The organism is Streptomyces sp., assembly GCF_035645055.1.
Lineage (GTDB): Bacteria > Actinomycetota > Actinomycetes > Streptomycetales > Streptomycetaceae > Streptomyces.
The window spans coordinates 1-57671 of the sequence record NZ_DASQNH010000090.1 but is presented as its reverse complement, the minus strand read 5'-3'; the positions used below and the strand labels follow the sequence as shown (position 1 = coordinate 57671).

Genomic DNA, 57671 nt, shown 5'->3' with positions numbered 1-57671 from the left:
ACGTCGTCCCACGAGGAGATCGCGCCGACGGCGATCACCGGGACGCGGGCCTCGTGCCGGATGCGGTCGGCGAACGGCGTCTGGTAGGAGCGGCCGAACTCCGGGCGCTCGTCGGCCACCACCTGCCCGGTCGAGACGTCGATCGCGTCGGCGCCGTGCGCGGCGAAGGCGCGGGCGATCTCGACGGCCTCCTCGGCGGTGGTGCCGCCCTCGGCCCAGTCGGTGGCGGAGATCCGTACGGTCATCGGCCGTTCCCCGGGCCATACGGCGCGGACGGCGTCGAAGACCTCCAGCGGGAAGCGGAGCCGTTTCTCCGGTGAGCCGCCGTAGGCGTCGGTGCGCATGTTGGTGAGCGGGGAGAGGAAGCCGGAGAGCAGGTAGCCGTGCGCGCAGTGCAGTTCCAGCAGGTCGAACCCGGCGCGCGCGGCCCGTCCGGCCGCGGCGGCGAACTGCTCGCGCAGATCGGTGAGCTGGGCGCGCGACAGCTCCCGCGGGGTCTGGCCGCCCGGCTTGTACGGCAGCGGGGAGGCGGCGACCAGCGGCCAGTTGCCGTCGGGCAGCGGCTCGTCCATGCCCTCCCACATCACCTTGGTGGAGCCCTTGCGCCCGGAGTGGCCGAGCTGGACGCCGATCGCCGTGCCGGGGGCGCGCCGGTGCACGAACTCGGTGATCCGCCGCCACGCCTCGGTCTGCCGCCCGGTGTAGAGGCCGGTACAGCCGGGGGTGATCCGGCCCTCCTCGCTGACGCACACCATCTCGGTCATCACCAGCCCGGCGCCGCCGAGCGCCCGGGCGCCCAGGTGGACCAGGTGGAAGTCGCCGGGGACGCCGTCCGTGGCCGAGTACATGTCCATGGGCGAGACGACGACCCGGTTGCGCAGGGTCAGTCCGCGCATCCGGAACGGGGTGAACATCGGCGGGGTGCCGGGCGGGCAGCCGAACTCGCGCTCCACGGCCCCGGTGAAGCGGGCGTCGCGCAGCCGCAGGTTGTCGTGGGTGACGCGGCGGCTGCGGGTGAGCAGGTTGAAGGCGAACCGGCGGGACGGCTGGTCGCGGTAGAGCCGCACGTTCTCGAACCACTCGAGACTGGCCCGGGCCGCGCGCTGGGTGGAGGCGACGACCGGTTTGCGCTCCTCCTCGTAGGCCGCCAGGGCCCGGTCCAGGGAGGGCTGTTCCTCCAGGCAGGCCGCGAGGGCGAGGGCGTCCTCGACGGCGAGCTTGGTGCCGGAGCCGATGGAGAAGTGCGCGGTGTGCGCGGCGTCGCCGAGCAGAACCAGGTTTCCCGCGGACCAGCGGTCGTTGACGACCGTGCGGAAGGTCGTCCACGCCGACTTGTTCGACCTGAGCGGCCGGCCGCGCAGCGCGTCCGCGAAGATCTTGGCGCAGCGGCCGACGGACTCCCCCGCGTCGAGCACGTCGTAGCCGGCGGCCCGCCAGACCTCCTCGCGCATCTCCACGATCACGGTGGAGGCGTCGGCCGCGTACGGGTAGCCGTGCAGCTGCATCACGCCGTGCTCGGTCTCGGCGATCTCGAAGCGGAACGCCTCGAAGGGGAAGTCGGCGGCGAGCCAGATGTAGCGGCAGCGGTGGGCGGCCACCCGGGGGCGGAAGACGTGCGCGTAGGCCTCGCGGGTGGTGCTGTGCACTCCGTCGGCGGCGATGACCAGGTCGTGGGTCTCCGTGAGCCAGGCGGGGTACGGCGCCTCCGACGCGAAGCGCAGCTCCACGCCGAGAGCGCGGCAGCGCTCGTGCAGGATCTCCAGGAGGCGCTGTCTGCCGAGGGCGGCGAAGCCGTGGCCGCCGGAGGTGTGGCGGATGCCGCGGTGGACGATGTCGATGTCGTCCCAGCGGACGAAGTCCCGCTGAAGGGCTTCGTAGACGACCGGGTCGGCGTGTTCGATGCCGCCGAGGGTCTCGTCGGAGAGGACGACGCCGAAGCCGAAGGTGTCGTCGGGGGCGTTGCGTTCCCAGACGGTGACGGTTCGCCGGGGGTCGAGGCGTTTGAGCAGGGCGGCGGCGTAGAGGCCGCCGGGGCCGCCGCCGATGACCGCGATGCGCAGGGGGTGGTTCGGTGTGGGGGGCGTGTGCGGGCTCGTGGTGGCTGATCGCGCGGTTCCCCGCACCCCTGAGGGAGTCGCGCTCACCGTCCGCTCCATCGGGGAGGACGCTTCGCGGTGAACGCCGCGTGGAACTCCCTGTAGTCGTCGCCGGTCATCAGGAGGGCCTGGGTCGACGCGTCCAGTTCCACAGCCGCCGCCAGCGGCATGTCCAGTTCCGCGGTCAGCAGGGCCTTGGTCTGGGCGTACGCCAGGGCCGGGCCCTGCGCGAGGCGGCGGGCCAGGGTCCGGGCGGCCTGGTCGGCCTGCCCGTCCTCCGTCAGCTCGCTGATCAGGCCGATGCGTTCGGCTTCGGGAGCTCGGACCGGTTCGCCGAGCATCAGCAGGCGGGTCGCGTGGCCGAGGCCGACGACCCTCGGCAGCAGGTAGGCCGCGCCCATGTCGCCGCCGGACAGGCCGACCCGGGTGAAGAGGAAGGCGAAGCGGGCGGTGGGGTCGGCCACCCGGAAGTCTGCGGCCAGGGCGAGCACCGCGCCCGCGCCCGCCGCCACGCCGTGCACCGCGGCGATCACCGGGAACGGGCACTCCCGGACGGCCCGCACCACCTGGCCGGTCATCCGGTTGAAGTCGAGGAGCTGGGCGGTGTCCATGGCGAGTGTGGCGCCGATGATCTCGTCGACGTCGCCGCCGGAGCAGAAGCCGCGGCCCTCGCCCGCCAGCACCAGGGCGCGCACGGCCCGCTCGCGGGACAGTTCGGCGAGCAGGTCCCGCAGGTCGGCGTAGGCGCCGAAGGTGAGCGCGTTGAGTTTGTCGGGGCGGGTGAGGGTGACGGTGGCGACCCCGCCGTCGAGGTCGACGCGCAGATGCCGCCAGCGCGGGGTGCGCGGGGCGGAGCCGGTGAAGGGACTCATGGCGGGACGGCCTCCTCGGGGAGACGGTGCCCTACGAAGTTATCACTTGTATGTGACTGTCGTCATGAGTGCGCGATACGCCGGGTATCCGTAACGGTGTGACCGATCGTCGTCGGGTCCTCGACAGGCGGGTAACGGCAGGAGCCGCCGTGCGCGGTCGGGGCGTCGCCGTGGGTAGGCCGCCCGGTGCCGGGAGCGGAGATCCCGGCCGGTGCCCGTCTCGGGACTCCGCCGTGCGGCGCCGTACCATTCGCCATGTGGAAAGCGGGATCGCCTGTCGGCCGCAAGGACCCCGCGTCATGAACGGACTCGCCTTGTACGAACACCCCTCACCCCCCGCCCACTGGCGCGTCGCACTGCCGCACTCCGCCGCGGCCGTGCCCGTGGCCCGCGCGCTGGTCCGTACCGCCCTGGCCGAGCTGGAGCACGGCAGCGACACCGACACCGCCGAGCTGCTCACCGCGGAGCTGGTGGCCAACGCCGTGGAGCACACCTCCGGGGACACCCCGATAGAGCTGGTGGTGGAGCTGCTGCCGACCGGCTGCAAGGTCGAGGTGCACGACCCGGACCCGGCGCCGCCGGGCGACCTCACCCACCCGGCCGGCGTCGAGCCCGACCCCTGGCAGGAGGGCGGGCGCGGACTGCTGCTGATCCGCGCCCTCAGCTCGGCGTGCGGTCACCGCCCCACCGAGTCCGGCAAGGCGGTGTGGTTCAGACTGGCTGCGGTACCGCGTCAGTGGCGTCCGCGTCCGGCGTGACCCGGGCCAGCCGCGACCGGCGGCGGCCGTAGCCGAGGTACACCAGCAAGCCGGCGGCCAGGAAGACGGCGAACTGGAGCCAGGTCGTCCAGCCGGTCTCGTACATCAGATAGAGGCAGCAGCCGACGCCGAGCAGCGGCAGCACCGGGTACAGCGGCACCCGGAAGGTGCGGGGCAGCTCCGGCTCCCGGCGGCGCAGCGCGATCACCGCGATGTTGACGGCGGCCATCACGGCCAGGGTGCCGATGGTGCACAGGTTGACCACGGCGTCCAGCGAGGAGAAGGCCGCCGGGACGGCGAAGACGACCGCGATGATCAGGGTGCCCGCGACCGGGGTGGCGGTGCGCGGTGAGACCTTCTCGAAGACCCCCGGGATCAGTCCGTCCCGGGACATCGACATCAGGATGCGGCTCTGGCCGTACATCACGGCGAGCACCACCGAGGCGATCGCGACGACCGCGCCGAAGGCGACGATCCCGCCGCCGACACCCGAGCCGGTGACCTCGTCGACGACGTACGACAGCGCGGCGGGCTGCCCGCCGACCGCGTCGCCGCCGAGGGCGCCGATGGCCGCGAGCGCGACCGCGCAGTAGAGCACCGTGACCACGCCGATGCAGACCAGGATGGCGATGGGGATGTCCCGGCGCGGGTTCTTCGCCTCCTCGCCGGCCGTGGTGATCGCGTCGAAGCCGATGTACGAGAAGAAGGCGGCCGTGGTACCGGCGCCGATCCCGGCGAGACCGGCGGGCGCGAACGGCATCAGGTTGCCGTCCTTGAAGGCGCTGAAGCCGATCGCGCAGAAGGCGATCAGGATGGCCAGCTTGAGGACCGCCATGGCGGCGGTGGCGCGGGCGCTCTCGCGCACGCCGCGCACCAGGAGGGCGGCGGCCATGGCGATGACGATCACGGCCGGGAGGTTGACGGCACCGCCGTCGCCGGGGCTCGCGGAGAGCGCGGCGGGCAGCTGGACGCCGATCAGGCTGTCGAGGAGTTCGTTGACGTACTGGCTCCAGCCGACCGCGACCGCGGAGACGGAGACGCCGTACTCCAGCAGCAGGCACCAGCCGACCAGGAAGGCGGTGGTCTCGCCGAGTCCGGCGTAGGCGAAGGAGTACGAGGAGCCGGAGACCGGGATCGCGCCGCCCAGCTCGGCGAAGGCGAACGCGGTGAACACGCAGGTGATCGCGGCGAGCACGAAGGAGACGACGACGGCCGGGCCGGCCTGGGCGACCGAGTCGGAGAGGCCGACGAAGATACCGGTGCCGACGATCGCGCCGACGCCGAAGCAGATCAGCTGGAACAGGCCCATCGAGCGACGGAGGCCGTGACCCTCGCGGTCGGCGCCGGATTCGGCCACCAGGAGGGCGGGGGATTTGATGCGGGGCATGCGGGTGGTGCTCGTTTCTGGGGACGGAAGTGCCCCGGGTGGGGGCGCGCGGCGGCCTCGGAAGGGGTGGCTCCGGGCCGCCGGACAGCATAAGGCCTGGTCGTCAGGCCAGGGTCGCCACCAGCACGGCCTTGATGGTGTGCAGGCGGTTCTCGGCCTCGTCGAAGACGACGGAGTGGGCCGACTCGAAGACCTCGTCGGTGACCTCCAGGGAGTCCAGGCCGTGGGTGGCGTGGATCTCCCGGCCGACCTCGGTCCCCAGGTCGTGGAAGGCGGGCAGGCAGTGCAGGAACTTCACGTCCGGGTTGCCGGTGGCGCGCAGCACGTCCATCGTCACCGCGTACGGGCCGAGCGCGGCGATCCGCTCGTCCCAGACCTCCTTGGGCTCACCCATGGAGACCCAGACGTCGGTGGCGACGAAGTCGGCGCCGCGCACACCCTCCTCGACCGACTCGGTGAGGGTGATCCGGGCACCGCTGGTCCCGGCGAGCGCGCGGGCCCGGTCGACGATCTCCTGGGCGGGCCAGTAGGCCTTCGGGGCGACGATCCGTACGTCGAGGCCGAGCAGGGCGCCGGTGACCAGATAGGAGTTGCCCATGTTGAAGCGGGCGTCGCCGAGGTAGGCGAAGGCGATCTCCTTGACCGGCTTGGTGGTGTGCTCGGTCATGGTGAGCACGTCGGCGAGCATCTGGGTGGGGTGCCAGTCGTCGGTGAGACCGTTGTAGACGGGTACGCCCGCGTGGGCCGCCAGTTCCTCGACGCCGGCCTGGCTGTCGCCCCGGTACTCGATGGCGTCGAACATCCGGCCGAGCACGCGGGCGGTGTCCTTCACGGACTCCTTGTGGCCGATCTGCGAACCGGACGGGTCCAGGTACGTCGTCGAGGCGCCCTGGTCGGCGGCGGCGACCTCGAAGGCGCAGCGGGTGCGCGTGGAGGTCTTCTCGAAGATCAGCGCGATGTTCCTGCCCCGCAGGTACTGCGTCTCGGTCCCGGCCTTCTTCGCGGCCTTCAGCTCGGCGGCCAGCTCGACCAGCCCCAGGAACTCCCGCTCGGTGAAGTCGAGCTCCTTGAGGAAGTGGCGGCCGGCGAGGGCGGTCGGGACTGTCGCCATGGGGGCGCTCCAGGGGAGGGACGAGGGCAGGATGACCCTTGGAAGTCTATACGATATCCAGCATTACTATGCGGCGATCGGTGTCGCCGTGCCCCGGGCGGACGCGGTGGCCAGGGCCTATACGGCCTCCCGCTGCACCGGGCAGCTCATACAGCGCGGCCCGCCCCTCCCCCGGCCCAGCTCGCTGCCCGGGATCTCGATCACTTCGATGCCCTGCTTGCGCAAGTGCGTGTTGGTGGTGGAGTTCCGCTCGTAGGCGACGACCACGCCGGGCTCCACGGCCAGCACGTTGCAGCCGTCGTCCCACTGCTCGCGCTCGGCCGCGTGCACGTCCTGGGTGGCGGTCAGCACCCGGATCTCGCTCAGGCCCAGCGCGGCGGCGATCGCGCGGTGCATGTGCTCCGGCGGGTGGTCGGTGACCTTCAGCTCCTTCTCCTCGGTGCCCGGCTCGATGGTGTACGAGCGGAGCTTGCCGAGGCCCGCGTACTGGGTGAAGGTGTCGCCGTCGACCATCGTCATGACGGTGTCCAGATGCATCAGGGCGCGCTTCTTCGGCATGTCGAGGGCCACGATCGTCTGCGCGGACCCCGCGGCGAACAGCTTGTGCGCGAGCATCTCCACGGCCTGCGGGGTGGTGCGCTCGCTCATGCCGATCAGCACGGCGCCGTTGCCGATGACCAGGACGTCGCCGCCCTCGATGGTGGACGGGTAGTCGGCCTGGCCCTCCGACCAGAGATGGAAGTCCTCGCTGCGGAAGAGCGGATGATGCCGGTAGATCGCCTCGAAGTGCACCGTCTCCCGCTGGCGGGCGGGCCAGCGCATGGCGTTGATGGAGACGCCGTCGTAGATCCAGGCGGAGGTGTCCCGGGTGAAGAGGTGGTTCGGCAGGGGGCGCAGCAGGAAGTCGTCCAGATCCATCACATGGAACCGCACCGACACGGGCTCCGCGTGGGCGTCCAGGAACTCCCGCTTCGTCATCCCGCCGACCAGCGCCTCCGCCAGCTCGCGGGCGGGCAGCGTCTCGAAGACGGCGCGCAGATGGTCGGTGGCGAGCGGTCCGTACTCCTTCTCGTCGAAGACCCGGTCCAGGACCAGCGTCCGGGCCGCCGGGATCTCCAGGGCCTCGGTGAGCAGATCGCCGAACAGGTGGACGGTGACCCCGCGGTCGCGCAGCACGTCGGCGAACCCGTCGTGCTCGGCCCGCGCCCGGCGCACCCAGAGCACGTCGTCGAAGAGCAGGGCGTCCTTGTTGCTGGGGGTGAGCCTTTTGAGCTCGAGATCCGGCCGGTGCAGGATGACGTGGCGCAGCCGCCCGGCCTCGGAGTCGACATGGAATCCCATGCCTCCATCCTGACCATTCGCGCGCCTGTTCACCCCCCACATCGCCCTTTTCGCCACCGCCCCGCGCCGCGACGGCCGGACCGCCGGAGGCTACCCGCTCAACTGGGGCTGGAGGAGCTCCGGGCGGGCCAGGAGACGGCGGGTGGTGTGGGCCGGGGTGAGGGTGGCGCGGGCGACGATCCAGCCGGCCAGGACATGCGGGTCGGCGGGGTCGCGGCTGAGGGCGTCGGCGTAACCGTCCAGGGCGGTGGCCGGGTCGGCGGCGGCCAGGTGCTCGTCCGGGGTGCGCGGCACGGCCGGGCGGGTCGCGAAGGCGTGGGTGCGCAGGTCGCGCCAGCCGCGGCGGTCCGGGCGCAGCCGCACGGCGGTGGGACTCTCCTGCGGGCCCGGGAGCACATTGCGCAGCCGCCACTCGGTGCGGTGCAGCGCCGCCGCCGTGCGGGCCCGGGCCAGGGCCGCCGGTTCCACGGGTTCGCGCAGCCAGCCGTCCAGGGTGCGGGCGAGGCCGGTCACCAGGTGCCGCCCGGGGGCGGTGAGCCGGCCGCTGGCCAGCAGGGTGCGCACCACCAAGCGGGCCTGCGTGCGCCGCAGCGCGAAGTGGTAGGCGGCGGCCTCGGCGTGCGCGGGTTCGGTCATGCGGTCGCGCCAGAAGCCGGCGACGCCGGTGAAGGCGTAGGCGCCGTGCAGCAGCCCGGAGAGATGGCGGGGGTCGGCCCGCCACGGGGCGTAGTAGCGCTCGACCCGGTCGTCGTCGAGGAGCGGGAACAGATGGAGCAGGGCGCCGAGCTTGCTGTGCTGGAACTCGTGGACCAGCGCCTCGGCGAGCGCGAGTCCGGTCGCGGGGCGGGCTATCACCATGCCGCCGAAGGCGTCCCCACTGGACGCGGAGAGCGACACGGTCGGCGGCGCCGGCGGCAGCGGGCTGGTCCGGCCCCACGGCACGACGGACCGGATCAGGGACGGGTCGAGCCACCCCGGTTCGCCGGCCCGCGCGCCCGCGAGCAGCGCGGACGCCTCGTCGAACAGCCGCTGCCAGGCCTGGGCCTCGCCGGTGTCGAGCCGGGCGGGCGGCAAGGGGTCGTCCAGGTCCCGGTAGGGGTCGAGGTCGTCGAGGAGGACGGCGGTGGTTCCGGCGGGGCCGGTGTGGGTGAGGGTGCGCAGGGGCACCCAGTGCGTGCCGGGATCCCGTCCGGCCGTGGCGGCGGGAGCGGTGCCGGGACCTGCCGCGACCGGGACCGTGCCCGGACGGCAGGTCACGGTCACGGGCCTCCCGTCCCGGCTTGGACCGGTGAGGGTCAGCTCGCCGTCCCGGGTACGGGCCCGCCCGACCGCCGGCCCCCGTTCGGATCCGGGGAGCCGGACCATCCCGAGACCCGGCAGCTGCAGCCGCCCGTCCGTGAGCGGCACCCGCAGGTCGGTCTCCGTGCCGGCGTGCACGGCCGCCGCCGCGGCCACCGCGCACAGCTGCCCCGCCTCCGCCCACAGCGGCGGCCCCGTCGTCGAACTGCCGTGCGCCCGGCGCAGGACGTGCGCGATCCAGCGGCCGGTCGCCGGGGCGAGCAGCAGCCGATCCACCGGCTCGGGAGCCCGCCCGGCCGCCGCCTTGACGGCCTGCCAGGCCTCGGCGGCCGGCGTCAGCGGCGTGGCGAGACCGGCCAGGCGGTCCAGCAGCGTCCGCAACAGCAGCAGCCGGCGCGCCCGCTCGCCCCGTGCGAGGAAGTCGATCGCCTCGGCCGAGCCGCCGCCGGTGGCCAGCTCCGCGAACAGCCGCTCCGGCATGCGGAACGGGGCGGGGCGCTGCGCGCTGCTCATGGCCGGGACCTCCGTGGTGTGTGCGGGCGGGGGGAACGCGCGGCAGTGCGCTGCCAGGGCCTGTCCGACCATTCCCGTCGTCCGCCCGGAGGGCGGGCCCCGCGGCGTCTGGTGCGTGCACCCGCAAGGCGCCGAGCGCCCTCGTGGCCGAGCCACGTGGGCGTTTCGGCAGCGCGGCGAGCGTGCGTGCCAGACGCCGCGGGGCAGGCGGGAATGGGCGGACAGGCCCTAGTCGGCCCGCCCGCCGCCCGTCTCGCCGCCGCCCCGGACGCCGCCGCGCGAGCGCAGGACCTCTTCGAGCAGGCGGGCGGTGGGATCGAGCGGGGCGAGCGCGTCCACGGCGGTCAGCGGCAGGGTCGCGAGATCCGCCAGATCCGACTCCCAGCCGAGGGCACCCGTCGTTCGGGACGCCTCACTGACGGCGGCTTCGGCCGTGTGCGGTACGGGCGGCTGGTCCAAGATGCGTCCCCCTTCTCGCACGGTGGCACGCGCTGCCCCGTGTCCAGTTCCATCATGGCCACTCCTGCCCGCATCGGAAACCGTACGATCACGCCACCTGATCACCCGTGACCGTCCGGTGCCCGATGCGCGCTTCCGACTCGCTCAGCGCCACCCGGAGTTCCGACAGCCGCGCCGGGGCCTCGCTGTCGACGGCCGCCACCGCGTCGCACAGCTCCAAGGCCGGATCAGGGGGCCGCCGGGATCTCCTCGCGGTCGGGCCGCGCGGCCCGACCTCCGGGTACCACAGGGTCCGGCCCGCTCCTGTGGGGGCCGCGACGCGTGCCCGTACGGCCGGAAACAGTTCGTCCAGCGCGATGATCCCGCCGGGGCCGAGACAGCGCGTGATGTCGCCGGCGGCCGGGTGGGCGGCCTCCGCCAGGGCGCGTCGGCGGCGCAGCGCGGCGCGCGAGGCCGGCCGACCCCTCGTCCGCGGCAGCAGGGAGCGCCCACCACGCGCACTCCCGTGCCACGGATGAACACGACCGTTGTCATGTGCCCCCGCGCGCCCGGTCCAGGGCGCTGTACGACTCCCGCCGGAACGTCAAATCGGCAGTACTGTAAAGACGTTGAGCGACTTCCACCCCGGCCGACACGCCGACGACCGGACAGCGGGGAGAGACATCGTGAGCTCCGACGCGCTGATCGCGCATGTCACCGGCGCCGCGGCGCTGATCCTGGTTGCCGCCCACGCCGGGGGCTGGCTGGCCCGGCGGCTGGGACAGCCGTACATCGTCGGCCAGTTGGCGGCGGGCATCGCCCTCGGCCCCACCGTGCTCGGCGCGCTGGCGCCGGACGCCTACGACACCCTGTTCCCGGCGGCGATCGAACCGGCGCTCACGGGCTTCGCCCAGATCTCGCTCGTCGTCTTCCTGTTCGCGGTGGGCTACGAGCTGGATCTGAAGCTGCTCGGCGACCGGGCGCGCACGGCGGTGATCACGGCCCTCGCCGCGTTCTTGGTGCCCATGGCGGTGGGCAGCGGCTGTGCGCTGCTGTTCCGGGACTGGCTGCACCGACTGGGCATGCCTCACGACCTCACCCCGGCCATGGTGATCTTCGCGGGGGTCGCGCTGTCCATCACGGCGGTGCCGGTGCTGACCGCCATCGTCCGGGAGAACGGGCTGGCGCGGACCGTGCCCGGCGTGGTCGCGATGTCCGCCGCCGGAGTGCTCGACGTGATCGGCTGGGCGGTGCTCGCCGGTGCGCTGCTGGACAGCGGGACCGAGCAGTCGCTCGGCTGGCCCTGGCGGGCGCTGCTCGCCGTCGGCTTCACCGCGCTGATGCTGGCCGGGGCGCGGCCCCTGCTGCGGCGGCTGCTGTGGCGCACCCGGCTGGAACCCTCGCTGCGGCTGGCGCTGCTCATCGGCTTCGCGCTGGGGTCGGCGTGGGTGACGCACTCGCTGGGGCTGCATGTGATCTTCGGGGCGCTGCTGGCGGGCGTGGTGGTGCCGCGCGAGGAGGGCGGCACGCTCGATCCGGACCTGGTACGGCCGCTGCACGACGTGGGGTCGCTGCTGCTGCCGTTCTTCTTCGTGATCTCGGGCCAGTCGGTCACGCTGAACGGCGTCGACGGCGCGGGCTGGCTCACCCTGCTGGTGGTGACCGTGCTCGCGGTGGTCACCAAGGTCGGCAGCGGCACCGTGGCGGCGCGGCTCGGTGGCCTCGGCCGGGACGACGCGCGCACGGTGGGCGTGCTGCTGAGCGCCCGCGGGCTGACCGAACTGATCGCGCTGAACGCCGGGCACCAGGCGGGGCTGCTGAGCGCCCCGCTGTACACGGTGCTGGTCTTCATGGCCCTGGTGACCACACTGCTCACCCAGCCGATGCTCCACCTGGTCGGCCGGCTCGCGCGGCGCGAGACCGTGGCGCCACCCCAAGCGGCAGCGCCCCGGGCGGCCCCGGCACCGGACGCGAGCTGACCGTCCCGCGCACCACCCTGGCCGGCTCACGGACCGCGGCGCCCCGCCGCGGTCCGTCCCCTACGGCCGTCCGGCCCCATGGCCGCATGGCCGCATGGCCGCATGGCCGCATGGCCGTTACAGCGGCATCGGCGCCATGTCGCACTCGATCCGCCGCCGCTGGCGGGCCGCCAGCAGCCAGGGGTGCTCCGCGCGGACCACCCGGGTGAAGCCGTCGACCGCCCTGCGCTGGAACTCGTCGGCCTCCGCGACCCGGCCGAGGCCCCGCAGGTCGAGAGAGAGGTTGGCGGCGCAGGACAGGGTGAGCGGGTGGTCCTCCCCCGCGATCTCGGTGAGCCGCGGCAGATTGGCCTCGTCCAGCTCGCGGGCGCGGTCGAAGTCCAGCCGGGCGTAGGCGGTGTTGGCCTGGCCGATCACCACGGTCAGCGTGGTGACGTGGTCCTCACCCACCGTCTCGGCCAGGGTCCGGGCCGCCTCGTCCTCCAGTTCCCGGGCCGCCTCCAGAGCGCCCAGCGCCCGCATGGTGGCGGCGAGATTGGCCTTGGTGAGCAGCGTGTAGGCGTGCCGCGCGCCGAGCCGTGCCGCGTAGCGCCGTACGGTGTCCTCGCCCAGTTGCCGTGAGTTCTCCAGGTCCCCGGCGAGCCGCTGGTCGACGGCGTAGTTGATGGCCGTGGAGAGCGAGTCGGCGTGGTCGGGGCCGTAGCGTGCGTTGAACCGCCGCAGGGTCTCCTCGGACAGCTTGGCGGCCTCGGCGAGCGCGCCGTCCCGGCGCCGGCACACCGCCAGGTTGCGGGCGATGCGCAGGGTGAGGGGGTGCTCGTCGCCGAACGCGGTGCGGGCGCTGCGGTAGACGCCCTCCTGGAAGTCACGCGCCTCGGGGTAGTCGCCGTTCTCCCGCATGTCGATGGCGAGCGCGTTGAGGGTGTTGAGGGTGAAGAAGCTGGCGGGGCCGAGGAGCAGTTCGCGCTGGCGGGCGTTCTCCTGGTCCAGCGGCAGCGCGTCCCGGAACTGGCCGCACAGCCGCAGGTCGACGCCCCAGCTGTGGGTGGCCCGCAGCGTGGTGGGGTCGTCGGGACCGAACAGCGACCGGGACAGCTCGGTGGCCTCCTTGCCGAGGTCCCGGGCCTCGGCGAACCGGCCCTGGTAGCGGCGGGCGTCGGCCATCTCGCACAGCGAGTCGATCAGGATCTCCGGGTCGACGTCCATCCGCCGGGAGACCTCCAGGGCCTGCTCGGTGATCGGGATGGACTCGCGGATGTGGCCGATCTGGCGCAGCAGGAAGGCGTAGCTCTTCGCCATCCGCAGCACGTGCACGTCCTCCTCGCCGGAGGCGGCGAGCCAGGAGGTCCAGGCCTCCCGGGCGAGCACGGCGGCGCCCTCGTGGTCGCCCCAGTAGTAAAGGAACAGCGCGGTGTCGTAGACGAGTTCGCGGACGAAGGTGTCGGTGCTGGTGACCGCCTGGGAGGCGAGGACGTGCGGCAGCAGCGCCTGGTAGGCGCGCCACTCCAGCGAGGAGCCGTAGTTGCCGGGTTTGGCGGCGGACAGCAGCTGGTGGGCGGCGTCCCGCATCCGCTCGCGTTCCTCGGGGGCGAGCTTGGCGAGCAGCACGGTCTGCAGCAGGCGGTGCATCTGCAGGGTGTCGGACCGCGGGTCCACCTTGACCAGGGAGAACTGGCTGAGGTCGCGGATGGCGCGGTTGAGTTTGATCGACTCGCGCAGCAGCGGGTCGACCTCGGGGGTGATGTTGACGCCGCGGGAGCCGCGCAGCATGGACCGCGGGATCGGCTCGGGTGCCATGCTGGCGCAGATGTCGAGGAGCTGGCGGGCGCCGGGGTTCTTCTCCTCGATCCGCTCCAGTGAGATGTCCCAGGCGGCGGCCACGTTGACGGGGTAGTCGGGGTGGCCGGTGTCGAGTTCGAGGATGTCGGGGCTGCGCTGCTCCAGCAGGCCCAGGTACTCGTCGACGAGCATGCCGGTGACGGCGAGCCAGGCGCCCGCCTGCTCGACGGCGAGCGGCAGGTCGCCGAGGGCCGCGGCGAGCCGTTCGGCGTCCTCGGTGCTGAGGTCGGGCGAGCGCTTCTGGAGGAGTTCGACGGACTCCTCGCGCTCGAAGACGTTCACCGGCAGCGGGGTGGCCACCCGCTCCCAGCCGCGGTTGCGGGAGGTGACGATGACCTTGCCGGGTCCGTTGGCCGGGAAGTACCGGCGGACCACCTCGATGTCCTCGGCGTTGTCGAAGACCAGCAGCCAGTCGTCGTACGGCGCCCCGGTGCGCAGCGCCTCCAGGACGGCGGGCACGGCGGTGTTGGCGGTGGGGGCGCCCACGCTCTCCTGGCTGGTCGGCGCGACGCCGAGCTGGGCGGCGAGGCTGGCCAGCGCGGCGAGGATCATGGGTTCGCGTTCGGCGGGGATCCAGCAGATCACCTTGTACTCGTGCTGGTGGGTGTAGATGTACTCCAGCGCCAGCTGCGACTTGCCGACCCCGCCGAGGCCGTGCAGCGCGTGCGGCAGCACGGCCGCGGTGTCCTGGGCGCCCAGCTGTTCCTCCACCGCCCGCAGCAGCGCCTGGCGGCCGACGAACGAGTTGTTCCGCAGGGGAACGTTCACCAGAAGGGCCGGCGTCGCGGTCGTGGTGGGCCTCTGCATGGGCGGCTCAGCCTCCGGGGCTTCGGGTCGGGTCGCTTCGGTTACCGGGCTCGGCACGGGTTCTCCAGGTGGATCAGGTGGATCGAGGACGTTCGCCCCTGGATCACTGCCTGCTTGGCCGCCGGATGATCCCGTGTCGCCCTGGTGGTTCACCTCACCGGGTGTAATCCCGGACAAACCGGAGTATGTGCCGGCGTCCACCCGTTCGGATGTCCCGGGCCCGGTCCCGGAGAGGTTGGGTTCGATCCGTTTCGCACGTTCGGAGTACGGCCCCGACAGCGCGCGCATGACGGCAAGTTCGCTGCGCGCCCAGGCACGCTCGGCCGGGTCGGGCAGCCGCGCGCCCAGCGGGTCGCGCAGGGCGGCGCGCAGCGCGACCCCGCGCTCGCCGGCCGCGGGCAGCTCGCCCACCACGGTGACGGTGCGCGCGAGTTGGGAGCGGGTGGTGGTGGCGAGCAGCGCCTCGCGCACCCCTTCGGCGAACTCGGGACGCCCCTCGCCGCCGCTGTCCCAGTCGATGAGCCCGCCCATCAGGATCTCGGCCAGGTGGTCGGGGCCCGTCTCCGGCATGGTGCGCCGCCGCAGCTGCTCCATGAGGTCGAACTCGAACGGAACGGCCGCCAGTTGGGTGGCCAGCCGACGGGCGGCGGGGGTGGCGAGGGTGAAGAACCGGCGTACGGCCGCCGCTGCGGCGCGCGGGAGGCGCGGGGCGCGCAGTCCGGGTGCGGGCGCGCCTTTGCTGAGGGTGCCGGCCAGCACGACCGGCAGCGTGCGGCGCACGCCCCGGTCGCCGGTGACCAGGTCGGCCCAGGCGGCGAGGGATCCGGGCTTGAGGGACAGAACGGGCACCGGCACCGAGCCGTCGCCCGCGTCGGGCAGCGGACGCAGCGGGTCGGGCCCGTCGGCCGGGGCCCGGTGGCCGAGCCCGTCGTTGGGGGCGCCGAACCCGCCGGCCTCCAGGACGGCCGGATAGGGGTAGAGGGAGGTGCGGTGGCGCAGGTGGGGCGGGAGCAGATGGACCAGGGCGGTGGGTCCGGCGTGGGCGAGGCGGCCGAGGAGGGCGTCGGCGGCGGGAGCGGCCCAGCCGTGGGCGAGTCCGTCGGTGACGACGAGGAAGACCCGGCCGCCGCGGCCGTCGAGGAGTTCGGCGGGGTCGGCGGCGGTCCGCCCGCCGCCCCAGCGCAGGGTGGCGGCGCCGGTCCGGGGCACGTTCACCCGGACCGCTCGCACGCCCCGGAAGGCGCCGCTGTGCTCGGCGGCCTCGGTGAGGCGGGCGGCGGTGTCCTCCCAGATCCGCATGGTGGGGGCGTCGTCGACGAGCAGCACCAGGTCGAAGGCGGAGGTCCGGGCGGGGCGCAGGAAGGGCATCCACATGCCGTCCACGACCCCCTGCTCGGCGGTGGTCTCCTCGTCCAGTTCCAGGGTGTCGCGGGAGGGCACGCGGCGGGCCAGCCGGTGCAGCGCGCGGGCGAGCAGCGCGGTGGGCCGGCCGGGCCCCGGCGGCGCGGGCTCGGTCTCGGGCAGCAGGGGGCGCGCGAGGTGCAGGGCGAGCGGCCCCCCGGGGTCGGGGACGGGTAACCGGCGGGCGGGACCGGAGGGCAGTGGTCCGCCGGTGGCCGCGGACCGCTCGCGGGGCGGCGGCGGTCCGGTCTCCCGGAACGGGCGTACGTCCGGCTCGGCGGCGGGGCCGGACTGCCCGGCGCGGGGGTCGGCGTCGGCGGCGGGGGACGTCCGGGGGCGGGCGGCGTCCTCGGCGAAGGGCCCTTCGGGCCGTGGTCCGTGCCCGTCGGTCTCGCGGGCGGGGGCGGCCGGGCCGCCGTGGCGGTCCCAGTAGGCGGCGAGCCAGACGGCGTCGGCGACCTCCTGCCAGCGCGGCGGCACTTCGGGGTCGGCGTACGGCTGGGCGCGGTCGGGCGCGTCGCACGGCGAGGCTTCGTCCCCGCGCGCGTACTCGTCGGACCGGAGATACGCCGGAGGAGGCGACGAGCCCGAGGCGGGGCCACTGTCGCCGGGTCCGGATGCGTGCTCCCTGGGAAAGCCGTTCATTCAGCGGCCCTTCGCGAGGTCGCGGAGGAGCATTTCCACGAGCTTACGCCCGTGACCGTCGGTCTGGAAACCACCCGCCGTAGTCATCTGGACAGCGTTCAGTAGCTGGTCCAGGGAGTGGGTGCCGCCCGCCTGGACCCGCTGGACGAACAGGTCCACGAGGTCCTCGGTGCCCCGCGGACGCACGCCCAGGTGCCCTTCCACCATGGCCAGAAGTTGCTCCCTGGTGGGCACCCGCATCTCCAGCGGCAGGCAGCGCCGCCGGAAGGCGGCCGGGAACTCCCGCTCCCCGTTGCTGGTGATCACCACGACCGGGAACTCCCGGCATTCGACCCGCCCGTCCCGCACCACGGCGTGTCCGCCGGGGTCGCCGGTGTGGACCCGGGCGATCTCCGCGGCGTCGCGCACCAGCTCCGGGACCTCATAGTTTCCGTTCTCCAGCACGTGCAGCAGATCGTTCGGCAGGTCGATGTCGCTCTTGTCGAGTTCGTCGACGAGCAGCACCCGGGGACGATCGTAGGGCAGAAGCGCGGTGCCGAGCGGGCCGAGTGTGATGAAGTCCCCCAACGCCGGGGCGAGTTGGGAGTCGGCCTCGGAGGTCTGCGGCTGCCCGGCCTCGCGCAGTCCGGCCTGCCAGGCGGCGATGGCCTGGGCGCGGCCCATGGCGTCATGGGTGTAGAGGCCGTCGCGCAGGGTGGTGCGGCTGACCACGTTCCACTCCAGGACCCGGCCGAGCCCCAGCTCACGGGCGATCACATAGGCGAGCGTGGACTTGCCGACCCCGGGCGGGCCGGTGACCAGCAACGGACGGCGCAGCAGCAGGGCGGCGTTGACGGTGTCGATCTCGTCCTGGCCGAGCTGCGGGGTGATCTCGCCGGGGCCGAGACGCCGCTCGGCGGCCTCCGGGTCGTCGGGCGGCGCGGGCAGCGCCGGGCCGCCGCGGAACCGGCGCCAGGGCGGCGGCTCGGGCAGCGCGGGGGGCACCTCCGGTGCCCGGCCGGTGGCGTGGAACACGCGCCAGCCGCCTGGTTCCGTGTGCTCCTGCACGGTCATCCCGGGTGCCTCCTAGCCGGCGAGGTCGTCGTGGTCGGTCTTGGGATGGATGTCGTGGATGTCGACGGGGCGCGTCGGATCATCCCAGAAGAAGGCGATATGTTTGCCCAGCAGATGGGGCTGGCTGTGGAGTTCGGCCTTCTGGCGCAGGCGGTGGATGGCCATCGGGATCTGCGCCGGGGTCGGCACCGAGGCGAAGACGGCCGTGACCACCTCCCTGCGCTCCTCCACGAACACCCCCCTGCGGTCCCAGACCGCGAGCCCTATGCCCTCCGCGATGGCCGCCTTCAGCGCCTCGCGCGCGTGGTCGTCGGCCGGTGCGTCCAGCACCACCGCCGTATGTCTGGCTTCCCCGGCGAGGGACATGTACCACGCGTCGAACCGATGTGCGTCGGGTTCGCTCCACCCGTGCACGGTGACACCGTGCTGCCGCAGGGCGCGCCAGCGCTCCCGCCACTGGTGCCGGACCAGGACGTCGGGGGTACGCATCCGCTCCAGACTGCGTAGATGGACCCCGTACCGCAGCCCGAGCGGCAGTGGACGCCCGTCGCCGGAGCGCACCGCCAATCCCGCGACATCGTGGTTGAGCAGGTCGTAAGGGAGGACGAACTCGATGTACGGCGGCGGCTGCTCGCGCCCGCCCGGGCCGGGATCGCCCTGCGCGGCCCACAGCCGGACGCCCTGCTGCAGGGCTCTCTCGACGGCCGGTGCGAGGCCCTCCAGGGTGGTGACGCACGGCTCCCCGGGCTGCGGGTCCCAGTGTCCCGCGACGGTGTTGAGCCAGGTGCGGACGACGATCTGGCCGGAACTGTCCCGGGTGGGCTCCACGGCGATGATCAGACAGCGGGGGATGTCGGGATCGCCGGTCACCGCCTCCCGGCCGGTACGGCGTCTGCGGACCGCCTCGGTGAGTCCGGCGCGCTGGGCCCAGCCGTCTACCCAGGCGGCGAGGGCGTCGCGATGGCCTGAGGCGAGCCGGGCGGCGCGGTCGACCAGCAGGACGGCGGGCGGCAGTTCGTCGAGCTGGACGTTCCACTCGACGACATGGGCGAAGAGCTGGCCGGGAGTGAGTCCGACGGGGAGCGGGAGGCCGTTGAGTTCCTCGACGAGGTCGTCGCGCAGGCGGCTCGCGGGTACCTCGCCCTGGGCCTGGGCCAGTAACGCGCGGGCGGTGGCCTCGTCGTGGCCGGAGAGCGGGCCGCCGGACAGGGGCGGGGCGGGCGGGGCGACCGGCTGGATCAGCCGGTCGAGTTCGTCGGCCGCGACGGCTCCCTCGAAGATTCGCACCACCGTGACGAGTACGCGCTCGCCGTGCGCGACGCTCAGCGCGGTGCGCACCAGCGTCACCACGTCCTCGCGGAGTTTGACGCCCCGGATGTCGACCGGCCGGTTCAGATGCTCGCCGAGGACGAGCGCGAACTGTGTCCGCTCCTGCGGATCCGCCATGCAGCCCAGCTCGCAGAACGCGTCGGTCAGCTGTAAGAGCAGTTCCAGGCCCCGGGCGCGCGCGGCCTCGTCCGGCTCACCCGCCGTACCGAACCCCGCGCCTGTCGTCACCGACTTTCCCCCTGAGTCGGTACTGCCTGTCTGACGGTCGCGAAGTTAGCACGGCAACCAGCGGTTAACCAGGGACGAGTGGGAAGGGAGACGCCAGGTCCGGCCGAGATCACCGCCTCGCGGAGGCGATCTGGCCGGAACCCGTCGCCGCGGCTCAGAGCCGCGGGTCCACCGGCTCGGACTCCAGTGCGAGCACCCCGAACACGGCTTCGTGGACCCGCCACAGCGGCTCCCCCTCGGCCAGCCGGTCCAGGGCCTCCAGACCGAGGGCGTACTCCCGGATCGCCAGCGACCGCTTGTGGTTCAGGAACCGCTGCCGCAGCCGGGCCAGGTTGTCCGGGCGGGTGTACTCGGGGCCGTAGATGATCCGCAGGTACTCCCGGCCGCGGCACTTGATGCCGGGCTGCACCAGCCGCCCCTGCTCGTCGCGGACCAGCGCCCCGACCGGCTTGACCACCATGCCCTCACCGCCGCGCCCGGTCATCTCCAGCCACCAGTCGACGCCGGCCCGCACGGACTCGGGGTCCGCGGTGTCGACGTACAGCCGTCGCGTGGTCTGCAGCAGCCCGGTGCCGTCGTGCTCGACGAGCCGGTCCAGCAGGGCCAGCTGCTCGTCGTGCGGCAGCCCGGCGAGGCTGCGCCCCCGCACGGCGAGGATCTGGAACGGGGCCAGGCGGACGCCGTCCAGGCCGTCGGTGGTCCAGCAGTAGCGGCGGTAGGCAGCGGTGAACGCGGCCGCGTCGGCGGCTCGTTCACGCTGCCGGTCCAGCAGGCCACCGACGTCCACGCCCCGCGCCGCGGCGCCCTCGAGAGCGGTGAGCACGCCCGGGAACACGGCGCCGGAGGCGGCGCCGACCGCGGCGTACTGACTGCGCAGCAGCCCGGACGCCTTCAGCGACCACGGCATCAGCTCGGCGTCCAGCAGCAGCCAGTCCGTGTCCAGCTCCGCCCACAGCCCGGCCGCGCTCACCGCCTCGCGCAGTCGGCCGAGGATCGCCTCGGTCACCTCGGGGTCGTCGAAGAAGGGGCGCCCCGTGCGGGTGTAGAGGGAACCGGTGGGCCCGTCCGCACCGAACCGCTTGCGCGCCGCCTCCGCGTCCCTGCACACCAGCGCCACCGCCCGCGAGCCCATGTGCTTCTCTTCGCACACGACCCGCGCGACCCCGTCCTTGGCGTACTGCGCGAAGGCCTCCGCCGGGTGCTCCAGATAGCCGTCGACGGTGCTGGTGGCCGTCGGGGCCATGGTCGGCGGGAGGTACGGCAGCAGCCGCGGGTCGACCGCGAAGCGGCTCATGACCTCCAGGGCGGCGGCCCCGTTCTCCTCGCGCACCGAGATCCGGCCCGCGTGCCGGGTCTCCACGATCCGCCGGCCGTGCACGTCGGCGAGGTCCAGCGGCCGGCCGTCGTGCCCGCCGGGGGCCTCGCTGCGCAGCGGCTTCGCCGGCTCGTACCAGACCCGCTCCGCCGGTACGTCGACCAGTTGCCGCTCCGGCCAGCGCAGCGCGGTCAGCTTGCCGCCGAAGACGGCGCCGGTGTCCAGGCAGATCGTGTTGTTGAGCCAGGTGGCCTCCGGCACCGGGGTGTGTCCGTAGACGACGGCCGCCCGGCCCCGGTAGTCCTCCGCCCACGGGTAGCGCACGGGCAGCCCGAACTCGTCGGTCTCGCCGGTCGTCTCGCCGTACAGGGCGTGCGAGCGGACCCGGCCGGAGGTGCGGCCGTGGTACTTCTCCGGCAGACCGGCGTGGCAGACCACCAGCTTGCCGCCGTCCAGGACGTAGTGGCTGACGAGTCCGTCGATGAACTCGCGTACCTCCTGCCGGAACTCCTCGCTCTCGCCCTCCATCTGCTCGACGGTCTCGGCGAGTCCGTGGGTGTGCTGGACCTTGCGGCCCTTGAGGAAGCGGCCGTACTTGTTCTCGTGGTTGCCCGGCACGCACAGCGCGTTGCCCGACTTCACCATGGACATCACGCGGCGCAGCACACCGGGGCTGTCCGGGCCGCGGTCGACCAGGTCACCGACGAAGACCGCGGTACGGCCCTCGGGGTGCACGCCGTCGTCGTAGCCCAGCTTGCCGAGCAGCGCCTCCAGTTCGGCGGAGCAGCCGTGGACGTCACCGATGATGTCGAACGGGCCGGTGAGGTGGGTGAGGTCGTTGAACCGCTTCTCGGTGACGACGGTGGCGTGCTCGGCCTCCTCGGCTCCCCGGAGGACGTGCACCTTCCGGAACCCTTCGCGTTCCAGGTGCCGGAGCGAGCGCCTGAGTTCGCGGATGTGACGCTGGATGACCCGGCGCGGCAGGTCGGCGCGGTCGATGCGGGTCGCGTTGCGCTCGGCGCACACCTCCTCGGGCAGGTCGAGCACGATGGCTATCGGCAGGACGTCGTGCTGTCTGGCCAGGTCGAGCAGCTGCCGCCGGGACTCCTTCTGCACGCTGGTGGCGTCCACCACCGTGCGGCGGCCGGCGGCCAGGCGCTTGCCCGCGATGTAGTGCAGGACGTCGAAGGCGTCCGTCGTCGCGCTCTGGTCGTTCTCGTCGTCGGAGACCAGGCCGCGGCAGAAGTCGGAGGAGATCACCTCGGTGGGCTTGAAGTGCCGTCGGGCGAAGGTCGACTTGCCGGAGCCGGAGGCGCCGATGAGTACGACGAGGGAGAGGTCGGTGACGGGCAGGACCCGTCCCTTCGGGGTCTCGGTCACGCCGCCTTCGCCTCCTTCTCGTGCGTCTTCTCGTGCGTCTTCTCGTGCGACTTCTCGTGCGACTTCTCGTGCGCGTTGCCGTTCACGGTGAAGACGGCCATCTGCGTGGGCGGTCCCACCTCGGGGTCGTCCGGTCCGACGGGCACGAACTCCACGCCGTACCCGTGCCGTCCGGCCACCGCGCCGGCCCAGGCCCGGAACTCCTCGCGGGTCCACTCGAAGCGGTGGTCGCGGTGCCGGACATGGCCGGCCGGGAGGCTTTCCCAGCGGACGTTGTACTCGACGTTCGGGGTGGTCACCAGGACCGTGCGGGGCCGGGCGGCGCCGAACACCGCGTACTCCAGGGCGGGCAGCCGGGGCAGGTCCAGATGCTCGACGACCTCGCTGAGCACGGCCGCGTCATAGCCCTTGAGCCGGCTGTCGGTGTAGGCGAGCGAGCCCTGGAAGAGCTTCACGCGCGCAGCCTGACGCTCTCCCATGCGGTCCAGCTTCAGCCGGCGGGAGGCGATGGTGAGGGCGCGCATCGACACGTCGACGCCGACGATCTCCGTGAACCGCGGGTCCTTGAGCAGCGCCTGCACCAGGTGCCCCTCGCCGCAGCCCAGGTCCAGGACGCGGGCGGCGCCGGCCTCGGTGAGCGCCGCGACGATCGCGTCCCGCCGCCGCACGGCGAGCGGCGTCGGCTTCTCCTCGGCCTCCGCCTCCGCGGCGACCGCGTTGTCGATCGCCTCGACCTCGTTGTCGTCCGTCTCGGCCAGCCGCACCAGCTCCAGGCGGGCCATCGCCTCCCGGGTCAGCGACCAGCGGCGGGAGAGATAGCGGCTGGTGATCAGCTTCTGCTCCGGGTGCTCGGGCAGCCAGCCCTCGCCGGCCCGCAGCAGCTTGTCGACCTCGTCGGCGGCCACCCAGTAGTGCTTGGCGTCGTCCAGCACCGGGAGCAGGACGTACAGATGACGCAGCGCCTCCGCGACGGTGCGGGACCGCGACTCCAGGACCAGCCGCACATACCGGGAGTCGCCCCACTCGGGGAACTCGGTGTCCAGGGCGACCGGTTCGGCGGTGACCGTCCAGTCCAGCGGTTCGAAGAGCCGGCGGACGAGGTCGGGGCCGCCGCGAGCGGGCAGCGCGGGCACCTCGACGCGCAGCGGCCGGACCTGCTCGGGCAGCTCGGGCCGGGCGCGGCACACCCCGCGCATCGCACTGGAGAAGACCGCGCCGATCGCCACCGCGAGCAGCGAGGACGCGGCGTAGGGGCGGTCGTTGACGTACTGCGCGAGCGCCGCGTCGGGGGCGCCGCCGCGGCCCTTGCCCTTGCCGCGCCGGACCAGTGCCACCGCGTCCACCTCGAGCAGCAGCGCCGCCGTGCACCGCTGCTCGTCCGCCTCGGGGTAGAGGACGTGCGCGGTGCCGTAGGACGTGGAGAACGCCTGTGCCTTCTCGGGATGCTTGTGCAGCAGGAATCCGAGGTCGGTGGCCGGGCGTCCGGGGGTGCCGGTGGTACTGATCGTCAGGAACATGCGGAGGGCCTCTCCGGCGGAAGGGTCGGAAACAGGGACCGCCTACGCGAAAGCCCCCAGGAGTGGTGATCCTGGGGGCTTCGGCAGGATGACCGTCATACCATCGCACACCGGTTCGGACCTGCGCCCGCGGTTATTGTGACGGCGTGCTATGACAGCTGGGACTGCACCTGGGAGGCGATCAGTTCCAGGTGGTCCAGGTCGTCGAGGTCGAGGATCTGGAGGTAGACGCGGCTCGACCCGGCCTCCGCGTAGCGACCGATCTTGTCGACGACCTCGGCCGGCGAGCCGGCCAGCCCGTTGAGCTTCAGCTCGTCGACCTCGCGGCCGATGGCGGCGGCGCGGCGGGCCACCTCGGCGTCGTCCTTGCCGACGCAGGCCACCAGGGCGTTCGAGTAGACGAGGTCGTCGCCCTTGCGGCCGGTCTCCTCGGCGGCGGCACGCACCCGGCCGAACTGACGCACGCTGTCCTCGACGGAGGCGAAGGGCATGTTGAACTCGTCGGCGTACCGGCCGGCGAGGCGCGGGGTACGGGTGGCGCCGTGGCCGCCGATCAGGACGGGCACCTTCGGCTGCGCGGGCTTGGGCAGCGCGGGCGAGTCCGTGAGGTCGTAGTACCTGCCGTGGAAGTCGAAGGTCTTGCCGGGCTCCGTGGCCCACAGACCGGTGACGATCGCCAGCTGCTCCTCGAGGCGGCCGAACTTCTCCTTCGGGAACGGGATGCCGTACGCCGTGTGCTCCTCCTCGAACCAGCCGGCGCCCAGGCCCAGCTCCACCCGGCCGCCGGACATCTGGTCGACCTGCGCGACCTGGATGGCGAGCACACCGGGCAGCCGGAAGGTGGCGGCGGTCATGAGCGTGCCCAGCCGGATCCGCTTGGTCTCACGGGCGAGGCCGGCGAGGGTGATCCAGGCGTCCGTGGGGCCGGGGAGTCCGTCGACGGAGCCCATCTTCAGATAGTGGTCGGAGCGGAAGAACGCGTCGAACCCCAGATCCTCGGTGGCCTTCGCCACGGTGAGCAGGGTGTCGTAGGTGGCGCCCTGCTGGGGTTCGGTGAAGATTCGAAGATCCATGGGTCCATCCTGCCCGGTGACGGCCCGGGCGGGACGCCGCGGGTCCGGCGGGGCGTGCCCGAGCGGCCGGGCGCGGGCCCCGTCATCGCGCCGCCGCGTCGTGCGGGGCGTCGTGAAGGACATCGTGAGGGACGTCGCGCGGGCTGTCGTGCGGGCTGTCCCGCTCTCCTCCTCGGGCGGGTGAAAATCGTCAACCCCGGGGCGGGGGCGTGCTCGGGCCAGTGACCCGGTCTGGCGGTGATCGTTGGCTCGGGCGGAGCCGGACCGCCCGGCTCCCGCCACCGGCGTGTCGCCGCCGGAGCGCCCCCGACCGGCTCCTGTCACGGGGCCGCGGGCCGAGGAGGCCGTCATGTCCGAGGAAGCCGTGCCGCAGCAGGGCGGGTCCACCCAGCCCAAGGGGCTGCTGCAGCAGATGGAGGAGTTGATGGCGGCCCTGAACGCGGACCTGTCCGCGCTGGACGCGGACCTTCAGGCAGCGGGCAGAGAGCCCGCGGTGTCCACCGAGGAGCGAGGCCGCCAGGGGGCCGAGCCGCCTGTGGCGTGAGCGGGCGGACGGGCTGAGGGTGGGGGTTCGGGGGGGCGGGGTGGGTGGGGGCGCGGGAGGCCGGGGCTCAGCCTGCCTCCCGCTGGGGTATCGATTGTTCTCGGTCCGCCAGTCTGCGCAGCAGTTCGCGGACCCGGTCCCGGGACTCGTCCGCCGCGTCGATGGCCTCCATGCACTGCCAGTACGTCGCCTCGTCGGGCGCGGCGCAGGCGATGCCGACCAGGGCGATGCCGACCTCGCCGAGGAGCCCGCCCAGGTAGATCAGCGCCTGGCGTGCGTCGCCCAGTTCGGTGAGCTGGGCCGCGCGCAGCTCACCCGGGGCGAGGTCCTGCGGGTCCAGCACTCCACAGCCGCGGCCCGCCAGCTCCGTCAACCCCAGGGCCTCGCCGCGCAGTTCGGGCGGGCCGAAGACGGCGAGGCGGCTGCCGATCGCCTGCGCCAGCGCCTGGGCCTGCCACACCTCCGTCATGATCTGCGGCACTTCGCCGCTCGCCGCAAGGGCACGCCTGCTCGTCACGATGAGCCGCACCGCGTCCATGCGCTGCCCCCGTCCGTCCTGACGTGCTCTCGGCACGTCCGCCCGACTCCACTGTGTCACTACCCAGAGTGAGGGCGGTTGAGACGAAAAGCTAGAGGAAGGCGGAAATTGCGGACAACAATTCGGATTCGATCGGGGATTTGACTGCGGAGAGTAATAGTGGACGATGTCACTCCGGTGCGGGGAACCTCCGTTCGTTGCGGTCGATCTTCGCGTCCAGCGCGGCCAGCGGGTCGACGCCGAGCACCTCGCACAGCTGGAGCAGATAGGCGAGGACGTCGGCGACCTCGTCCCTGACCCGGTGCGCGGTGTCCGGATCGGCCATCACCCGCGTCGACTCCTCCGGGGTCAACCACTGGAAGATCTCGACGAGTTCGGACGCCTCGACGCTCAGCGCGGCCACCAGGTTCTTGGGGGTGTGGTACGGCTGCCAGTCGCGGGCCGCGGCGAACGCCGCGAGACGGCGTTGCAGCCGGGCCACGTCGAGGGGCTCGCGGTCTTCCTGGGACTCGTGGTGCTCTCCTGTCACGGCTTCAGGTGTACCACCGTCACATCCCGCTCCCCGACCGCCCAGGACGCGTCGCTCACCGCGCCCAGAAAGCGGATGTGGCCGTCCCGCGCCGACCGCGCCGCCAGCCGCAGCAGCCCCCGGCGCTGCCGTACGTCCACCTGCCGGTCGAAGCCGTCGGTGAGCACGGTCAGCGCCCGGAGCGCGGCGGGCACCTCGCCGGGCGGGTCGACCTCCAGGACACCAGGCCCGGTGAGCAGCACCAGCGCCAGCGCGGTGTACCGCAGCTCGCCGTCGCCCAGCCGCGCGAAGTCGGTACGGAAGCCGTCGCCCCGGTCGAGCAGGGCACGCAGGGTGCCGTAACCCGTCGGTTCGGCCAGCACGTCCGCGACCGGCCCGGCGCAGCCGGCGGCCACCGCCTCGACGAACTGCGCGTGCCGCCGCCCGCACTCCGCGCGGGTGCGCCACAGCACGTCGGCCAGGTTGTCGCAGCTGCCGGAGAGCCGCCCCGGGCCGGGCCACACCGGGGCCCGCATCCGCTCGGGCAGCGGATCGCAGGCGAAGACGGAACGCAGGGCGACCACCATCTGCTCCGCGGCGGCGAGGACATGGCGCTGCCCGTCGGTCTTGCCGGCCACCCGCAGGGGCAGCAGCGCGGTGCCGAGCCGGTCGTCGGGCAGCGGCGCGCGCGTGACCGGTGCCGAGCCGGCCGTGTGCCAGGCGGCCTGCACCGCACGCCGGGCCGGGTCGCGCAGGGCGGTCTCCAGCAGCACCACTCCCCCGGCGGTCAGCCGCTCCCCCACGATGCGCAGCTCCGGCTCGGCCTGGACGGCGACGTCCAGCAGGACGGGCCCCTCGGGCCCGTCGGCCGTGCAGCCGATGCGGAATCCGCGCCGCTGCTGCGCGTCGGGCCGCGCCCGCTCGGGCACACAGGCCCTCGCGTCCTGGAACGCCTCGCACAGCGGCGCGCCCCCGCCGAGCCGGGCCAGCGCCTCGTACGCGCGCAGGGCAGTGGTCTTCCCGGTTCCGCTGGGCCCGGCGAACAGGGTCACGGGGCCCAGCGGAAACCCGGCCCGCCGGTGCCCGGCGAAGGCGGACAGGCGCAGCTCGGTGAGGTGGGGGCGCAGCGAGCGCCGCCGATGTCCGCCGGGCGGATCCGCGACGGCCGCGCCCTCGGCCGGCCCGGCGGACGCCGACCGGGGCGTCTGCGCAGGCACCGGCAGCCGGCCCGCCCCCGGCGCGCCATGGTCCCCGGGGGTACCGGAAGGGCCAAAGACGCCGGTGGCCTTGGGCGCCCCGGAAGCCTTCGAGGAGGCGGAGGCCTGGGTCGGGCCGGACGGACCGGATGCCCCGGAGGGCGCGGGGAGGGGCGCGGATCGCTCGGATCCCGCGGACGATGCAAAGGACGCAGCCATATGCGGACCGTAGGACCCCGGCGCGGGGCGAACCGTTCCGCCTGGGCACCCTTCCTACGATCGGGCGACCGAGCGCGGCCGGCCCTCAGACGCCGGGCAGCCCCGCGCCCTCCATCAGCCCCTGCACCTCGGTGCCGGGCGGGGTGAGGAGGAAGACATTGCGGTCGACGCGGTGCATTCCGCTGGCGAGGCCGAAGACCACGCCGGTGCTGAAGTCGAGGACGCGCTTGGCGACCTCGCTCTCCGCCCCGGTGAGGTCCAGGAGGACGGGAATCCCCGCCATCAGGGTCTCGGCGACCTCACGGGCGTCCGCGAACACGTTGACCCGCAGCACCACGAACCGCCGTCGGGTCTCCGTCTCCGCGTCCGGAAGGCTGCGGTGGTTCACCGCGGACGGCCATGAGTCGCGGCCCCGAAGCGGCACGACCTGGGCGAGCCCTTCCCATTGTTCATCGGTGACGTCGTGACCGTGACTGTTCACCGGCTCCCCCCGATCTGACTCGCACTCATCGCCTGCACCAGCCAATTCTTACGCCAAGTCACCCGTTCGGCCCAACAGCGACACGGTGTGCGACGCCGCGGGTGGTGCTGCGGGACACCCGTTGTCAGTGGTGCCCCGCATGATGGAGGCGGAGGCGGGGCGTACGCGGAGGGGGAAGCGTTGGACAGCATGACATCGGCCGAACTGCGGGAGATATTCGGGCTGCCGGAAGACGCGTGGCGGCGGATCAGCTCCGGCGCGGACATGATCGCGCCGATCGATCCGGAGTACACGGACGGGGTGACGAAGTGGAGCGGCCAGGCGTTCGCCCGCTGGCTCGCCCGCACCCATCCGGACCTGGCCGGAGCGGTCCCCGTGCTGCTGCGCCCCGCGGACCCGGCCCCCCACCGCTATCTGGGCGGCCGGCACGTCACCCAAGACGACACCGCCACCGGGCACGAACACTTCGCCGGATCGTGGAAGACCGAGGCCGGAGTGGTGACCGTCGTCTATCCGGCCGAGTGGTCCGACACCCCGAGCAGCCTGCTCGGCCTGCACGAGGAGGCGGCCACCGTCGTGGTCGTCCGGCACGACCACGACTTCTACGGCCCCGCCCTCCGGGCGGCCGACCGCGCCCGCCCGGACACGGAGTACGAACCCCGCTGGTCGGACATCGCCGCGCACATCGGCACCCAGGTGCCCTGGTGGCCGTCCGCGCTGCGGCGTCCCTCGCACCTGACGGCCTGGCGCCCCGGCGACCCGCCGGCGCCGGTCCAAGTGGTCACCTGGCCTTCCTGGGAACCCCTGTACGCGCTGGCGCGGACGGAACCGGAGGGCTCCCCGGTGCGCGGCGCGCTGTTCACCATCGGACATGAGATGCGCACCGGGGCCATCGCGTCGACGCGGCACGAGGTGGAGGACATCCTGGAACGGCGCGGCCGCTCCCACCGGGCGGCGAGCGCCGACCGGGCGGCGATGGTGCTGCCCGCGGTGCCCGACACCGACGACCCCGGCGGCGCCGAGACCGTTCCCTCCGACGTGGTCGCCGTGGGCCTGGCGGAGCTGTGCGGCCGTACGGACGATCTCGCGGTGGAGTGCCTGGAGCAGGTCAGCATGTGGAGCGGCGAGAACCTGCCGTTCGGCGGCACGTTCAGCGTCACCCGGACCAGCGTCACGCGTGAGGCCGCGGAATGGATCAACCGGCTGCGCCGCGTCCGGCCGACCGCGATCCACCGGCTCCTCGCCGAGAGCGGCGAGCAGGTGGTGGGGACGTTCGTCGACCCGGTCACCGGGACACCGGTCGTCGCCTTCAAGGGCAGGTTCCGCTTCCGCGGCGGCCGGGAGATCAGCTATCTGGGCCGCGCCCCGCGCCGGCTCCCCGCCGGGTCCGTCCTCAAGGAGGTCGTCCTGGACGAGCCCGTGTGGGTGCGCACCAGCAAGGGGGTGCTGTATCCCGCGCCCTGCATGGACGCGCCCGGACTCTCCTGGGGCTACTCCGGCTCGGGCCCCGGCACGCTCGCCCAGTGCGTGGGACGGCTGCTGGACGACGGCGCCGCCCACGCGGTCACCTACGCCACCCGGGCCGAGGAGCCGGCGCTGAGGGTGCTCTTCCAGCGGAAGCACAAGACCGGCACCCGGATATCGCGCAGGGAACTCGAACGCGTCCGCGCCTCCTCAGTCAGCCCGCTCCCCCGCTGAAAGGCCCCTCATCATGCCCCGACACCGGCGGACCGCCCCCTGGCAGTTCGGTGGTCTCTTCGCGTACGAGCGCGAGGCGGCGGCCTACGAGGCCGCGGTCGACGCCTGTCTGGCCGAGTCCGCCGTGACCCGGCGCCTGGGCAAGAGGCCGCAGGCCACCGCCGAGAACGTCCGCGCGCACATGCTGTCGGAGGCGAACGCGCGGCGCGCCGTCGAGCCGTGCGGTGCGCACCACGCGCGGTTCCGGGAGGCGTTGGAGAAGCTCCGGGCGACGCGGGCCCGGGCCGACTATCTGCACGACCCGCTCGCCCCGGCGACCCTGGTACTGCTGACGCTGTCCCTCTGCTTCCTCGTCGCCCTCGCCGTCGCGCCGTGGACCCTCGTCGCCGTCGCCGCCCTCCCGCCCGTCGTGGCGGCGGTGGCCGTCCGGCGCCATCCGGTGTGGCGGATGCGCGTACGTCACAACGTGGGGGAACCGGCGCTGACCGTGGCGCTGTGGTTCAGGGAGCAGAGCGCGGGCAAGGCGGACCGGCGCTGGCGGCGCGACCTCCAGGCGCACGGCGTACGGCCCCTGATGTCCCGCGTGGTGGAGGCGCTGCTGGGCGACGACCACGACTCCCTGCTGCTGCCGGACAGTTACGAGGGCCTGCGCTCGCCCCGCAGCCGGCAGTACGTCGTCGGCAACGAGGCGTCACAGCGGCTGGCCCGCAAGCTCGCCCAGCTCACCGGCGGGACCATCGCCGTGAGCGGGCCACGCGGGGCGGGCAAGTCGACCCTGCTGGAGACCTGCGCCGAGGAGGCCGACTTCGCGGTGGTGGTCCAGGCGCCCGCGACCTACTCGCCGTACGAGTTCCTGCTCTCCCTGTACATCAGGGTGTGCGAGGCCTACCTCGGGGACCAGGGGCACGAGGTACCGGAGTTCGCCCGGCTGTCCGCATTCCGCCGGGCCCTGCGGCAGGCCGTTCCGGCGGCCCGGCGGCTGGCGCGGCAGTTGTTCTTCGTCTCCTCGGCGGGCGCGCTCGTCGTGCTGGGGCTGGCGGCCGCGGCGCGCTCGGCGCAGGACCGGTACGCGGACGCGGTGCGGGAGAAGGCCGAGGGGCTGTGGAACGGACTCGCCGGAACCGTGGAGGGCGTCTGGGGCGGCGAGCGGGCGGGGGCGGCACTGGTCGCGACCGTGCTGGGGGTGCTCGTCTGGCGGCTGCGGCGCTGGGACGGCCTGGACGCGCTGCTGCGCACCTTGCGGCTGTGGTTGGGCCGTCTCGGCGGGCTGCTGCTGATGCTGGTGGCCGCCGGCTCCCTCGTCACCGATGCCGGGATCCGTCGCGACGCCTCCGACCTCGCCGAGTCGACATCGGCGCTGTTCCTGCTGCTCGCCGGAGTCGCGGCCCCGCTGATGTGGGGCACCCGTGCCGAGTTCCGCAGGGGAGAGCGCCTCGTCAGTCTCCGCGGAGACAGCGCCGCCGTCGGCCTGCTGCTCGTCCTCGGCCTGGCCCTGCTCCTCCGGTTCCCCGAGGCTCGGGCTCTGGCGTCCGACGACGGCCACCCGTTCCGCGTCGCCTGTGTCCTGCTCGGTGTGCTGCTGTTCAAGGCCGCTTCCTGGACCGCCCCGCAGCGCGAGCCGTGGCTCGTCCGCGAGTGCCGCAACCAGCTGTACCGCCTGCAGACGGTGCAGACCTCGACCACGGGCGTCACCACCGGCCCGCCCCAGCTGCTGACCGCGTACACGTCCTCGCTGTCCACCGTGCCGCCCAACATGCCCGAGCTGGTCGCGGACTTCCGGGAGCTGCTGGGCAGGATCGCGCAGGAACGGGTGCTGGTGAACGGCCGTGTGGTCATCGCCGTCGACGAGGTGGACCGGCTGGGATCGGATCAGCAGGCGCTGGAGTTCCTGGGCGAGATCAAGGCGATCCTGGGCGTGCCGGGCGTGCACTACCTCATCTCGGTCGCCGAGGACGTCGGCGCCTCCTTCGTCCGGCGCGGTCTGCCCCACCGGGGGGTGACCGACAGCTCCCTGGACGACATCGTCCATGTGCAGCCGTGCACGCTCACGGAGTCCGTGGAGCTGCTCCAGCGGCGGGCACCGGGGCTCTCGGAGCCCTACAGCCTGCTGGCGCACGCGCTGTCGGGCGGGATTCCGCGCGACCTGATCCGCTACGGGCTGCGCATCATGGAGATCGAGGACAAGACCCGGTTCGTGGAGCTGACCGACATCTCCCGCCAGATGATCCTGGAGGAACTGTCGGAGACCCTGGCGGGATTCCGGACCCTGCTCGGCAAGCATCAGTGGACATCCGAGACCAGCGCCATACTCCTGTCCTTCCGGAGCCTCATGGGCCATCTGCGCCATCTGTGCCCGTGTCCGTCCGCCGACCTCCAGCGGGCACTGCAGCATGTCGCCTTCTACGACCTCGACGAGCAGCTGGGATCCGCCGCGGCGGCCAATGTGCCGGAGGCCACCCGGCTGCTGATCGACGAGGCCTCGGCCTACGTCCTGTTCTCACTGACCCTGCTGGACGTCTTCGGCCGCCCCGACTTCGCGCGGCGCCGGGCCGCGGCGGGGCGGCGCGGCCCGGACGGCGACCCCGAGATGCTGGCCCAGGCCCGTCAGGAGCTGGAGATCTCGCCCTACAGCGCCCGCCCCCTGCTCACCTCGGTCAGAACGGCCTGGGGCGTCGCGTCCCGGCCCGGCGTCGCCGCCGCCGCCACGATCCCCGCACCGCGCAGATCACCCTGCGCACTCCACTCGCCCGCCCTGAACGGCCACACTCGCTGACCGTACGGACGCCGTGGGTGGCATCCGCGCAGGGGCCCGTTGAGAGGAAGTCCCCGGACCTCTCAACAACCTGGCCTCACGACACCGCCCGAGGAGCCCCCCGAGGTGCCGTCGGCGCACCGTACGGCACCGGCTCGGCACCGGGACGCCCCAGGGCCACGAACAGCTCCCTCGCCGCCGGGCCCACGACGCGCGGCAGCAGAAGGGCCCAGAAGCGCGTCAGCGTGGACCGCTCCAGCCAGCGGCGGTCCCGGCCACCGAGGGCCTCCAGGCCGGCCGCCACGGCCACCACCGCCGTGGCGAGATCACCGGGGGCGACACCGGGCATCAACGCTCCCTCACGCGCCGCCCGTTCGACCGTGGTCTCGACCCACGCCTGCCAGTCCCGGCGCAGATCGCGGGACGCCTCGGTGCGGTCGGGGCGGGCGCTGAGCGCGAAACCCGCGCGCAGCACCACGTCCTGGGCAAGCCCCTGCACCAAGTCGTGGCTGGCGTCGATGAGGACCTGCAGGGACAGCGCGTCGCGCGGCCGGGTGATCCGCTCCAGGCGTTCCCCGGCCGCGGTCACCACCGCGTCGACGAGTGCGGCCTTGCTGGCGAAGTGGAAGTTCAGCGCCCCGCTGCTGACGCCCGCCCTGGCGCTGATGACGGCGAGGGAGGACGCCTCGACCCCGTCCTGGTCGAACAGTTCGGCCGCGGCGTCCAGGAGAGCGTTGCGCGTCCGGATCGCTCGTTCCTGCTTGGCCATGGAGGACTCCCTTGAACTCCCTTGCTCCACTGGAAGTCAGTGCTGCGGGAGACGGGATTCCGTTCGCCCAGAAGCCGCAGACAACCAGCTTAACAAACCGGCCTCGCGGTTTCCGTGACTCGGAATCAGCCCCGCAGCAGCACGGGCAGGGCACCGAAACCGTTGAGCAGGAACGTCGGCAGCGGGCGCAGTTCCTCCGCCGGGCAGCCGAGGGCCAGGTCCGGGAAGCGCTCGAAGAGGGCACGGAAGGCGATGGTGGCCTCCAGGACCGCCAGCGGGGCGCCGAGGCAGCGGTGCGCGCCGTGACCGAAGCCCAGGACGTCGCGGTCGGTGCGCAGCAGGTCGAAGCGGTCGGCGTCCTCCCCGTACCGCTCCGGGTCACGCCCGCCCGCCGCGAAGCTGACCAGGATCGGGTCGCCCCGGCGGATCCGCACACCGTCGAGGTCGATGTCCTCCACGGCGAACCGCATCGGCGAGTAGGCGGCCGGGCTGTGCACCCGCAGCGTCTCGTCGACCACGTCGTCCCAGCCGGCCCGTCCGGCCCGTACGTGCGCCAGTTGCCCGGGGTCGGTCAGCAGCGCGCCCACCCCGTTCACGATGAGCGTGGACGTGGTGTCCTGGCCGGCGGCGATCATCAGGAAGAGCGTGCCGAGGAGTTCGTTCTCGCTGAGCCGGTCGCCGTCGTCCCGGGCCGCGATGAGCGAGGAGGTCAGATCGTCCGCGGGCGCCTCGCGCTTGGCCGCCACCAGCTCGGCCAGCAGCCGGAAGGCGGTGGCGCGGGCGGTCTCCATGGTCTCGGCCGTGACGCTGGAGGAGAACACCACGCGCAGGGCTGCGCACAGCTCGGCCCGGGCCTCCCCCTCGGGGACGCCGAACAGCTCGCAGACGACCTGGAGCGGCAGCGACTCGGCGAAGGACGAGCGGAGTTCGGCCCGGCCGTCCTCGGACCCGGCGTCCATCGCGTCGAGCAGGGAGGCGGTGATCTCCTCGATGCGCGGCTTCAGCGCGGCGGTACGGCGGGCGGTGAAGGCCCCGGCGACCAGCCGGCGCAGGCGCGCGTGCTCCTCGCCGTACGCGAAGAGCATGTTCTCGTTGGCGACCCATGGGAAGAGCGGCCAGTCCGGGGTGATCCGCCCTTCGATGAAGGCGGGCCAGTGGCGCCGCGCGTCCTTGGAGACCCGGGGGTCCAGGAGCAGCCGTTCCACCTGGCTCTGCCGTACGACCGCCCAGGCCCGTACGCCGCCGGGCAGTTCGACCTGGACGGCCGGGCCCTGCTCCCGGAGCATCGCGGCCTCGCCGGCGAGGTCCCGTCCCGTCACGTCCAACGTGTGGGAACCGGATGTGAGGTTCATTTCTCTTGCGCTCCGTTCGGTCGTCTCGCGTTCCGCCCCCAGCCGTACGCACCCACACCGAGGAGATCGACGAGCGGCGGCTGCTTCCCCCGTGGCGACGACCGTCACCGGGCCCGCCGTCGCTCAGAGGCCCGGCGCATGCCGCCGTCACACCGGCGCGGATTCGTGCGTCCGGTGTGAGTAGTGATACACGACCGACGTCAGGCAGTCATTCTCGTCAGCGGCGACCGTGTCGGCCGGCGCCCGCCGGACGGCAGGAGGGCCGGGTCGCCTGCGCACCCGGCCCTCGCCCCCGCGCCGTCGTTCCGCCGGGCCGTCGCCTGCGGTCATCGTGCCGTGGACAGCCACCACCTGCGACCCGTGGCTCCCAGCGGCAGCCACCCCCCACGACCGTCGCCCCCGTAGCGGCAGCCACCACCCACGACCGTCGCCCCCCGTAGCGGCAGCCGCCACCCGCGACCGTCGCCCCGTACGCCCGTCGTGACGTCAGGCCGTCGTGACGTCAGGCCGTCGCCACGGCCTTGGCCGCCAGTCGCTCGTCGCGAAGCCGGACGGCCTCCGTGTACACCCGCTCCGCACGGTCGGCGGCGAAGTCCAGCCGGACCAGGACGCCCGGGACGGCGATCGCGGTGATGAGGTTGCGCATCAGGTCGGTCACCCGCACGACCATGTCCGCGTGCCCGGTCATGATCTTGGAGAGCACCTGGACCCCGGTGAAGCTGCTGGTGAAGAGGATGGCCGTGGAGGGCACATCGACATGCGGCAGCAGCTCGCCGGCCATCTTGGCCCGGGCCAGGACGTCCGTGTTGTGGTCGATCCAGCCCTGCATGGGAACCCGGCGGTCCAGCCCGTCCTGCGGGGAGCCCTGGTCCACGGTGAGCCGGATGCTGCCACGCACCATCGGGTCGCCGAGACACAGCAGATGGGCGAGGAGCAGCGCCTCGTCCAGCGTCTGCTGGAGATACAGCTCCTGCGGGGGGACGGGGGGAAGGGCGGAGACCTGCCCGGCCAGCACCTCCTGGGCGAGTTCCTCCTTGGAGGAGAAGTGGAAGTACAACGCGCCCTTGGTCACGCCGCACTTCTTCAGAACCTCGGAGATGGTCGCCGCCTCGTAGCCGACCTCGTCGAACAGTTCCGCCGCCGCCATGACGATCTTCTGGCGCGTGCGGATGGCCCGCTCCTGCTGTGCCACTGCACCCCTCCGTCACCTCTCGCCCGGGAAGCGACTGAGAGGTCTGTGTTCCTGTTGCCCGCGTGGAGTGATGAGTTGGCGCCGAGTCGCACCACCCGTCGTACCAGACCGGGCGCGTGAAACCGGTTCAATTCACACGTCCGTCCGGAACAATAAAACCACCCAGCCGGTTTTGCAAGGGCTTGATAACAAACCGATTGGTCCATAGCTTTGTCCAGCGCCGCCACCCACTCCCGCCTTCCGGCTCGGCACTTCACTGGGGGACAGTCGATGTTTCAGCGGGTCGAAGCACCGCTCAGGGCCAGCGCCGGAGAACCGGACCTGGTGGGCGGTTCCGCCGGCCGACTCCGTACCATTGCGCCCGTGGACAGCAGTGCCGTGGACGAACTCACCCATCTGCTCTTCGACGGCGACGACCGGGACCGGGTACACGGCCGGTGGCGCGCGCTGGTCGCGGGCGAGGACTTCGCCTACCGTCCGGGCCTCACCCCCCGGGACCGCGCCGAACTCTCCTACCGGCGGCTCCGGCTGGTCAACGACGCCGTCCCGTCCGCCGAGGCGCTGGCCTACGACGCCCGCCGGCTCGCCGCGCTGCACGAGTGGACCGGCTTCGTCGACGGCGGTCTGTGCACCCTGGCGAGCATCCACTACAACCTCTTCCTCGGCAGCCTGCTCGACCACGACGGCTACCGCCGCGATCTGTCGCCGTACGCCACCATGCGGCGCACCGGGGTGTTCCTGTGCACCGAGCTGGAGCACGGCAACGACGTGGCCAATCTGCGCACGGTCGCCCGCTACGACCGCGAGAGCGGCGGGTTCGTGCTGCACACGCCGACCGTCGGGGCGCAGAAGTTCATGCCGAACACCAGCCTCACCGGCGGCCCCAAGACCGCGGTGGTCGCCGCCCGGCTGCTGGTCGACGACGAGGACCAGGGCATCTTCCTCTTCCTCACCCCGCTGAGCGACGAGAGCGGTCATCTGCCCGGCGTCCGGGTCCAGCGGCTGCCCGACCGCACCGGAACCCCGGTCGACCACTGCCTGACCTCCTTCGACCATGTCCGGCTGCCGCGTGAGGCCATGCTGGAGGCGGCCCACGGCCGGCTGGACGAGAACGGCCGGCTCACCAGCTCACTCGGCAACCGGCGCAAGCGGTTCCTGCGGTCCGTGGGCCGTGTCACGGTGGGCAAACTGTGCATGAGCGCCGGCACCCTCGGCATGGCGCGCGCCGCCCTCGCCATCGCCGTGCGCTACGCCCACCACCGGCACGTCGGCGGCGCCAAGGCCGGCCAGCGCGTCCCCCTGGCCGCGCACCGCAGCCACCACGCCCGGCTGCTGCGTTCCCTGTCCACCGCCTACGCCATGACCTTCCTCCAGCGCGCGGTCGTCGACCGGTGGACGGACCACGACGGGACCGACCGCGCCCAGCGCGAGGAGGTCGAGCGCCTGATCGCCGTCGCCAAGGGCTGGATCACCTGGCAGGCCCGGGACATCACCGTCGAGTGCCGGGAGCGGTGCGGGGCGCAGGGGCTGTTCCCGCAGAACAATCTGGCGGACCTTCAGCTGAACATCGAGGGCGGGATCACGGCGGAGGGCGACAACCTGGTGATCTGGGTGAAGGCCGCCTCCGAGATGGTCTTCGGGCACGAGTCGGGCCCCGGCCAGCCGGTGCGGCCCCAGGGCCGGGACCTCACCGACCTCGGGTTCCTGCGGGATCTGCTCGCCTCGGTGGAGCGGATCTGGCAGACCCGCGCCCGGGAGGATCTGCGCGGCGGCCCCGCCGGGGATCCGATCGGCCGGTGGAACGCGACCTCCGAGGCCGCCCTGGAGATGGTCTCCGCGCATGCCCGCGTCCAGGCGGCCGACGCCCTGCTGGCCGCCGTCGGCAAGGCCCGCGACGCTCGCGCCCGGTTCCTGCTGGAGAACGTCACCCGCCTCTTCCTGCTGGACCAACTCCGCGCCCACACGGGTGACCTGCTGGCCGCCGGACTGATGACACCGGAGCAGGTGACGTCCCTGCACCCCACCGGGGACCGGGTCGTCGCGGAGCTGGCCCCTCATCTGATGGCCCTGGTGGACGCCTTCGACCTGCCCGAGGAGTTCCTGTCCCGGGTGCCGATCGCGGGCCCCGACTACGTGGACCACTACCGGTCCGCGCCCGATCCGGCCCCGCGGTCCGCGCTCGGCGCCCGCACCCTGCCCCAGCCGACCATGGCCTGACCGCTCTCCGCGACGACGTCTCAGCGGCCCCGCGCGCCGCTCCCCTGTGTGCCAACCCTTGACGTGCCCCTGGCGTGATGGCTTCATGGGAGCGCTCCCACACCACACGTTCCTTTCCCATCCGGTTTCTGACTCACTCATTGGAGCCGTAGTGAGGTCGACAGGAAACACGTCGAGGGGTACGACGAGAACCACCCCCCTGCTCGCGGTCGCGGCCGCCCTGGCCACCCTCCTGGGCCTGCTCGCCCTGGCCTCCCCCACCGCCCGCGCGCAGTCGCCGGGCGCCGCCGCCACCGGTCTGCACATCAGCAACGGCCGTCTCCTCGAAGGCAACGGCAACGACTTCGTGATGCGCGGCGTCAACCACGCCCACACCTGGTATCCCGGCGAGACCCAGTCGCTCGCCGACATCAAGGCGCTGGGCGCCAACACCGTCCGGGTCGTCCTCTCCGACGGCCACCGCTGGACCCGCAACAGCCCCGAGGACGTCGCGGCCGTCGTCGGCGACTGCAAGGCCAACCGCCTGATCTGTGTCCTGGAGGTGCACGACACCACCGGCTACGGCGAGGAGGCCGCGGCCGGCACGCTCGACCACGCCGCCGACTACTGGATCAGCCTCAAGGGCGTCCTGGCCGGCGAGGAGGACTACGTCATCGTCAACATCGGCAACGAGCCCTGGGGGAACACCAACCCGCAGGGCTGGACCGACCCGACGATCGCCGCGGTCAAGAAGCTGCGCGCCGCCGGCTTCCAGCACACGATCATGGTGGACGCGCCGAACTGGGGCCAGGACTGGCAGGGCGTCATGCGCGCCAACGCCCAGTCCGTGTACGCCGCGGACCCCACCGGCAACCTGATCTTCTCGATCCACATGTACAGCGTCTTCGACACCGCCCAGGAGATCACCGACTACCTGAACGCCTTCGTCGCCGCCGAACTTCCCCTCGTCATCGGTGAGTTCGGCGGCCCGGCCGACCAGTGGGGCGACCCGGACGAGGACACCATGCTGGCCACCGCCGAACAGCTCGACCTCGGTTACCTGGCCTGGTCCTGGAGCGGCAACACCGACCCGATCCTCGACCTGGCGATCGGCTTCGACCCGGCGCGGCTCAGCTCCTGGGGCCAGCGCATCTTCCACGGCGCCAACGGCATCGCCCAGACCTCCCGCGAGGCCACGATCTTCGGCGGCACCGGCCCCGACACCCAGGCGCCGACCGCCCCGGGCTCCCCGGTCGTGTCCGCGGTGTCCCCCACCTCGGTCACCCTCGGCTGGCCCGCGGCCACCGACAACGTCGCCGTCACCGGCTACGACGTCGTCCGGGTCAGCGGTACCACGGAGACTCCCGCCGCCTCCGCCACCACCACCCGGGCCACCGTCTCCGGCCTGACCGCCGAGACGACGTACACCTTCGCCGTCTACGCCAAGGACGCGGCCGGCAACCGCTCGCCCCGCTCGGCCGCGGTCACCGTCACCACCGGCAAGGACACCGGCACCCCCGGCGCCGGCTGCGCGGTCGGCTACCGCGTCGCCCACCAGTGGCCCGGCGGCTTCCAGGGCGAGATCACCATCCGCAACACCGGCACGACCGCCGTCAACGGCTGGACTCTGGCCTTCACCTTCCCGAACGGCCAGACCGTCACCAACATGTGGGGCGGCACCCCCGCCCAGAACGGCGCCGCCGTGACGGTCGCCGCCGCCTCCTACACCGCCGCGATCCCCGCGTCCGGCTCGGTCACGCTCGGCTTCACCGGCACCCGCAGCGCGACCAACACCGCGCCGGCGGCCTTCACGCTCAACGGCACGAGCTGCGCGGTCCTCTGACGCACGGCACGGCCGGCCGGCGGGGCATCCGTCCCCGCCGGCCGCTGTGTGCGGACCGTCCGCTCCGCCCGGCTCAGAAGGGCAGCCGGCTCTCCCTCGGCCACCCGGTGCCGCCCGCCCCCGCGTGCTCCCGGGCGGCGCTGTGGGTGAGCCGTACCAGGTCGGTCCGGGAGCGGATCGACAGCGCCTGGAAGATCTTGCGCAGGTGGTAGTTCACGGTGTGCGGGGACAGATACAGGCGTCCGGCGATCTCCTTGTTGGTGAGTCCCTGCACCGTGAGCTGCGCGATGAGCACCTGCTTCTCCGTCAGGTGGTCCCACCCGGGGATCGGGGGCACGGCACCGGCACCCTCCGAGGGGGCGTGCCGGGCATCACGGTCCGCGGCGCGGGTACCGACCTCGCCCGGGAACGCCGTGGCGCGCGGGAGGAGTCCGGCGGTGCTCGCGTACGGTGCCGGGCGCGCGGTGCGGCCCGCCACGGGCGCGGCGGGTCCGTCCGGGCCGGCGCCCCGGCCGGAACCCTCCAGGGACGCGCCGAACTGCCGGGCCCGGTACTCGTCCGCCTGCTGGCGGATGGCCGCCCGCGCCGAGGCCGGCACGGAGTCCAGGATGACCTGGCGGAACAGCGTGTTGCTGAACCGCACGTCGTCCCGGTCCCGGCTCAGCAGGCCCGACAACACCGCCTCCTGGAGGTCCGGCAGCAGCTGCGACGGCTTGAGTCCCAGCACGTCGGTCAGCTCACCGAAGATCAGATGGGTGCCCAGGACCGACGCGACGAGGAGCAGGTGCGTGCAGGAGGGAGAGCAGTCCTGGAGATACCGGCGCACCAGACCGGTGAACTTCTCCGGCAGACCGGCACCGGTCAGCCGGGCCCGCGCGCCGGTCTCCACCCGGCCCTCGTCCATGAACCCTTCGAGCAGGACCCGCAGCGCCTGGGGGTGCCCCGCCACCGAGGACACCGCCCGGGCCAGTTCGCCTTCGGGTTCGGCGCCCAGGATGTCGTGGGCCATCCGCTGGGCGGCATGCTCGTCGAGCGGGCCGAGCCGGAACGGCCGGTGGGGTTCGGCCAGGGACCCCAGGGCGATGTCGAGCGGGCTGTTGGGCCGCCCCCACCGCCGACTCGTGCACCAGACGATCGGCAGTCCCGCGGCCTTCAGGCGCACCCTCGCCAGCGCCTTGACGTCCGCCTCGTCCGAGCAGTGGGTGTCGTCCAGGAGGACGACGACGGTGCCGTCGTACGTGACGGGGTCCTCGTGCAGACCCCGCAGTACCGTCGCGCCGGCCGACTCGGCGAGGGTGGCGGCCTCGGCGAGCAGACGGGACTTGCCCGTTCCCGGCCCTCCTTCGAGGGAGACGCGGAGGCTTCCGGCCTGGTGCGCGGAGCGGAGCGCGTGACAAAGCGTCGACACTTCCTCGGACCGACCGTGCAGCGGGTGAGTTCCGGCCTCCAGCACTGTGTTCACGTTCTGTCACCTTCTGTCGGCATGGTTGGGAAAGCAGAGGGGGACAACTGGCCGCAGGGCCCCGGCCGGCGTCGGTCGAGGGGTGCCGGGGCGGTCGCTGCGCGTGGGGGACGGCCGCGCTACCGGGCGCCGTACACCGGCCTCGTCGCCGATGGGGACCGCCAACCCGGCATAGACGGTCGCCCGGCGCCGGCGGCCGGTGCAAGGACGGTCGTTCAACCGTCGCCTACTTGGTCAGGTCGGGTCCGGCCTGCTCGGCCGAGTCCAGGGCCCCGTAGAGGAGCAGATCCCAGGCGCGCGCGACGCGGCGGACCGCGGTGGAGTCGCCGCCCGCTCCCAGCGCGGCGCAGCGCGTGTACTCCTCGATGCCCATGATGAGGAACTGCACCGATTCGGCGAACGTCTCCGGTGCGAGCCGGGGGCGCAGCCCTCCTTCGTCGTGCGCCCTGCGCAGCAGTTCGGTCAGGCAGGTGAGCCAGACGCCGGTCCATCCGTCACCGCCCGCGCGTTCGCGGGTGAGGCGGGCGGTCGCCCGGACCGTGGTGCACTCGTCCAGCAGCCGGGTGATCGACAACGCCAGTGCGCGCGCGCCGTGCAGCGGGGAGACGGGCAGGTCGGCCGCGCTCTTCACGACGTCCCTGGTGATCTCGATGCCGGACAGCTGGACGGCGTCCGCGAGTTCCTGCTTGGTGGGGAAGTGGAAGGTCAGCGCGCCCATGGAGATCCCGGCGGCCCGCGTGACGCAGTTCAGCGGTGTGCCCGCGTATCCGCGCAGGTCGAACTGCTCCGCGGCGGCCTGCAGGATGAGGCGCCGCGTCCGCACGGCTCTTACCTGCTTCACACCGACGTTCTCCCGCAATCCCTGCACCTCGCGCGCGGTTCGCCCGACTCTTCCGGCGCTGGTCGAAGGGTCGACCAGCTGGTGACACCGGTCCGCAATCTGCGACAAACCTTGCATCGTTCATCACCCAAGGCAAGCCCCGGCGGAGCCGCCGGACGCATGATCGGCCGAAACTGAACACAAAACAAAGAGAACGTCTGCTATGTTTTTGCTGCGGTCGAGGTTATCACCAACGCATCAAGGGGGGACGCGCAACCATGGTCACCACCTGCCCCAGAGGGTCATCCGTCGCGCGCACGGGGTGGTCGCTGACCGACTTCGTCCACACGGTGTTCGGCAGCCTGCCGCGCGTCGACCAACAGCGCTGGGCCGATGTGTACCTGCGCGGGCTGCTGAGCACCCCGGGCCGCAAGACGATGAAGCGCCTGGCCGGACAGATCTGCGGCGAGCCGAGCGCCGGGCAGGCGCTCCAGCAGTTCATCACCGTCAGCCCCTGGGACTGGCACCAGCCCCGGTCCGCCCTCGCCCGCCTGGCGGCCCGCCGCCTTCCGGACCACGCCTGGGTCGCCGGCACGTTCGTGTCCGAGAAGAAGGGAAGCCGCTCGGTCGGTGTCCGGCGCCGCTTCGTGCCCGCACTGGGCGCCACGGTCAACTGCCAGGTCGGGGTCGGCCTGTTCATGGTCTCCCGGACCGAGGCGATCCCCGTGGACTGGGACCTCGTCCTGGACGGGGGATGGCGCGAGGACGCCGCGCTGCGGCGGCGGGCCCGGATCCCCGACACGGTCACCGGCGGTTCGGCCTGGAAGCGCGCCCTGGAGATGGCCGCCGGCGCCGGTTCGGCACCGTGGGCGCACCGCACTCCGCTCGTCGCCGATCTGACCGTCACCGGGGACCTCGCCGAGGTCCCCGGTGGGCCCGCGTTCGGCTCGGGAGAATGGCTGGTCCGGGTGCGCCCCGACCACCCCGTGATGGAGCACGGCCCCGGAACGGCACCCTCCCTCCCGGCCGCCCCGTCGACGGCCGAGCATGTGATCGAAGCGGGCGGGACCCGCTTCCGTGTGGCGCTGTCCCACTTCGACGCCGGGTCGGGGCCGGTGCGGGTCCGCTCGGCGCTGGTGCGCCTGCCGGGACGGCGCGCGGCCACCCTCGGCGGACACCCGCCCGTGCACCGGCTGTTCGCGCTCGACTCCCCCGGCGAGCCCGGGGAGGCGCAGTACTGGCTCAGCACGCTCCGCCGGCGCAACGTGGGCTATGTCTTCTCCCTGATACGACGTCAGCAGCTGGTGGCGGACACCCTGCGCGCGCTGGAGGAGGGTTACGGCCTCACCGACTTCGAGGGGCGCTCCTACCCCGGCTGGCACCACCACATGACGATGGTGTCCGCCGCCTACGCCTACCGGCGCCTGACCTCCGGCCCCGCCGACAGTCTGAGCGCCTGACGGCTGCGCGGGTGCCCCGTCCGGACGCGGCGGATCAGGCGGCGGTCCAGCCGCCGTCCACCGCCATCGCCGCGCCGGTGACGAACGACGCGCGGCCGGCCAGGAGCCAGGCCGCGGCCTCGGCGACCTCGCGGGGCGCCGCCATGCGCCGCTGCGGAGCACGCTGTACGAACGGCTGCGCCAACTCCGGGTCCGCGGCGAGGACTTCGTCCATCAGCTCGGTTCGGACGCTGCCCACCACGAGGGCGTTCACCCGGATGCCGCGCTCGCCGTAGTCGGCCGCCGCGGCGCGGGTCAGCCCCAGCACCGCGTGCTTCGCGGCCACGTACGGCGCGCCCGAGCCCGGCGCCAGCACCCCCGCCACACTGGAGGTGTTCACGATCGAACCGCCCTGCCCGTCGGCGAGCATCGCCGGTATCTGCCGCCGTAAGCAGTTCCACACGCCGCGCACGTTCACGTCCATGACACGGTCGTAGTCGGCCTGGTCGGTCTCGTGGAGCAGCTTGCCCACGGACGCCCAGCCGGCGTTGTTGAACGCCCCGTCCAGCCGACCGAACCGCCGCACCGCCGTGTCCACGGTCCGGGCGACGTCCTGCTCATGGGTGACGTCACCCGGCACCGGCAGCGCGGATCCACCGCTCTCCTCGATCTCCTTTGCCAGCTCGCGCAGTCGCGTCGCACGCCGTGCCATCAGTACGACGCGGGCGCCCTCCGCGGCGAACAGCCGGGCGGCGGCGGCCCCGATACCACTGGAGCACCCCGTGATCATGATGGTCTTGCCGTCCAGGAGCATGTGGTTCTCGTCCTCTTCTCGTTGCGGGGTTCGAACGTGTCCGTACGCGGCCGGCGACGCGATCAGCGGAACCGGTCGAGGTTCGCCCGGGCCCACACCTCGAACGGGGTCGCGGGGCGGCCGGTCACCCGCTCCACGTCCCGGGTGACGGCGGCCTTCGCCCCGGCGTCCTGGCGCCTGGCGCTCTCCAGCAGTGCCCGGGCGACGGACTCCGGGTACCGCGCGCGCCAGCGGGCCAGGGCCGCCTCCTCCGTCAGCGACTCGTGACGCGGCGGGCGCCCCAGCAGCTCGGCCAGCTGTGCCACCTGTTCGCGCGCCGAGACGGCGCGGGGGCCCGTCAGGGCGTACGCGCGGCCGCCGTGCCCGGGACCGGTGAGGACATGGGCCGCGACCTCGGCGAGGTCGGCGGGGTCTACGCAGGCGTTCGGGGCGTCCCCGTACAGGGTGCGCACCGGCTCGCCGGCGCGGATGGCGCCCGCCCAGTCCAGGCAGTTGGACATGAAGGCGCGTGCCCGCAGGAACGTCCAGGCCGGGCCCGCGGCCTGCCAGATGCGCTCGCACTCACGCTGCCAGCGGGTGATCAGGTCCTGTGCCCCGCTGTCGGTGACGGCGAGCGCGGACAGCTTGACCACATGGCGCACCCCCGCCTGCCCGGCCGCGGCGGCGAGGTGCTCGTCGTGACAGGGCCGCACGGGATCGAAGGTGGCGACGAACAGGGCGTCGGCCCCTTCGAGGACGCGCTCCAGACCGTCCCGGCGGGCGAAGTCGGCCCGCACGAGGCGCCCGTGGACACCGAGTCCGGCGGCCTGCTCCGGTGACCTCGTCAACGCGAGCACCTCGTGGTCGGTGCTCAGCAGTGCGGTCAGCCGGCGTCCGACGGTTCCGGAGGCCCCCGCGACGGCTATCCGCAGTCTCACCCGGCCTCGCCTCTCGTGACGTCGAGGTCGATCCGCGCGATGGTCTCGGGGCAGGCGATGCCGGGCAGCAGCATCCGCCACATGACGACCGTACGGCGCGGCAGATCAGCGCGGTCGCTGATCAGCTGCGAGTACAGCTGGACGCCGGTGCACGCCCCGACCAGGAACTCCGCGATGTCCTCGGGCCGCGTCGCGGGCAGCAGTTCGTTCTCGTCGACGGCCGTGTGCAGGCACTCGGCCATTATCTCCTTCCAGCCGAGGTAGGACGAGGCGTCCCGCAGTCCGAAGCTCCCCTGTTCCACCGACAGCCGGACGCCGGCGCGGAGCAGGGCGTTCACCTGGAGTTCGTGTGCCCACACCAAGGTGATGTCGACCAGACGCTGGAGTCCGCGGGAGTTCAGCCTCGGCTCGATCACGGCGGGCTGGGCGCTCATGACGGCGCGGGCCAGTCCCTCCTTGGACTTGAAGTGGAAGTAGAGAGCACCGGCGGTGACCTGCGCTCGTTCCAGGATGCGGTTGATGCCCGCTCCCGCGTACCCGCACTCGTCGAACACTTCGGCCCCTGCCCGCAGCAGCACTTCGCGGGTGCGCAGAGCCCTTTCCTGGGTCGGTCGGGTCATCGTCTGATCAGCCATCCTCGACAACAAAAAGAACGTCCTTTAGGTTTACATGCGGCTGCTGCGGCAGTCCAGTTACCGCCCGAGACGGGCCTTGTTCGGTCACCTTCTGCCCCATGGGAGTGACGTTGACCAAGCCGTTAACCATCGATGCCGCCGTCGAGACGCCCAGAGTCGCGCAGCGGTCCGTCCACAAATTCCATGCCGACCAGGTGCTCCTGACGGGGTGGCGGCGCGTCGCGGACAACTGTTTCGTCGTCACCGCCCGCTGGCCGGGAGATCATCCCCTCTACGCCGTGCGCGGCGGACACCATGATCCCCTCCTCCTCAGCGAGACCGTCCGCCAGTCCTTCCCCCTGCTGTCGCACCACGCCTACGACGTCCCCTTCGGACACCATCTGGTCTGGGACACCTACGCCTGGCGGCTGGACCCGGCGGCCCTGTGGGCCGACGGATCGCCGGCCGCCGTCGAACTGCATGTGTCCACCCGGGAGGTGGTGCGCCGCCGCGGGAGCGTGGCGGTCCTCGCGCTGGACTACGAGATCCTGCGGGGCGGAGTGCCGCTGGCCAGCGCCGAGAGCCGTTTCACGATCCAGGCCCCGGCCGTCTACCGGCGTCTGCGCGGCTCGCACGCCGACCCGGCCGCCGTCCGGCCGATACCCGTGCCGCCCGCGATACCCGCTTGCCTGGCGGGCCGCGACCGGGCCGCCGATGTCGTCCTCGCGCCCGCCGGGCCGGACGGTCGCTGGCAGTTGAGGGTCGACACCGGGCACCGCGGCCTGTTCGACCACCCGGTCGACCATGTGCCCGGCATGCTGCTGCTGGAAGCCGCCCGGCAGGCGGCCCACGCCCTGCACGACCGGCCGTCCGTCGGTGTGACGGCGATGGAGACCCGGTTCCTCCGGTACGCGGAACTGGACGCGCCCGCGTGGATCGAGGCCAGGCCCACCGGCAGGGACGCCGCCGGGCGGCCGACGCTGTCCGTGACCGGCACGCAGAACGGCCGTGAACTGTTCGACTGCGCGGTCACGCTGGACGAGGGCGGCCCGCGGCGCTCGTAGCCCGTCCGCGGACGGCGGGCCTGGCGAGCGGGGCGGTGCGGCGCACACGACGTGGGCGGCCGGCTGGATGCCGGCCGCCCTTTCGCCGCGCGCGGGGTCAGACCTGCTCGGTCTGCTTGACGGGCGCGCCGGTGGGCGCGGCCGCGACGGCCACCTCGGGCCGGGCAGTCGCCGCCGGGGTGGACCGGCGGGCCAGATCCGGCAGGACGGTGGCCAGGCCGACGAGGGCCATGACCGCACCGAGCCACAGCGGAGCGCGCAGGCCCCAGGCCTCGATGACGACGGCGCCGATGGAGGAGCCGAGGATGATGCCGAGGGTGATGAAGGAGGAGTGGACCGTGTTGACCAGCGGGCCGGCGTTTCCGGTGCGCTGTACGCGGGTCGCCATCGCCGGGTTCATGGTGACGCCGACCAGGCCGATGCCCATCATGCAGATGATCGCCGGGACGGGCAGGTCGGCCAGGAGCGCGAAGCCGGCCAGGAACACGGTGTTGAGGACCAGACCGACGGCGAGCACCGGGACGGTGTGGCCGTCGGCGAAGCGGCCGACGACGTTGTTGCCGATGACGGTGGCGGCACCGTAGGCGATCAGCAGGAGCGGGACGGTGCCGGTGGAGAAGCCGGTGACCTCGGTGAGGATCGGGTTGAAGTAGCTGAACGCGGAGAACGTGGCGCCGATGATGAGCGTGCTGGTGGAGAGCACCAGCCACAGCTTGGGCTTGCGGAAGACGCCGACCTCCTCGCGGAAGCTGCCGCCGCCCTCGGCGCGCTCGATGCGCGGCACCCCGAACAGGGTGGCCACCGCGGCGATCACGGTGATCAGGGTGATGGTCCAGAACGCCGCGCGCCAGCCGAAGCGCTCGCCGACGAGGGTGGAGATGGGCAGACCCAGCAGGGTGCCGAGCATCAGCCCGTTCATGGCCACCGCGATCGCCCGGCCGCGCACCTCGGGACGGGTGAGCTGGGCGCACATGGAGATGCCCACACCGAAGAACGCCTGGGAGGCGATGCCGGTGATGATGCGCGCGGCCATCATCGTCCCGTAGCCGGTCGCGGTGGCGGCCAGCACGTTGCCCGCCAGGAAGATGGCGAACAGCACCATCAGGGCGGTGCGGGGCGGGAACTTCATGACGGCGATGGTGAGGAAGGGCCCGCCGACCGCCATGGCCACGGCGAAGGCGGTGATGAGGTATCCGATCTGCGGAATCGTCGCGTTCAGGCCGTCGGCCATCTGCGGCATCAGCCCGGCGACCACGAACTCGCTGGTCACCATGGCGAAGATGCCGAGTGCCAGAACATACACGGCACGAGGCACGGTTCGGTCTCCTTCGGGTGTGCGCTGTCCGGCGGTGTCGCGCCGGACGCCTCGATTCTAGTTATGGATAGATCAGTTCAAAACTCGGGCGTACGGAGACACCGCCCGGCGCGGGCAGTGCCGCCGGTCAGCCGGTCAGGGCGTCCAGGATGACGTCGGCGATCGACTCCAGCGCGGCGCGGTCGGCGCCGCCCTGACTGGAGATCCGCATCCCGCCGATGGCCGCGTTGACGAACCGGGCCAGTGCGCCGGGATCCCGGGCGGAGGTGATGCTCCCGTCCCGCCGGCCCTCCTCCAGCACCGCACGCAGGGCGGCCAGCCGGCGGGCGGTGTCCCGCTCCAGCATCGCCGCCGCCCGGGCGTCCCGGGCCGACAGCTCCACCGTGGTGTTCACGGTGAGACAGCCGAGGCTGCGACCGCCCGCCCGGTGTTCCGTCTCCCCCTCGACGACCATGGCGAGCAGGGCACGGATGCGCTCCGCCGCGGTCAGCCGGCCGTCCTCCAGGAGGGCCAGCTGGGCGCTCGTCATGGAGTCGATGTAGCGAGCCAGCGCCCGCTCGAAGAGGTCGTGCTTGCTCTTGAAGGTGTTGTAGATGCTGCTGCGCCCCAGGCCCGTGGCCTCGCACAGATCCTGCGTGGAGGTGGCCTCGTAGCCCTTCTCCCAGAACGTGCGCATCGCCGCGTCCAGGGCCCGCTCCTCGTCGAAGCTCCTCGGTCGGGCCATGCCCCGAGCCTAGCACGTTTTGGATCGCGTGGTCCAATAGTATGCGGAGGGCGGTCACGGGGCGCCCGCCTGATAGCGCCGCCCCTGGACGGCGCGCGGCGACCACGGGCGCCGCCCCGTCCGGAACATCGCGTCCGCCCGCACGAGCGCGCCGGGCCGCAGTTCCTCGGTGCCGCCGAGCGCCGCCAGGCGGGTGGCCGAGTCGTCGCCGAGGTAGAGCGCGCTCAGATCCCGCACGTCGATCCGCAGATCCGGGGCGCGCCCGGTGCGCGAGCAGGACGCGCCCTCCGGGCCGCCCTCCAGCGACCATCTGCCCGCGGCGTAGCCGGCCGCGTCGGTCACCTCCAGCACCAGGCCGCCCTCGACGCCGTAGGTGCGGGCCGACAGCGCCCGGGGCGTGTCCAGCACCCGCAGCCACATGTAGTCGCTCAGGGCGCTGACCCGCGCCGCCCTCGGATCGCCGAGCCACAGCGGGAGCAGGGTGTCCGGCGCGCGGTAGGGCAGGTGCACGGTGGACACCCAGTCGACCGTCACGGCGTACCGCAGCAGGGCCGCCTCCGCGCGCGGGGACACCGCGACGAGGTCCCGGATCCACAGCGGCGAGCGGGGCAGCATCCCGCCCCAGGTCTCCTCTGCGCTGAAGCAGAGCAGACCGTCGGCCTCGCCGGTGTCCGGGTCGACGTGGAGGGCGAAGAACGGCTCGGGCTGCTCGACGGTGCCCTCCGGACGCTGCCCGGTGGCGTCCAGCCACCACTGCTCGTCCCGCCGCAGCGCCCCGTGCTGGACGGCGCGCAGCCGCTCGTAGACCGCCGGGGCGGCCTTCAGGTACTCCCGGGCGTCCACTTGGAGCACCCCGGAGATGTCCGCGGTGCGTCCCGGGTCCAGCCGCGCCCGGTGTACGTCGATCTCGAACCAGGCCATCGCCGTCGCGGGCCCGAACCCGTACCGGCCGTAGAGCGGGTACTGGGCGGCGTCCAGGACGGCGAGCGGCTCACCGCGCTCGAAGGCACCCTGGAGGTCCATCGCCACCATCCTGCTCAGCAGGCCGCGCCGGCGGTGCGTGCCCGCGACGCTGACCTTGGACACCGCCGACACGGGCAGCACGGCCCCGCCCGGCACGGTCAGCTCCTGAGGGGTGCTGCGGTACGTGCCCACGCACCGGTCCATGTCGAAGGCACCGATGAGCCGGTCCTGGCGGGCGGTCGCCCGGATCGCGTCGACGCTGTGCTCGGTGTAGGGGCGCAGGTACCCGTTGCCCCAGGTACGGGTCCAGGCGGGCAGGTCGTCCTCGGTGACGGCGCGGATGTCGATCACCGCTGTATCGGTCATTGCTGCTCAACCTCCGGTCCCCGCGGGGGAGCCGGTGCGGCCGGTGGGCCCGGCCGCACCGGCTCCCCCGCGGTGCATCAGGGCGCTGTCGTGACGGGAAGCGAATGGCGGAAGTAGTCCGACGGGTCCCAGCGGCGCTCGATCCGCTGGAGCCTGCGGTAGTTGCCCTTGTGGAAGAGCGCGTGCCAGGGCAGGTCCGACCGGTTGTGGCGCGGGTCGGCCAGGTCCGGATCGGCCAGGAACCGGTACAGCGACGCGATCTGCCGGTCGGTGAAGTTCTTGCGGAAGCAGGCGGACTTGAGCCCCACCCCGGGCGATCGGGTTGGCGCCCACCGGGTCCGGCGCCCCCAGCATCCGCGCGGCGGCCAGCCACGGCAGCTCCGTCGGGCGGAACGGGTGGGGCATGGCGGCCAGTTCACCGCTGGGCCGCTCCATCGGCACCGGCTCGATGCCGGTCCCGTCCAGCAGCTCCGCCAGATACGCGTCGAGCAGCGCTCGGGAGTCGGGGATCGTCGCGTCGATCTGCGTGAAGAGGCTGAGCCGGCCGAACGCCTTGGCGTTGACGTTGAACAGGCTGCTCAGATGGCGGTACGGGTCGTCCGGGCCGCCGTGCCGCTGGTGCCACGCCCCGAAGTTCTTCATCAGCCGGGCGAAGGACGCGTGGCCGAGCTGCTCCCAGGGGAAGTCGAGGGCGCTCGTCCACACCCGTGCGGGCGGGTTGACCAGCTGGTCGCCGGGCCGGTCGCCGGTGGCGCCCGGGGAGCGGATCATCTTGATGTACTCGGGGCGGGCCACGAAGCGCTTGTTGATGCCGGTGGTCAGCAGCTCGTAGCGGGGGTCCACGGAGGAGACCCGGGCGCCGGCGGCCTGGCCGGGGCGCGCGCCGGCAGCGACGGCCGAGGGCGCGGCGGCGGTCAGCGCCGCGGTACCGGCGAGGGCGGCACCGTCCGCCAGGCCGGACCGGCGGCCCGGACGTGCAGATGACATGGTTCTCCACCTCTTGGCTGGGTGAGGCTGGGGTGAGCCGGGGGAAGGGCGGATCGATGCGCCGTTGACCGGGCGTCGGGGGCCGGAGCCGGTTCCGCGGCCGTCGAGAGGCCCCCGGCCTGAGGCGGCCGGGCGGGGCATGGCACGACGCTAGAACCGTCCCCGGCCGAATTCCACTGATGACGTGAGTAGTCGCTCGCTACTCGCCCCTACCGGGTCGGGTAGAAAACGCCGCGGCGGGCGGCGTTTCCTTGAGGCCGGTTCCGCGCGGCTCCTATGGTCGGGGGCACACCGGGGTCCTTTCGGACCGCCGTGGTGTTTCCCCTTCATCCCCCACCCTTCGCCCTTCACCCTTCATCCCGACACTTCGACGAAACGGGTCTGAGCGCATGGACATCGTCAGGAATCTCGTGGGCAGGACGGCTCTGGTCACCGGAGGAAACCGAGGCATCGGCGCGGCGATATCCCGTCGGCTCGCCGCTCAGGGAGCCGATGTGGCGCTGACCTTCGCCACCAACAAGGAGCGGGCGGAGGCCGTCGCCGAGGAGATCGCCCGGGCCGGCGGCGGACGCGCCCTGGCGGTGGCCGCCGACGCCACCGACCCGGAAGCCATTCGCACGGCGGTGGACGCGGTCGCCCGCGAGTTCGGGCGCATCGACATCCTCGTCAACAACGCCGGATACATGGACATGTCGATGCCGGCCCTGGAGGACACCCCGCTGGAGGTGCTGGACCGCACCCTCGACGTGAACGCCCGGGGCGCCTTCCTCACCGCGCAGGCCGCCGCCCGGCACATGGGTGAAGGGGGCCGGATCGTCAACATCAGCAGCTGCCTGGCCAGCCACGTCCCCGGTCCGGGCATGACGGCGTACGCCATGAGCAAGGCCGCCGTCCGCGGGCTCACCCTGGGGCTGGCCCGGGACCTGGGACCGCGCGGCATCACCGTCAACGAGGTCGCCCCCGGTTCCATCGACACCGACATGAACCCGGCGGACGGCCCCTCCGCGGAGTACCAGCGCTCGCAGAACGTCTTCGGCCGGTACGGCCACGCCGACGAGATCGCCCACACCGTGGCGTACCTGGTCTCGCCCGAGGCCGCGTTCGTGACCGGCGCGTCGGTGGCGGTGGACGGGGGCTCCAATCTCTGACCCGGGGTCCGACGTCCGAACCCGGTCGCCCGGCCCCGGATCCACCCGGGCCGCACCCCCGTCTCCGCCGCTCCGCAGAAGAAGTGGGTCACACCATGCGTGCTCTTGTCATCGACCGCGAAGCCCCCGGCGGGCTCCGGCTCACCGAGGTGCCCGATCCCGTCCCCGGACCCGACGAGGTCCTGGTCCGGGTCGCCGCGACCTCCCTCAACCACGGCGAACTCCCCCGCACCGGCAACGCCGCCGCCGCACCGGGCACGGTCCCCGGCTGGGACGCGGCGGGCACCGTGGAGCGGCCCGCCGCCTCGGGCGCCGGCCCGCGGGCCGGTGAACGCGTCGTCACCTGGGGGTGGTCGGGGGGCTGGGCGGAGCTGCGCGCGGTCTCCGTGGCCGAACTCGCGGTGCTCCCGGACGAGGTCGACTTCGTGCGGGCCGCCGCGCTGCCCGTGGCCGGGCTGACCGCACTGCGCGCGCTGCGCCGCGCCCAGGTCGTACCCGGCCACCGGGTCGCCGTCACCGGCGCTTCGGGCGGCGTGGGGCACTTCGCGGTGCAACTCGCCCGGCTCCAGGGCGCCGAGGTGGTGGCCGTGGTGGGCGACCGGGCGCGCGGGGCCGGCCTGACCGACCTGGGCGCGCACCGGGTGGTGACGGACCCGGCGGAGGTCGGCGCGCCGGTCGACATCCTCCTGGACCAGGTCGGGGGCCCGCTGCTCGCCCGTCTCCTGGAGCGGATGGCCGACGACGGGACGGTGATCTCCATCGGGGCCACGTCCGGTCTGGACACCCCGCTCGCGCCGTACCAGCTGGTGGGCAGGCGGCTGACCCTCGTCGGCATCCAGGCAGGCGGCCGTACCGGTGCCGACCTCGCCCACCTGGTCCGCCTCGTGGCCGAGGAGCGGCTGCGGGTGGGCGCGGGCCGGGTCGCCGACTGGCGCTCGGCCGGCGAGCTGGCGGAGGACATCGTCGCCCGCCGCGTCCGGGGCAAGGCGGTCCTGACTCTGTCCTGAGCCGCTTCCCCGCTGTCCGCTGTCCGCTAGTCCGTTGCCTGTTGCCTGTTCTCCGTGATCCGTTCTTTCCAGGTGCGCCGCCGACTTTCGGCGGCGCACTTCTTTTCGGCCCGCCGTCTACTCGTCCGAGTAGTTCAGGTAGTCCGAGCAGCCCGGGGAATTACCCGCGTTATCAGTGGCCACCGGCGCGGCGCATTAACTAGCTTATTTCCCAGAGCTTCCCGAGCGAATCGTGAACCGGCCGATCGCAGAAGAAGCCAGAGGTTTCTCTGGTCCGGCTACCGACTGAATCGAGGGCCTGTGTCCACGACCGTTTACCGCACTTCCCCCCGCATCGGCATTCCGGATCCGGTGCCCGACACCGTCGTCGATCTGCGCTCGGCCATGCGCCTGTTCCCGACCGGTGTCGCGCTGCTGTGCACGGGCAGCGGCGAGAGCGCCGTCGGCATGACCATCAACGCGCTGATGTCCGTGTCCCTGACGCCGCCCCGCATCCTGGTCAGCGTGCAGAGCACGGCCCGTGCCCACCCCGTGCTCTGCGACAGCCGGACCTTCGCCGTCCATCTCCTCAGCGACCGGCAGGCCGCCACCGCCGGGCTCTTCGCCTCCCGCGACAAGCCGTTCGGCAGGGATCTGGAAACCCTGGTCGACCGGGATGTGCTGCCGGTCGCCCTCGCCACGCTGCGGTGCTCCGTGGAGCAGGTCTTCCAGGGCGGCGACCACAGCCTGTTCCTGAGCCGGGTGGAGTCCATCGGGCACGGCGAGAAGAACGGCGAACCGCTCGTCTTCCATCGCGGAACTCTCGGAACCAAGCATCAGTGAGGTGTCCTTTGTCTGTCCTTCCCGCGGGAATTCCCGCCGAAGCGATACGGGCGGTCGGCGAGGAGTCGAAGCCCCTGCCGCCCGGCGCCAACGTCAGCATGTTCCGCCCCCGTGACGTCTACGGTGTCGTACGGCCCCGCACGGTCACCGAAGTGCGCGCCATCGTCCGGGCGTTCGCCCGGGCCGGGGGCGGTCCCGGACTCCAGGCCGTCAGCACCGGGCGCAACTGGGGCCTGGGTTCGCGCGAGCCGGCCCGCGACGCGGTCGTCACCCTCGAACTCGACGGCCTCGACGCCGTCCGCGACCTGGACGAAGAGGGCGGCTGGGCGGTCATCGAGCCCGGCGTCACCCAGCTGCGGCTGGCGGAACTGCTCGCCGGCACCGGCCGGATGCTGAACGTCACCGCCTCCTCCGGCCACACCAGCGTGCTGGGCAACATGGTCGACCGGGGTGTCGGCCTGCGCCGGCAGCGCACCCTGGATCTCGCCGGCCTGGAAGTGGTGCTGCCCGACGGCGAGTTGATCCGGGTCGGCTGGTGGCCGCACGGCGACCGGCCCGGCGCGGTCAACCCGCAGGGCCTCGGCCCCTCGCCGCTGGCCCTGTTCACCCAGTCCGACCTGGGCATCGTCACGGCGGGCGTGGTACGGCTCCTGCCCCGCCCGGAGGCCCAGCGGGTCCTGCGCCTGGGCTTCGGCCGCGCCCGGCTGCCCGAGGCCATCGACGAGCTGCGGCGCTGGACCGCCCAGGGTCTCGTCTCCGGTGTCCTGAAGGTCTACGACACCGTCTCCACCCGCTCCTACGGCGGCCAGGGCGACGAGTACGTGACCCACCTGTGCGTCGACGGCACCGAACGGTCCGTCGAGGCCCTCACCCGGGTCATCGAGGAGGAGGCCGCGCGCAGCGGGCTGTTCACCCGCGTCCTGCGCTCGGACGAGCGGCCCCCCGCCCCGGACGACCTGGTCGCCCGTGCCGTGGAACGGCTCTACGCGGGCGATCCCTCCCGCAACGAGACCATGCTCCGCTCGGCGGTCGGACAGGAGGCGGACCAGGTCGACGCCAAGGGCGGCGGATGGCTGTTCTTCCTGCCGCTGATCCCCTTCACCGGAAGCGCGGTCGCCCGCTCCCAGGACCTCCTCGCCCAGGTCCACGCCGAGACCGGCGTCCAGGCCGGCTCCACCATCAACGCCCTGGACCCGGACGTGATCGACCTCGTCGTCTCCTTCCGCTTCCCGCGCACCGAGAGCGACGCCGCGCGAGCCCACCGCGCGCTGGACCGGACGTACGAACTGTTCGCCGAGGCCGGTTTCCGCCCTTACCGCCTCGACTCCGAGCACCACCAGTGGGTGGACCGGCTCGACGCCGACCCCGCCGCGCGCGCCTTCGTCCGCCGGCTCAAGCAGACCCTCGACCCGCGCCAGGTCATCGCACCGGGCCGGTACGCCTGACCCACCGCCCCACGGAGGACACCGTGACCATCACCGAGCTGCCCCGCACCGACGAGTCCACGCGGGTGCCGAACACCGCCGAGGACATCCTTCGCCACGCCCGTGAGGCGGTACCGGTCCTGCGGGAGCGGGCCGCCGACATCGAGGCCGCCCGCCGGCTCCCCCGGGACGTCGTGGAACTGCTCCGCCGCGGCGGCGTCTTCCGCGCCGCCGTGCCCAAGGACCGCGGCGGACCGGAGCTGACGTCCATGCAGCAGACCGAGCTGATCGAGACGCTGGCCACCGGGGACGTCTCGACCGCCTGGTGCGCCATGATCGGCATGGACTCGGGCATCTACGCCGGCTATCTGGAGGAGCCGGCCGTCCGCGAGTTCTACGACCGCCCGGACACCCCCAACTCCGGCTGGATCCACCCGCAGGGGCGTGCCGAGCGCGTGCCCGGCGGCTACCGGGTCACCGGGCACTGGCGGTTCGGCAGCGGCTCCACCCACTGTGAGGTCCTGGTCGCCGGATGCCAGGTGTTCGAGGACGGCCGGCCCGAGCCGGATCCGGTCACCGGTGACCCCGTTCACTGGCGCGTCATGGTGGCCCGTCCCGACCAGTACGAGATCGTGGACACCTGGCACACCACGGGCCTGGCCGGCAGCGGCAGCTGCGACTACCGGGTGACCGACCTGTTCGTACCGGAGGAGCACTCCTTCTCGTTCCGGGTGCCGCGGCGCACCGGCCCGCTGCACGCCACCCCCGACGCCATCCTCCGCAAGATGTCCGGCGTGCCCCTCGGCATGGCCCGCGCCGCCATCGACCACGTGCGGGACCTGGCGGGCACCCGGGTCGACCGGGAGAGCGGCACACCCTGGGCGGAGAGCGCGCGGGTGCGGTCGACGCTGGCCCGGGCGGAGATGGAGCTGGCCGCGGCCCGCGCCGCCGTCTACACCAGCCTGGAGGAGCAGTGGGCGGCCCTGGAGCGGGGCGACGAGACCACGGCGCGCCAGCGCACCGCCACCGCGCTCGCCCGCTACCACGCCTTCCGGACCGGGCGGAGCATCGTCTCCACGCTGTTCGACCTCGTCGGCGGCTCGTCCATCTACCGCGGCTCGTCCCCGCTGGACCGCTGGCTGCGTGACGCCAACACCATGTGCCAGCACGCGGTGGCGCAGGACTCGATCCTCGAACTGACGGGCCAGGTCCTGCTCGGCGGCGAGTCCCGCAGCCCGTTCTTCTAGGCGTCCCGCGCTCTCCCGGCTTCCCAGAACTCACCGTTCCCGAGGACAGACCATGTCGCAGAGCACGACCGCACACCAGCACGACCAGCACGGCCGGCACGACCAGCACAGCCGGCACGACCAGCACGGCGCACCCCACGAGCACGCGCAGCAGCCGGTCCGGGACGTCCTGCACATCCCGGCGGGCGAGGGCCGGTCCGTGTGGCTGAGCGGTGACGTCTACACCGTCAAGCTCACCCATGAGGAATCCGGCGGGTCCCTGACGTTCCTGGAGGCATCCGTCCCGCCCGGCGGCGGACCGCCCCTGCACATCCACGCCGACGCGGACGAAGCCTTCTACCTGCTCTCCGGCGAGCTGGACATCACGGCCCGGGGCCGCACCTACGCCGTACGCCCCGGAGACTTCGTCTTCATCCCGAAGGGCACGCCCCACCGGTTCCGTAACAACGGCATCCACACGGCACGTCAGTTGCTGCTGTTCAGTCCCTCGGGAGTCGACCGCTTCTTCCTGGAGGCGGGCTCGCCGCCGGTCCCGGGCACCCCGCCCCCGCCGCCCGAGACCGAGGACCTGCCCCGGGTCGTCGCGATCGGGGAGCGCCACCACCTCTTCCAGGCAGCGGAGGAATCCAGGTGACCACGCAGGTGCTCGACGGCCCGTCGGCCGTGCTTCCCGACCTGGCCGTCCCGACGACCGGGCAGGCCGCGCAGGAGCGCTACTCCTGGCGGGGCCTGCCCGCGGCGCAGCAGCCCGAGTACCCCGACCCCGAGGCTCTGCGCAAGGTGATCGCGGACCTCGAGTCGTATCCGCCGCTCGTCTTCGCGGGCGAGTGCGACCAGCTGCGCGCCCGGATGGCGGCCGTCGCCAAGGG

At 72.9% G+C, this 57671-nt stretch carries 46 protein-coding genes (1 of these 46 running past the window's edge); 16 read left to right on the top strand and 30 right to left on the bottom strand.

Features of this window, described 5'->3' with window-relative positions:
- Together VE614_RS28910 and VE614_RS28905 are read right to left on the bottom strand one after the other, a co-directional pair.
- Positions 1-2156: the 5' portion of a bifunctional salicylyl-CoA 5-hydroxylase/oxidoreductase gene (locus VE614_RS28910; protein WP_324943580.1), read on the bottom strand. Its footprint begins 208 nt before the window's first position; 2156 of the gene's 2364 nt are visible here — the first part of the coding sequence; its start codon is at positions 2154-2156; its stop codon lies beyond the left edge, outside the window.
- Positions 2141-2968, bottom strand: coding sequence for an enoyl-CoA hydratase family protein (locus VE614_RS28905; RefSeq protein WP_324943577.1), 828 nt, complete (start codon positions 2966-2968; stop codon positions 2141-2143). Before VE614_RS28905 ends, VE614_RS28910 begins: the two co-directional genes overlap by 16 nt.
- A gap of 299 nt (positions 2969-3267) precedes the next feature.
- Here VE614_RS28905 and VE614_RS28900 point away from each other — a divergent pair, with 299 nt between their 5' ends.
- The gene (locus VE614_RS28900) at positions 3268-3726 is read left to right on the top strand and encodes an ATP-binding protein (protein ID WP_324943573.1); all 459 of its coding nucleotides are present in this window, start codon (positions 3268-3270) and stop codon (positions 3724-3726) included.
- Here the strand turns inward: VE614_RS28900 and VE614_RS28895 are convergent.
- The 6 genes from VE614_RS28895 to VE614_RS28870 all read right to left on the bottom strand — a co-directional run bounded on the left by VE614_RS28895 (position 3680) and on the right by VE614_RS28870 (position 10056).
- Positions 3680-5113 (bottom strand): amino acid permease, encoded by a 1434-nt coding sequence (locus VE614_RS28895; RefSeq protein ID WP_324943570.1) that lies wholly within the window; start codon positions 5111-5113, stop codon positions 3680-3682. The genes VE614_RS28900 and VE614_RS28895 overlap by 47 nt on opposite strands.
- Before the next feature lie 103 nt (positions 5114-5216).
- The gene (argF, locus tag VE614_RS28890) at positions 5217-6224 is read right to left on the bottom strand and encodes an ornithine carbamoyltransferase (RefSeq protein ID WP_324943567.1); all 1008 of its coding nucleotides are present in this window, start codon (positions 6222-6224) and stop codon (positions 5217-5219) included.
- A gap of 117 nt (positions 6225-6341) precedes the next feature.
- Positions 6342-7565: an arginine deiminase gene (locus tag VE614_RS28885; RefSeq protein ID WP_324943564.1), complete on the bottom strand. Its 1224-nt coding sequence runs from the start codon at positions 7563-7565 to the stop codon at positions 6342-6344.
- Positions 7566-7655: 90 nt separating this feature from the next.
- The gene (locus VE614_RS28880; RefSeq protein WP_324943561.1) at positions 7656-9377 is read right to left on the bottom strand and encodes an HEXXH motif domain-containing protein; all 1722 of its coding nucleotides are present in this window, start codon (positions 9375-9377) and stop codon (positions 7656-7658) included.
- Positions 9378-9605: 228 nt separating this feature from the next.
- Positions 9606-9836: a hypothetical protein gene (locus VE614_RS28875; RefSeq protein WP_324943558.1), complete on the bottom strand. Its 231-nt coding sequence runs from the start codon at positions 9834-9836 to the stop codon at positions 9606-9608.
- A gap of 88 nt (positions 9837-9924) precedes the next feature.
- Positions 9925-10056 carry a hypothetical protein gene (locus tag VE614_RS28870; RefSeq protein WP_324943554.1) on the bottom strand — a complete coding sequence of 44 codons (132 nt, stop codon included), beginning with the start codon at positions 10054-10056 and terminating at the stop codon, positions 9925-9927.
- 445 nt (positions 10057-10501) lie between these two features.
- On the opposite strand from VE614_RS28870, the gene VE614_RS28865 reads away from it, so the two are divergent.
- The gene (locus tag VE614_RS28865; protein WP_324943551.1) at positions 10502-11794 is read left to right on the top strand and encodes a cation:proton antiporter; all 1293 of its coding nucleotides are present in this window, start codon (positions 10502-10504) and stop codon (positions 11792-11794) included.
- Positions 11795-11911: 117 nt separating this feature from the next.
- On the opposite strand, the gene fxsT is transcribed toward VE614_RS28865, so the two are convergent.
- From fxsT to VE614_RS28835, 6 genes are all read right to left on the bottom strand, one after another.
- A complete protein-coding gene (gene fxsT, locus VE614_RS28860; protein ID WP_324943548.1) occupies positions 11912-16486 on the bottom strand; it encodes an FxSxx-COOH system tetratricopeptide repeat protein in 4575 nt (1524 codons plus the stop codon).
- Positions 16487-17539: an AAA family ATPase gene (locus VE614_RS28855; RefSeq protein ID WP_324943545.1), complete on the bottom strand. Its 1053-nt coding sequence runs from the start codon at positions 17537-17539 to the stop codon at positions 16487-16489. It abuts the gene before it with no gap.
- Between the two features lie 12 nt (positions 17540-17551).
- A complete protein-coding gene (locus tag VE614_RS28850; protein WP_324943543.1) occupies positions 17552-19096 on the bottom strand; it encodes an effector-associated domain 2-containing protein in 1545 nt (514 codons plus the stop codon).
- A 154-nt stretch (positions 19097-19250) separates the two neighbouring features.
- On the bottom strand, positions 19251-21791 hold the full coding sequence (locus tag VE614_RS28845) for a polynucleotide kinase-phosphatase (RefSeq protein WP_324943540.1): 2541 nt from the start codon (positions 21789-21791) through the stop codon (positions 19251-19253).
- A complete protein-coding gene (locus VE614_RS28840; protein ID WP_324943536.1) occupies positions 21788-23308 on the bottom strand; it encodes a 3' terminal RNA ribose 2'-O-methyltransferase Hen1 in 1521 nt (506 codons plus the stop codon). Before VE614_RS28840 ends, VE614_RS28845 begins: the two co-directional genes overlap by 4 nt.
- 149 nt (positions 23309-23457) lie before the next feature.
- Positions 23458-24381, bottom strand: a complete 924-nt coding sequence (locus tag VE614_RS28835; RefSeq protein ID WP_324943533.1) for an LLM class F420-dependent oxidoreductase — start codon at positions 24379-24381, stop codon at positions 23458-23460.
- Positions 24382-24730: 349 nt separating this feature from the next.
- Between VE614_RS28835 and VE614_RS28830 the strand changes: the two genes are divergently transcribed.
- Entirely contained in the window at positions 24731-24925 is a 195-nt protein-coding gene (locus VE614_RS28830; protein ID WP_324943530.1) for a hypothetical protein, read from the top strand.
- A gap of 67 nt (positions 24926-24992) precedes the next feature.
- Here the strand turns inward: VE614_RS28830 and VE614_RS28825 are convergent, their stop codons facing one another.
- The 4 genes from VE614_RS28825 to VE614_RS28810 form a co-directional block, all read right to left on the bottom strand.
- On the bottom strand, positions 24993-25463 hold the full coding sequence (locus VE614_RS28825) for a DUF6099 family protein (RefSeq protein ID WP_324943646.1): 471 nt from the start codon (positions 25461-25463) through the stop codon (positions 24993-24995).
- Positions 25464-25632: 169 nt separating this feature from the next.
- The gene (locus VE614_RS28820; protein WP_324943527.1) at positions 25633-25992 is read right to left on the bottom strand and encodes a nucleotide pyrophosphohydrolase; all 360 of its coding nucleotides are present in this window, start codon (positions 25990-25992) and stop codon (positions 25633-25635) included.
- Positions 25989-27194 carry an ATP-binding protein gene (locus VE614_RS28815; RefSeq protein ID WP_414719662.1) on the bottom strand — a complete coding sequence of 402 codons (1206 nt, stop codon included), beginning with the start codon at positions 27192-27194 and terminating at the stop codon, positions 25989-25991. Before VE614_RS28815 ends, VE614_RS28820 begins: the two co-directional genes overlap by 4 nt.
- Before the next feature lie 277 nt (positions 27195-27471).
- A complete protein-coding gene (locus VE614_RS28810; protein WP_324943522.1) occupies positions 27472-27867 on the bottom strand; it encodes a cell division protein SepF in 396 nt (131 codons plus the stop codon).
- A gap of 180 nt (positions 27868-28047) precedes the next feature.
- Here VE614_RS28810 and VE614_RS28805 point away from each other — a divergent pair, with 180 nt between their 5' ends.
- Entirely contained in the window at positions 28048-29565 is a 1518-nt protein-coding gene (locus VE614_RS28805) for a hypothetical protein (RefSeq protein WP_324943519.1), read from the top strand.
- Positions 29566-29578: 13 nt separating this feature from the next.
- Positions 29579-32338, top strand: a complete 2760-nt coding sequence (locus VE614_RS28800; RefSeq protein WP_324943516.1) for a hypothetical protein — start codon at positions 29579-29581, stop codon at positions 32336-32338.
- Positions 32339-32414: 76 nt separating this feature from the next.
- On the opposite strand, the gene VE614_RS28795 is transcribed toward VE614_RS28800, so the two are convergent.
- The 3 genes from VE614_RS28795 to VE614_RS28785 all read right to left on the bottom strand — a co-directional run bounded on the left by VE614_RS28795 (position 32415) and on the right by VE614_RS28785 (position 35630).
- A complete protein-coding gene (locus VE614_RS28795) occupies positions 32415-33086 on the bottom strand; it encodes a ScbR family autoregulator-binding transcription factor (RefSeq protein WP_324943513.1) in 672 nt (223 codons plus the stop codon).
- A 125-nt stretch (positions 33087-33211) separates the two neighbouring features.
- Positions 33212-34438, bottom strand: coding sequence for a cytochrome P450 family protein (locus tag VE614_RS28790; RefSeq protein WP_414719660.1), 1227 nt, complete (start codon positions 34436-34438; stop codon positions 33212-33214).
- 502 nt (positions 34439-34940) lie between these two features.
- The gene (locus VE614_RS28785; RefSeq protein WP_324943507.1) at positions 34941-35630 is read right to left on the bottom strand and encodes a ScbR family autoregulator-binding transcription factor; all 690 of its coding nucleotides are present in this window, start codon (positions 35628-35630) and stop codon (positions 34941-34943) included.
- A 363-nt stretch (positions 35631-35993) separates the two neighbouring features.
- Between VE614_RS28785 and VE614_RS28780 the strand changes: the two genes are divergently transcribed.
- Both VE614_RS28780 and VE614_RS28775 read left to right on the top strand, forming a co-directional pair.
- Entirely contained in the window at positions 35994-37847 is a 1854-nt protein-coding gene (locus VE614_RS28780; protein ID WP_324943504.1) for an acyl-CoA dehydrogenase, read from the top strand.
- A 151-nt stretch (positions 37848-37998) separates the two neighbouring features.
- Positions 37999-39669: a cellulase family glycosylhydrolase gene (locus VE614_RS28775; protein ID WP_324943501.1), complete on the top strand. Its 1671-nt coding sequence runs from the start codon at positions 37999-38001 to the stop codon at positions 39667-39669.
- A gap of 73 nt (positions 39670-39742) precedes the next feature.
- Here the strand turns inward: VE614_RS28775 and VE614_RS28770 are convergent, their stop codons facing one another.
- Both VE614_RS28770 and VE614_RS28765 read right to left on the bottom strand, forming a co-directional pair.
- Positions 39743-41131 (bottom strand): LuxR family transcriptional regulator, encoded by a 1389-nt coding sequence (locus VE614_RS28770; RefSeq protein ID WP_324943498.1) that lies wholly within the window; start codon positions 41129-41131, stop codon positions 39743-39745.
- A 226-nt stretch (positions 41132-41357) separates the two neighbouring features.
- Positions 41358-41972, bottom strand: a complete 615-nt coding sequence (locus VE614_RS28765; RefSeq protein WP_324943495.1) for a TetR family transcriptional regulator — start codon at positions 41970-41972, stop codon at positions 41358-41360.
- 257 nt (positions 41973-42229) lie between these two features.
- On the opposite strand from VE614_RS28765, the gene VE614_RS28760 reads away from it, so the two are divergent.
- Positions 42230-43411: an IS701 family transposase gene (locus VE614_RS28760; protein ID WP_324943493.1), complete on the top strand. Its 1182-nt coding sequence runs from the start codon at positions 42230-42232 to the stop codon at positions 43409-43411.
- 34 nt (positions 43412-43445) lie between these two features.
- Here VE614_RS28760 and VE614_RS28755 read toward each other — a convergent pair whose 3' ends face one another.
- From VE614_RS28755 to VE614_RS28745, 3 genes are all read right to left on the bottom strand, one after another.
- Complete coding sequence (locus VE614_RS28755; protein ID WP_324943489.1) at positions 43446-44204, bottom strand: glucose 1-dehydrogenase; 759 nt, start codon at positions 44202-44204, stop codon at positions 43446-43448.
- 62 nt (positions 44205-44266) lie between these two features.
- Positions 44267-45121 carry an NAD(P)H-binding protein gene (locus VE614_RS28750; protein ID WP_324943486.1) on the bottom strand — a complete coding sequence of 285 codons (855 nt, stop codon included), beginning with the start codon at positions 45119-45121 and terminating at the stop codon, positions 44267-44269.
- Positions 45118-45741, bottom strand: coding sequence for a ScbR family autoregulator-binding transcription factor (locus tag VE614_RS28745; protein WP_324943484.1), 624 nt, complete (start codon positions 45739-45741; stop codon positions 45118-45120). The genes VE614_RS28750 and VE614_RS28745 overlap by 4 nt, the downstream gene beginning before the upstream one ends.
- Before the next feature lie 125 nt (positions 45742-45866).
- On the opposite strand from VE614_RS28745, the gene VE614_RS28740 reads away from it, so the two are divergent.
- Positions 45867-46799, top strand: a complete 933-nt coding sequence (locus tag VE614_RS28740) for a ScbA/BarX family gamma-butyrolactone biosynthesis protein (RefSeq protein ID WP_324943481.1) — start codon at positions 45867-45869, stop codon at positions 46797-46799.
- A 97-nt stretch (positions 46800-46896) separates the two neighbouring features.
- Here the strand turns inward: VE614_RS28740 and VE614_RS28735 are convergent, their stop codons facing one another.
- The 4 genes from VE614_RS28735 to VE614_RS28720 all read right to left on the bottom strand — a co-directional run bounded on the left by VE614_RS28735 (position 46897) and on the right by VE614_RS28720 (position 50475).
- Complete coding sequence (locus tag VE614_RS28735; protein WP_324943479.1) at positions 46897-48114, bottom strand: MFS transporter; 1218 nt, start codon at positions 48112-48114, stop codon at positions 46897-46899.
- A gap of 127 nt (positions 48115-48241) precedes the next feature.
- Positions 48242-48838 carry a helix-turn-helix domain-containing protein gene (locus VE614_RS28730; RefSeq protein ID WP_324943477.1) on the bottom strand — a complete coding sequence of 199 codons (597 nt, stop codon included), beginning with the start codon at positions 48836-48838 and terminating at the stop codon, positions 48242-48244.
- Between the two features lie 54 nt (positions 48839-48892).
- Entirely contained in the window at positions 48893-50167 is a 1275-nt protein-coding gene (locus VE614_RS28725; protein WP_324943475.1) for a GNAT family N-acetyltransferase, read from the bottom strand.
- Positions 50168-50244: 77 nt separating this feature from the next.
- On the bottom strand, positions 50245-50475 hold the full coding sequence (locus VE614_RS28720) for a BBE domain-containing protein (RefSeq protein ID WP_324943472.1): 231 nt from the start codon (positions 50473-50475) through the stop codon (positions 50245-50247).
- A gap of 1068 nt (positions 50476-51543) precedes the next feature.
- On the opposite strand from VE614_RS28720, the gene VE614_RS28715 reads away from it, so the two are divergent.
- The 7 genes from VE614_RS28715 to VE614_RS28685 form a co-directional block, all read left to right on the top strand.
- On the top strand, positions 51544-52302 hold the full coding sequence (locus tag VE614_RS28715) for a 3-oxoacyl-ACP reductase family protein (protein WP_324943469.1): 759 nt from the start codon (positions 51544-51546) through the stop codon (positions 52300-52302).
- Positions 52303-52397: 95 nt separating this feature from the next.
- Entirely contained in the window at positions 52398-53309 is a 912-nt protein-coding gene (locus VE614_RS28710; protein WP_324943466.1) for a zinc-binding dehydrogenase, read from the top strand.
- A gap of 300 nt (positions 53310-53609) precedes the next feature.
- The gene (locus VE614_RS28705) at positions 53610-54131 is read left to right on the top strand and encodes a flavin reductase family protein (RefSeq protein ID WP_324943464.1); all 522 of its coding nucleotides are present in this window, start codon (positions 53610-53612) and stop codon (positions 54129-54131) included.
- 8 nt (positions 54132-54139) lie between these two features.
- A complete protein-coding gene (locus VE614_RS28700; protein WP_324943460.1) occupies positions 54140-55576 on the top strand; it encodes an FAD-binding oxidoreductase in 1437 nt (478 codons plus the stop codon).
- A 23-nt stretch (positions 55577-55599) separates the two neighbouring features.
- Positions 55600-56802, top strand: coding sequence for an acyl-CoA dehydrogenase family protein (locus VE614_RS28695; protein ID WP_324943457.1), 1203 nt, complete (start codon positions 55600-55602; stop codon positions 56800-56802).
- Positions 56803-56854: 52 nt separating this feature from the next.
- Complete coding sequence (locus VE614_RS28690; protein WP_324943454.1) at positions 56855-57436, top strand: cupin domain-containing protein; 582 nt, start codon at positions 56855-56857, stop codon at positions 57434-57436.
- A gap of 41 nt (positions 57437-57477) precedes the next feature.
- The coding region (locus VE614_RS28685; RefSeq protein ID WP_324943643.1) for a 3-deoxy-7-phosphoheptulonate synthase at positions 57478-57671 on the top strand (194 nt) is incomplete at its 3' end.

What these genes read in the sequence shown, in the direction of transcription:
- VE614_RS28905 (WP_324943577.1), bottom strand. Translation starts at nt 2,968, where the DNA reads ATGAGTCCCTTCACCGGCTCCGCCCCGCGCACCCCGCGCTGGCGGCAT.
- VE614_RS28900 (WP_324943573.1), top strand. Translation starts at nt 3,268, where the DNA reads ATGAACGGACTCGCCTTGTACGAACACCCCTCACCCCCCGCCCACTGG.
- VE614_RS28895 (WP_324943570.1), bottom strand. Translation starts at nt 5,113, where the DNA reads ATGCCCCGCATCAAATCCCCCGCCCTCCTGGTGGCCGAATCCGGCGCC.
- argF (WP_324943567.1), bottom strand. Translation starts at nt 6,224, where the DNA reads ATGGCGACAGTCCCGACCGCCCTCGCCGGCCGCCACTTCCTCAAGGAG.
- VE614_RS28885 (WP_324943564.1), bottom strand. Translation starts at nt 7,565, where the DNA reads ATGGGATTCCATGTCGACTCCGAGGCCGGGCGGCTGCGCCACGTCATC.
- VE614_RS28880 (WP_324943561.1), bottom strand. Translation starts at nt 9,377, where the DNA reads ATGAGCAGCGCGCAGCGCCCCGCCCCGTTCCGCATGCCGGAGCGGCTG.
- fxsT (WP_324943548.1), bottom strand. Translation starts at nt 16,486, where the DNA reads ATGAACGGCTTTCCCAGGGAGCACGCATCCGGACCCGGCGACAGTGGC.
- VE614_RS28855 (WP_324943545.1), bottom strand. Translation starts at nt 17,539, where the DNA reads ATGACCGTGCAGGAGCACACGGAACCAGGCGGCTGGCGCGTGTTCCAC.
- VE614_RS28840 (WP_324943536.1), bottom strand. Translation starts at nt 23,308, where the DNA reads ATGTTCCTGACGATCAGTACCACCGGCACCCCCGGACGCCCGGCCACC.
- VE614_RS28835 (WP_324943533.1), bottom strand. Translation starts at nt 24,381, where the DNA reads ATGGATCTTCGAATCTTCACCGAACCCCAGCAGGGCGCCACCTACGAC.
- VE614_RS28830 (WP_324943530.1), top strand. Translation starts at nt 24,731, where the DNA reads ATGTCCGAGGAAGCCGTGCCGCAGCAGGGCGGGTCCACCCAGCCCAAG.
- VE614_RS28825 (WP_324943646.1), bottom strand. Translation starts at nt 25,463, where the DNA reads ATGGACGCGGTGCGGCTCATCGTGACGAGCAGGCGTGCCCTTGCGGCG.
- VE614_RS28800 (WP_324943516.1), top strand. Translation starts at nt 29,579, where the DNA reads ATGCCCCGACACCGGCGGACCGCCCCCTGGCAGTTCGGTGGTCTCTTC.
- VE614_RS28795 (WP_324943513.1), bottom strand. Translation starts at nt 33,086, where the DNA reads ATGGCCAAGCAGGAACGAGCGATCCGGACGCGCAACGCTCTCCTGGAC.
- VE614_RS28790 (WP_414719660.1), bottom strand. Translation starts at nt 34,438, where the DNA reads ATGAACCTCACATCCGGTTCCCACACGTTGGACGTGACGGGACGGGAC.
- VE614_RS28760 (WP_324943493.1), top strand. Translation starts at nt 42,230, where the DNA reads ATGGTCACCACCTGCCCCAGAGGGTCATCCGTCGCGCGCACGGGGTGG.
- VE614_RS28755 (WP_324943489.1), bottom strand. Translation starts at nt 44,204, where the DNA reads ATGCTCCTGGACGGCAAGACCATCATGATCACGGGGTGCTCCAGTGGT.
- VE614_RS28745 (WP_324943484.1), bottom strand. Translation starts at nt 45,741, where the DNA reads ATGACCCGACCGACCCAGGAAAGGGCTCTGCGCACCCGCGAAGTGCTG.
- VE614_RS28730 (WP_324943477.1), bottom strand. Translation starts at nt 48,838, where the DNA reads ATGGCCCGACCGAGGAGCTTCGACGAGGAGCGGGCCCTGGACGCGGCG.
- VE614_RS28725 (WP_324943475.1), bottom strand. Translation starts at nt 50,167, where the DNA reads ATGACCGATACAGCGGTGATCGACATCCGCGCCGTCACCGAGGACGAC.
- VE614_RS28715 (WP_324943469.1), top strand. Translation starts at nt 51,544, where the DNA reads ATGGACATCGTCAGGAATCTCGTGGGCAGGACGGCTCTGGTCACCGGA.
- VE614_RS28710 (WP_324943466.1), top strand. Translation starts at nt 52,398, where the DNA reads ATGCGTGCTCTTGTCATCGACCGCGAAGCCCCCGGCGGGCTCCGGCTC.
- VE614_RS28690 (WP_324943454.1), top strand. Translation starts at nt 56,855, where the DNA reads ATGTCGCAGAGCACGACCGCACACCAGCACGACCAGCACGGCCGGCAC.